At 46.9% G+C, this 57671-nt stretch carries 57 protein-coding genes (2 of these 57 only partly in view); 1 reads left to right on the forward strand and 56 read right to left on the reverse strand.

Annotated elements, in window-relative coordinates; translation table 11 throughout:
- The 4 genes from ACY2IG_RS10645 to ACY2IG_RS10660 all read right to left on the reverse strand — a co-directional run.
- Positions 1 to 121, reverse strand: partial view of a MerR family transcriptional regulator gene (locus tag ACY2IG_RS10645; RefSeq protein WP_035407123.1) — the beginning only. Its footprint begins 764 nt before the window's first position; only the first 121 of its 885 coding nucleotides appear in the window; its start codon is at positions 119 to 121; its stop codon lies beyond the left edge, outside the window.
- A 71-nt stretch (positions 122 to 192) separates the two neighbouring features.
- On the reverse strand, positions 193 to 387 hold the full coding sequence (locus ACY2IG_RS10650) for a hypothetical protein (protein WP_035407120.1): 195 nt from the start codon (positions 385 to 387) through the stop codon (positions 193 to 195).
- 43 nt (positions 388 to 430) lie between these two features.
- Complete coding sequence (locus ACY2IG_RS10655; protein ID WP_375091885.1) at positions 431 to 1861, reverse strand: RecQ family ATP-dependent DNA helicase; 1431 nt, start codon at positions 1859 to 1861, stop codon at positions 431 to 433.
- Positions 1861 to 2883: a YpbB family protein gene (locus ACY2IG_RS10660; RefSeq protein ID WP_462617913.1), complete on the reverse strand. Its 1023-nt coding sequence runs from the start codon at positions 2881 to 2883 to the stop codon at positions 1861 to 1863. The genes ACY2IG_RS10655 and ACY2IG_RS10660 overlap by 1 nt, the downstream gene beginning before the upstream one ends.
- Positions 2884 to 3113: 230 nt before the next feature.
- Between ACY2IG_RS10660 and ACY2IG_RS10665 the strand changes: the two genes are divergently transcribed.
- Positions 3114 to 3362: a ferredoxin gene (locus ACY2IG_RS10665; RefSeq protein ID WP_029342027.1), complete on the forward strand. Its 249-nt coding sequence runs from the start codon at positions 3114 to 3116 to the stop codon at positions 3360 to 3362.
- Positions 3363 to 3495: 133 nt separating this feature from the next.
- Here ACY2IG_RS10665 and ACY2IG_RS10670 read toward each other — a convergent pair whose 3' ends face one another.
- From ACY2IG_RS10670 to flgG, 52 genes are all read right to left on the reverse strand, one after another.
- Positions 3496 to 4455, reverse strand: coding sequence for an ABC transporter permease (locus ACY2IG_RS10670; RefSeq protein WP_329468764.1), 960 nt, complete (start codon positions 4453 to 4455; stop codon positions 3496 to 3498).
- Positions 4455 to 5525: an ABC transporter permease gene (locus ACY2IG_RS10675; RefSeq protein ID WP_462617914.1), complete on the reverse strand. Its 1071-nt coding sequence runs from the start codon at positions 5523 to 5525 to the stop codon at positions 4455 to 4457. The genes ACY2IG_RS10670 and ACY2IG_RS10675 overlap by 1 nt, the downstream gene beginning before the upstream one ends.
- Positions 5522 to 7051, reverse strand: a complete 1530-nt coding sequence (locus ACY2IG_RS10680) for an ABC transporter ATP-binding protein (protein ID WP_035407107.1) — start codon at positions 7049 to 7051, stop codon at positions 5522 to 5524. The genes ACY2IG_RS10675 and ACY2IG_RS10680 overlap by 4 nt, the downstream gene beginning before the upstream one ends.
- A 65-nt stretch (positions 7052 to 7116) precedes the next feature.
- Positions 7117 to 8190 (reverse strand): BMP family lipoprotein, encoded by a 1074-nt coding sequence (locus ACY2IG_RS10685; protein WP_035407104.1) that lies wholly within the window; start codon positions 8188 to 8190, stop codon positions 7117 to 7119.
- 130 nt (positions 8191 to 8320) lie between these two features.
- Positions 8321 to 9040 carry a GntR family transcriptional regulator gene (locus ACY2IG_RS10690; protein ID WP_035407101.1) on the reverse strand — a complete coding sequence of 240 codons (720 nt, stop codon included), beginning with the start codon at positions 9038 to 9040 and terminating at the stop codon, positions 8321 to 8323.
- Between the two features lie 222 nt (positions 9041 to 9262).
- On the reverse strand, positions 9263 to 10276 hold the full coding sequence (locus tag ACY2IG_RS10695) for a BMP family lipoprotein (protein WP_290751301.1): 1014 nt from the start codon (positions 10274 to 10276) through the stop codon (positions 9263 to 9265).
- 317 nt (positions 10277 to 10593) lie between these two features.
- Positions 10594 to 12741 carry a DNA translocase FtsK gene (locus ACY2IG_RS10700; protein WP_035407095.1) on the reverse strand — a complete coding sequence of 716 codons (2148 nt, stop codon included), beginning with the start codon at positions 12739 to 12741 and terminating at the stop codon, positions 10594 to 10596.
- Positions 12742 to 12809: 68 nt separating this feature from the next.
- Positions 12810 to 14474, reverse strand: a complete 1665-nt coding sequence (locus tag ACY2IG_RS10705; RefSeq protein ID WP_023468670.1) for a ribonuclease J — start codon at positions 14472 to 14474, stop codon at positions 12810 to 12812.
- Between the two features lie 153 nt (positions 14475 to 14627).
- Complete coding sequence (locus ACY2IG_RS10710; protein ID WP_368915524.1) at positions 14628 to 15290, reverse strand: M15 family metallopeptidase; 663 nt, start codon at positions 15288 to 15290, stop codon at positions 14628 to 14630.
- Complete coding sequence (locus ACY2IG_RS10715; protein WP_462617915.1) at positions 15290 to 16549, reverse strand: lipid II:glycine glycyltransferase FemX; 1260 nt, start codon at positions 16547 to 16549, stop codon at positions 15290 to 15292. Before ACY2IG_RS10715 ends, ACY2IG_RS10710 begins: the two co-directional genes overlap by 1 nt.
- Positions 16546 to 18009 (reverse strand): UDP-N-acetylmuramoyl-L-alanyl-D-glutamate--2,6-diaminopimelate ligase, encoded by a 1464-nt coding sequence (locus ACY2IG_RS10720; protein WP_035407085.1) that lies wholly within the window; start codon positions 18007 to 18009, stop codon positions 16546 to 16548. Before ACY2IG_RS10720 ends, ACY2IG_RS10715 begins: the two co-directional genes overlap by 4 nt.
- Positions 18010 to 18068: 59 nt before the next feature.
- Positions 18069 to 19301, reverse strand: a complete 1233-nt coding sequence (locus ACY2IG_RS10725; RefSeq protein WP_035407082.1) for a M16 family metallopeptidase — start codon at positions 19299 to 19301, stop codon at positions 18069 to 18071.
- A 74-nt stretch (positions 19302 to 19375) separates the two neighbouring features.
- Positions 19376 to 21595: a polyribonucleotide nucleotidyltransferase gene (pnp, locus tag ACY2IG_RS10730; RefSeq protein WP_290751315.1), complete on the reverse strand. Its 2220-nt coding sequence runs from the start codon at positions 21593 to 21595 to the stop codon at positions 19376 to 19378.
- 138 nt (positions 21596 to 21733) lie between these two features.
- The gene (gene rpsO, locus ACY2IG_RS10735) at positions 21734 to 22003 is read right to left on the reverse strand and encodes a 30S ribosomal protein S15 (protein WP_023468676.1); all 270 of its coding nucleotides are present in this window, start codon (positions 22001 to 22003) and stop codon (positions 21734 to 21736) included.
- A gap of 123 nt (positions 22004 to 22126) precedes the next feature.
- Entirely contained in the window at positions 22127 to 23056 is a 930-nt protein-coding gene (locus tag ACY2IG_RS10740; RefSeq protein ID WP_035407075.1) for a bifunctional riboflavin kinase/FAD synthetase, read from the reverse strand.
- 16 nt (positions 23057 to 23072) lie between these two features.
- Positions 23073 to 23981 (reverse strand): tRNA pseudouridine(55) synthase TruB, encoded by a 909-nt coding sequence (truB, locus tag ACY2IG_RS10745; protein ID WP_035407072.1) that lies wholly within the window; start codon positions 23979 to 23981, stop codon positions 23073 to 23075.
- A gap of 50 nt (positions 23982 to 24031) precedes the next feature.
- The gene (gene rbfA / locus ACY2IG_RS10750) at positions 24032 to 24373 is read right to left on the reverse strand and encodes a 30S ribosome-binding factor RbfA (RefSeq protein WP_035407069.1); all 342 of its coding nucleotides are present in this window, start codon (positions 24371 to 24373) and stop codon (positions 24032 to 24034) included.
- A 39-nt stretch (positions 24374 to 24412) separates the two neighbouring features.
- Entirely contained in the window at positions 24413 to 26584 is a 2172-nt protein-coding gene (gene infB, locus ACY2IG_RS10755; protein ID WP_035407064.1) for a translation initiation factor IF-2, read from the reverse strand.
- A gap of 15 nt (positions 26585 to 26599) precedes the next feature.
- Positions 26600 to 26902: a YlxQ family RNA-binding protein gene (locus ACY2IG_RS10760; RefSeq protein ID WP_023468681.1), complete on the reverse strand. Its 303-nt coding sequence runs from the start codon at positions 26900 to 26902 to the stop codon at positions 26600 to 26602.
- Positions 26895 to 27119, reverse strand: coding sequence for an RNase P modulator RnpM (gene rnpM / locus ACY2IG_RS10765; protein ID WP_050677664.1), 225 nt, complete (start codon positions 27117 to 27119; stop codon positions 26895 to 26897). Before rnpM ends, ACY2IG_RS10760 begins: the two co-directional genes overlap by 8 nt.
- A gap of 48 nt (positions 27120 to 27167) precedes the next feature.
- Positions 27168 to 28277, reverse strand: coding sequence for a transcription termination factor NusA (gene nusA, locus ACY2IG_RS10770; RefSeq protein WP_023468683.1), 1110 nt, complete (start codon positions 28275 to 28277; stop codon positions 27168 to 27170).
- A gap of 17 nt (positions 28278 to 28294) precedes the next feature.
- On the reverse strand, positions 28295 to 28762 hold the full coding sequence (rimP, locus tag ACY2IG_RS10775; RefSeq protein ID WP_023468684.1) for a ribosome maturation factor RimP: 468 nt from the start codon (positions 28760 to 28762) through the stop codon (positions 28295 to 28297).
- A 129-nt stretch (positions 28763 to 28891) separates the two neighbouring features.
- Positions 28892 to 33163 carry a PolC-type DNA polymerase III gene (locus tag ACY2IG_RS10780; RefSeq protein ID WP_197026226.1) on the reverse strand — a complete coding sequence of 1424 codons (4272 nt, stop codon included), beginning with the start codon at positions 33161 to 33163 and terminating at the stop codon, positions 28892 to 28894.
- A gap of 147 nt (positions 33164 to 33310) precedes the next feature.
- Complete coding sequence (locus ACY2IG_RS10785) at positions 33311 to 35011, reverse strand: proline--tRNA ligase (protein WP_035407061.1); 1701 nt, start codon at positions 35009 to 35011, stop codon at positions 33311 to 33313.
- A gap of 34 nt (positions 35012 to 35045) precedes the next feature.
- On the reverse strand, positions 35046 to 36287 hold the full coding sequence (gene rseP / locus ACY2IG_RS10790) for an RIP metalloprotease RseP (RefSeq protein ID WP_462617916.1): 1242 nt from the start codon (positions 36285 to 36287) through the stop codon (positions 35046 to 35048).
- 14 nt (positions 36288 to 36301) lie between these two features.
- A complete protein-coding gene (locus tag ACY2IG_RS10795) occupies positions 36302 to 37456 on the reverse strand; it encodes a 1-deoxy-D-xylulose-5-phosphate reductoisomerase (protein ID WP_035407056.1) in 1155 nt (384 codons plus the stop codon).
- A 14-nt stretch (positions 37457 to 37470) separates the two neighbouring features.
- Positions 37471 to 38271 (reverse strand): phosphatidate cytidylyltransferase, encoded by an 801-nt coding sequence (locus ACY2IG_RS10800; protein WP_462617917.1) that lies wholly within the window; start codon positions 38269 to 38271, stop codon positions 37471 to 37473.
- 19 nt (positions 38272 to 38290) lie between these two features.
- Positions 38291 to 39031, reverse strand: coding sequence for an isoprenyl transferase (locus ACY2IG_RS10805; RefSeq protein ID WP_035407050.1), 741 nt, complete (start codon positions 39029 to 39031; stop codon positions 38291 to 38293).
- Positions 39032 to 39110: 79 nt separating this feature from the next.
- Positions 39111 to 39668: a ribosome recycling factor gene (gene frr / locus ACY2IG_RS10810; RefSeq protein ID WP_023468691.1), complete on the reverse strand. Its 558-nt coding sequence runs from the start codon at positions 39666 to 39668 to the stop codon at positions 39111 to 39113.
- Position 39669: 1 nt separating this feature from the next.
- Positions 39670 to 40389 (reverse strand): UMP kinase, encoded by a 720-nt coding sequence (gene pyrH / locus ACY2IG_RS10815; protein WP_029342047.1) that lies wholly within the window; start codon positions 40387 to 40389, stop codon positions 39670 to 39672.
- Between the two features lie 111 nt (positions 40390 to 40500).
- Positions 40501 to 41382: a translation elongation factor Ts gene (gene tsf / locus ACY2IG_RS10820; protein ID WP_023468693.1), complete on the reverse strand. Its 882-nt coding sequence runs from the start codon at positions 41380 to 41382 to the stop codon at positions 40501 to 40503.
- An 82-nt stretch (positions 41383 to 41464) separates the two neighbouring features.
- Positions 41465 to 42199 carry a 30S ribosomal protein S2 gene (gene rpsB, locus ACY2IG_RS10825; RefSeq protein WP_012370721.1) on the reverse strand — a complete coding sequence of 245 codons (735 nt, stop codon included), beginning with the start codon at positions 42197 to 42199 and terminating at the stop codon, positions 41465 to 41467.
- 129 nt (positions 42200 to 42328) lie between these two features.
- Positions 42329 to 42757, reverse strand: a complete 429-nt coding sequence (locus tag ACY2IG_RS10830; RefSeq protein ID WP_035407047.1) for a hypothetical protein — start codon at positions 42755 to 42757, stop codon at positions 42329 to 42331.
- Positions 42758 to 42768: 11 nt separating this feature from the next.
- Positions 42769 to 43542: a FliA/WhiG family RNA polymerase sigma factor gene (locus tag ACY2IG_RS10835; protein ID WP_462617918.1), complete on the reverse strand. Its 774-nt coding sequence runs from the start codon at positions 43540 to 43542 to the stop codon at positions 42769 to 42771.
- Positions 43543 to 43555: 13 nt separating this feature from the next.
- Entirely contained in the window at positions 43556 to 44038 is a 483-nt protein-coding gene (locus tag ACY2IG_RS10840) for a chemotaxis protein CheD (RefSeq protein ID WP_035407042.1), read from the reverse strand.
- The gene (locus tag ACY2IG_RS10845; protein ID WP_035407039.1) at positions 44031 to 44639 is read right to left on the reverse strand and encodes a chemotaxis protein CheC; all 609 of its coding nucleotides are present in this window, start codon (positions 44637 to 44639) and stop codon (positions 44031 to 44033) included. Before ACY2IG_RS10845 ends, ACY2IG_RS10840 begins: the two co-directional genes overlap by 8 nt.
- A complete protein-coding gene (locus ACY2IG_RS10850; protein WP_035407036.1) occupies positions 44632 to 45060 on the reverse strand; it encodes a chemotaxis protein CheW in 429 nt (142 codons plus the stop codon). The genes ACY2IG_RS10845 and ACY2IG_RS10850 overlap by 8 nt, the downstream gene beginning before the upstream one ends.
- A gap of 11 nt (positions 45061 to 45071) precedes the next feature.
- Positions 45072 to 47075, reverse strand: coding sequence for a chemotaxis protein CheW (locus ACY2IG_RS10855; protein WP_426272141.1), 2004 nt, complete (start codon positions 47073 to 47075; stop codon positions 45072 to 45074).
- 21 nt (positions 47076 to 47096) lie between these two features.
- Positions 47097 to 47951: a MinD/ParA family protein gene (locus ACY2IG_RS10860; protein ID WP_052018993.1), complete on the reverse strand. Its 855-nt coding sequence runs from the start codon at positions 47949 to 47951 to the stop codon at positions 47097 to 47099.
- Positions 47948 to 48991 carry a GTP-binding protein gene (locus ACY2IG_RS10865; RefSeq protein ID WP_368915531.1) on the reverse strand — a complete coding sequence of 348 codons (1044 nt, stop codon included), beginning with the start codon at positions 48989 to 48991 and terminating at the stop codon, positions 47948 to 47950. The genes ACY2IG_RS10860 and ACY2IG_RS10865 overlap by 4 nt, the downstream gene beginning before the upstream one ends.
- A 3-nt stretch (positions 48992 to 48994) precedes the next feature.
- On the reverse strand, positions 48995 to 51019 hold the full coding sequence (flhA, locus tag ACY2IG_RS10870; protein WP_462617919.1) for a flagellar biosynthesis protein FlhA: 2025 nt from the start codon (positions 51017 to 51019) through the stop codon (positions 48995 to 48997).
- A 14-nt stretch (positions 51020 to 51033) separates the two neighbouring features.
- The gene (flhB, locus tag ACY2IG_RS10875) at positions 51034 to 52125 is read right to left on the reverse strand and encodes a flagellar biosynthesis protein FlhB (RefSeq protein ID WP_462617920.1); all 1092 of its coding nucleotides are present in this window, start codon (positions 52123 to 52125) and stop codon (positions 51034 to 51036) included.
- A gap of 4 nt (positions 52126 to 52129) precedes the next feature.
- On the reverse strand, positions 52130 to 52897 hold the full coding sequence (gene fliR / locus ACY2IG_RS10880; RefSeq protein ID WP_035407018.1) for a flagellar biosynthetic protein FliR: 768 nt from the start codon (positions 52895 to 52897) through the stop codon (positions 52130 to 52132).
- Positions 52894 to 53166, reverse strand: coding sequence for a flagellar biosynthesis protein FliQ (gene fliQ, locus ACY2IG_RS10885; protein WP_023468705.1), 273 nt, complete (start codon positions 53164 to 53166; stop codon positions 52894 to 52896). Before fliQ ends, fliR begins: the two co-directional genes overlap by 4 nt.
- Before the next feature lie 11 nt (positions 53167 to 53177).
- A complete protein-coding gene (gene fliP / locus ACY2IG_RS10890; protein ID WP_035407016.1) occupies positions 53178 to 53846 on the reverse strand; it encodes a flagellar type III secretion system pore protein FliP in 669 nt (222 codons plus the stop codon).
- Positions 53843 to 54334: a flagellar biosynthetic protein FliO gene (locus tag ACY2IG_RS10895; RefSeq protein WP_035407011.1), complete on the reverse strand. Its 492-nt coding sequence runs from the start codon at positions 54332 to 54334 to the stop codon at positions 53843 to 53845. Before ACY2IG_RS10895 ends, fliP begins: the two co-directional genes overlap by 4 nt.
- Positions 54331 to 54696, reverse strand: coding sequence for a response regulator (locus ACY2IG_RS10900; RefSeq protein ID WP_035407009.1), 366 nt, complete (start codon positions 54694 to 54696; stop codon positions 54331 to 54333). The genes ACY2IG_RS10895 and ACY2IG_RS10900 overlap by 4 nt, the downstream gene beginning before the upstream one ends.
- A gap of 12 nt (positions 54697 to 54708) precedes the next feature.
- A complete protein-coding gene (gene fliY / locus ACY2IG_RS10905; protein ID WP_035407007.1) occupies positions 54709 to 55827 on the reverse strand; it encodes a flagellar motor switch phosphatase FliY in 1119 nt (372 codons plus the stop codon).
- A 1-nt stretch (position 55828) separates the two neighbouring features.
- Positions 55829 to 56812 (reverse strand): flagellar motor switch protein FliM, encoded by a 984-nt coding sequence (fliM, locus tag ACY2IG_RS10910; protein WP_462617921.1) that lies wholly within the window; start codon positions 56810 to 56812, stop codon positions 55829 to 55831.
- Between the two features lie 9 nt (positions 56813 to 56821).
- The gene (locus ACY2IG_RS10915) at positions 56822 to 57271 is read right to left on the reverse strand and encodes a flagellar basal body-associated FliL family protein (RefSeq protein ID WP_035407004.1); all 450 of its coding nucleotides are present in this window, start codon (positions 57269 to 57271) and stop codon (positions 56822 to 56824) included.
- Positions 57246 to 57482, reverse strand: coding sequence for a flagellar FlbD family protein (locus ACY2IG_RS10920; RefSeq protein ID WP_035407001.1), 237 nt, complete (start codon positions 57480 to 57482; stop codon positions 57246 to 57248). The genes ACY2IG_RS10915 and ACY2IG_RS10920 overlap by 26 nt, the downstream gene beginning before the upstream one ends.
- On the reverse strand, positions 57479 to 57671 hold the 3' end of the coding sequence (gene flgG, locus ACY2IG_RS10925) for a flagellar basal body rod protein FlgG (RefSeq protein WP_035406998.1). 659 nt of this gene lie beyond the right edge of the window; only the last 193 of its 852 coding nucleotides appear in the window; the start codon falls outside the window, past its right edge; it ends in the stop codon at positions 57479 to 57481. Before flgG ends, ACY2IG_RS10920 begins: the two co-directional genes overlap by 4 nt.

Genomic DNA, 57671 nt, shown 5'->3' on the forward strand with positions numbered 1-57671 from the left:
GCCCGGATTCACTTCGATCCGGATCAAGCACTTGATATCTCCGCTCCCAAGCACGAATGGTCGTCGGGTTGAGTCCCACCAACGCAGCGACTGCTTTGATATTGTATTTCCCACGATCCATGCATCGTGCCTCCTTCCCCTTCCTTTCTAGTATACGCTGAAAGGAAAAAAATCTCCGTTCACAATGTGCCTTTACATCATGAAACCGATGGAGACGAAGGCGATGATGATCGTGATCATGAGTACCGTTAGCGTGATTGCTAGCGGATTTTTTCGAAATGGTTGCTTCAGTCGTTCATTTCGAACGTGTTCGATTCGCGAGGAACGTGGTGGTAAGAGTTGCTCCTCTTCGTTCTGATGTAACCGCCGTTGATCTTGTTTACTCAATGTTCATCACCTTTTCTTGAAAAAAATAAGGATATTTTCTAGTTTACACCGAATCTAGTGACGAAAAAAAGACTTGTTCTAAACGCTTTTTCCAATTTACCGTTTGAAGCACCTTACTCTTCACGGGATCCTGCCATTCGATCGTACCGCATATATCACAACAACGTGGCTGAACGATTGCCGGTTCATCAAAATGATGCAATAACATCTTACGGCGACATTCATTCCGGTGAATATAGTCCATCATCTGGCTGACTTCTCGTCCTTTGAGCTGTTTTCGTTCCACCTGCCATTGCATGATACGTTCCTTCGACCAGCCATTCTCAAGTTGCGATTTCAGTAACCGATATGCTGGATCTTCCGGATTGAGGTGTAGACGAGTCTCGATTTTCGCGTAGGACTCACCTCTTCTCACCCCTTGTTGTAACTGATCAATCCAAAGGACAGGCGCATATTGTGTCTCAATCAGAAAGGTTTGTAATTGTTCATCCTGAGGAGCATAAAGCAAGATCGCCGTCGCCTCTTTTCCGTCCCGACCGGCACGTCCGATTTCCTGCATATAAGCTTCAAGCGTCGCCGGCATCGTATGATGGATAACTGTACGAACGTTTCCTTTATCAACACCCATTCCAAATGCGCTCGTACAAACGAGACAGTCCATTTCATCATGAAGAAACTGTTGTTGAACAAGCTGACGGTCTTCCATCGTTAATCCGGCATGATAGTAGGTTGCCCCTTCAATGATTCCTGCAATCCGTTCCGCTTCTTTACGCGTTGTCGTATAGATGACACATGGACGAACGATACGTGTCATCCAACGGTCGAGTGCTGCGTCTTTTTCTTCTCGATCGACGCGATCCACGATGTATTGGATTTCCGGTCGATTGACGGAACGACGGATGACATGCGGTTCTCGCATCTGCAATTGTATTCGGATATCTCGTTCGACAGCTTGAGTCGCTGTTGCGGTTAAGGCGAGGCACTGCGGAAAACCTAGTTCCCGGCGAATTTGCCCAAGTCTTGCATACTCAGGTCGAAACTCGTGTCCCCATTGCGAGATACAGTGGGCTTCATCGACGACGAATAGCGCGATGTCGACCTGTTTCAGACGAGCCCGTATTTGTGGTAACGCGAGTTGTTCCGGTGATAAGTAGAGATACCGTAGATGTTCGAGTACGGATAAGATTTGCTCTTTTTCTTCTCGCGTCTCAACAGATGTTAATTTTGCTACAGAACGTTCTCCCCGACGTTTAATTTGCATGACTTGATCCTCAATCAAAGAGAGCAGCGGAGACAAAATCAATGTCAGTCCCTCTCCTTTTACATACGAAGGAAACTGATAACAAACAGACTTTCCTCCACCTGTCGGTAAAATTGCTAACGTATCTGTTCCATTCAGGATGGATTCGATGATTTGGCGTTGTCCAGGTCGAAACGCTTCATAACCGAAATGTCGATGCAATAACGCTTCCATTAACTTCCCTCCCATTTACTACGAGCTAAGACCAATCGAATTTGAAAATAGGATACGTCTGATTGCATCGCGCTTTTGATTCGCTTGAGCGCATAAGTTTTGAGTTGTTGTGCGATATGTCGAATTTCTTCTTGTTGAGTCGTATCAACGAAATGATCTAACGGAAAAGTGGGTGCATACATTGCAATTTCAACAAGATGATCTTCCATCGTGCTATTTTTTAGACGTCTTCTGACCGCAACATCTTCAACAGTGAGTCCTTGTTGCAATAATTCCCAAGTCGTTTGAGCAGACTGCGTCATCTTCGGAGTGTGGAGACTGGCTCCGATTTGTTGAATAAGCGGTGTACTTTTTAAGTCATTGATGCATCTTCGCCAAGCTATGATAAATTCGAACTGGACCGTCTCGACATCTACCTTCATCATTCGTGCCAATTGAGGATATGACCATCCCGTTTGCACACCTGATAATCGATGACTGATCAATGTCGCATCTCGTTCCGGTAAGCGCTCAAGGAGGAGCGTCAATTCTTGATACATCTGCGCTAACCAATCTGCTCGATTCGAGATGGTCGGAAGAACACTCTTGACCCACTCCCGAACGATCGTCTCTTGTTGCACGGGAATGAATGGTTGTTGCGCTTCTAGACAAATTACCGTTTGAACGAGAAGACTGAGCCGTTTCCACATCATTTCAGCATATCCCCGAAGTTCACCACCAAGTTGATCAATGATTACTCCATCCGTTTGTCCTACTAGTCGAGCGCCTTCGCTCGTCAGTCGAAGTGTCTCTTGCCGTTCGATCCACTTTTTCTGAGCGAGTTCCGTTAAAACCGACTCGAATCGCTGTTTACTGACTAATACGGTACCGAACGTCGACTCTAAATCATAAAAATGAGCATCTTGAAGAGAAGTTGCTGACTTCTTCCCTTGAAAAACATGATAAAGACTCCGGTCCGAACGTTCGTCTCGAAGACGCTGAATCGATTCTAGAAAAATGCGCTCTAGTAATGAAATTTCCATCTGCCACGCTCCTTTCTGATATATAGTGTTTATCGATTTGAAGATGATACCTCATCCATTTTCTTTTCGTTACGTTTTAGACATACTGTTTGCGGGCATGTGATGATATATACATTTTCTGTTATCACTTACGCTTCGTCATTGAAATGCAACGATGAGTCCGATACAATGACATATAGATGAGAACAGCGTGTTTCAATAATGTTTTCGTATAGAGAGGAGACCGTTCAATGGCTAAATTTACGATTGTCGACAAAGATACTTGCATCGCTTGTGGTGCTTGTGGAGCAGCGGCACCAGATATCTATGATTATGATGATGAGGGTTTGGCATATGTCATTCTTGATGATAACAATGGTACTGCCGAAATTCCAGAAGCATTATTCGACGATATGATTGATGCATTTGAAGGATGCCCGACGGATTCAATCAAAGTAGCAGATGAATCGTTCGAAGGCGATGCGTTAAAATTCGAATAAGTGAATAAAAAAAGATGTTTCCTTGCGAAACATCTTTTTTTGTTGGTCTTTTATTCACGCGATATATCTATCAATCATTAAAAAAACCGGGTGTCGCCATTTGGCAACATCCGGTTTCTAAGTGGTAAAAAATTTAGCGTTTTCCTTTGATATATGGTACACCAACAGCTTTTGGTGCATCCGCCCGACCAACGACACCAGCGAGTGCTAGGATCGTCAAGAGATACGGTGCAATCAATAGATACACTTGCGGAATTTGATCGAGTAACGGCAATTGCTGACCGATGATTGAAATCGCTTGAGCGAATCCGAAGAATAGTGCAGCACCCATAGCCCCGAGTGGATTCCATTTTCCGAAGATCATCGCCGCAATCGCGAGGAACCCTTGACCGAGGATCGTCGTGACACTGAAGTTCAGTGAGATCGATGTCGCATAAACAGCACCAGCAAGACCACCGAAACCACCAGAGATCATGACACCGATGAAACGCATCTTCGTGACGTTGATTCCCATTGTATCTGCCGCCATCGGATGTTCCCCGACAGAACGTAAACGAAGACCAAATGGCGTCTTGAAAATGATGTACCACGCGACGAAGGCAAGGATGATCGCGATATACGATGTGTAGTAGACGTTCGCGAAGAACATCTTCAGCACAGGAATATCAGACAAGAATGGCACGTTCTCTTTTGAGATTCGGTTTGGAATCGAATCCGTTTGTCCTTTTTTGTAAAGCGCCCGGACGAGGAAGATGGCAAGACCGACTGCAAGCAAGTTGATCGCAACTCCAAGAACCGTTTGATCAGCCCGGAAAAGGATTGCCGGAATCGCAAGGAAGAGCGAGAAAACTGCTCCGACGACAATCGCAATGAGCATCGCAAGCCAAGGACTCGCAGCACCCAAGCCCATTTTTGATAGCGTCAATGCCGTGACGACACCCGTGAAGGCACCCATGACCATTAAACCTTCTAGAGCGATGTTAACGACGCCAGAACGCTCACTGAAAATGCCGCCAAGTGCTGCAATGATCAACGGAGCCGAATAGGCAAGTGCGATTGGCACGATGATATAAAGTACTTCAAGAAAGCCCATTACTGACCGGCTCCTTTCGCTTTTTTAGATTCTTTCTTAACTGCGAACTTCTCGATGACGAGACGAATCGCGTATCCAGAAGCCACGAAGATGATGATGAACGCAATGATAATTTTGATCAGTTCCGGTGGAATACCAATCTGTTGCATCGACAGACCACCGATATTGAGTCCTGCAAATAGCAATGCAGCGAGCACGACGCCGATCGGATTATTCGCACCTAACAAGGCAACCGCGATCCCGTCGAATCCAACACCAGTGAAGGACGCATTCAACGTCATGTTTTGGAACGTCCCAAGACCTTCCATCGCCCCAGCAAGACCAGCGAACACACCTGAGATGACGAACGATAAGATGATATTGCGGTTAACGCCCATCCCTGCATATTCAGCAGCATTCTTATTGAATCCAACAGCTCGAAGTTCATAACCGAGTGTTGTTTTCCAAAGAATAAACCAGAAGACGAGTGCAGCGATGATTGCGATGAAAATTCCGTTATGAAGACGTGAGAAATCCGTGATTTCTTGTAAAAACGGTGACGCAAGTGATGCTGATTCCTTGATTGTCTCCGTCCGCTCATTCGTAATGCCGATGACGTGACGTAAAATATCGTTCGTGACGTATAACGCGATATAGTTCATCATGATCGACGTGATGACTTCATGTACGTGGAATTTCGCTTTTAAGATACCAGGAATCGATGCCCAAAGCGCACCTGCTAAACCTGCTCCAATCAAAGCGAATGGTAAATGAACAACTGTCGGCAAATCAAACTTGATTCCAATCCAGACTGCAACCATCCAGCCGACGAGCACTTGACCTTCGACACCGATGTTAAAAAGTCCTGTCCGAAAAGCAAACGCGACAGCAAGACCCGCGAAGATCAATGGAGCCGCCGCACGCAATGTTTCACCGATGCTGTACGGTTCGCCAAAAATACCATAGAATAATTGATCAAACCCAGCAATCGGATCATACCCACCAATGAGCATGACGATTGCCCCGACGACCATTCCAAGCACGATGGAAAGAATCGGAATGAGGATGCCGTAAAAACGCTCTAACTTCATGAATGACCTACCTCCTCTTTCTTGCCGCCGGCCATCAGGAAGCCAAGCTCAATTTCGTTCGTTTCTTTCGGATCCAAGAAGGCCACTGTTTTTCCTTCATATAACACGGCAATCCGGTCAGAGACTTGCAGAATTTCTTCGAGTTCGAATGAAATCAACAAGACAGCACGACCTTTTTCGCGCTCAAGAACCAATTGTTCATGAATGAACTCGATTGCCCCAACATCCAGACCACGAGTCGGCTGAGCCGCAATCAGCAAATCTGGTGAACGATCGACTTCACGCGCGATGATCGCCTTCTGTTGGTTACCACCAGACAAGGCACGAGCGAACGTCTCTGGACTTGGAGTTCGGACGTCGAACTTCTCGATGAGCGTTTTGGCTTTTTCCATGACTTGTTTATAGTTCATGATGCCTGCTTTTGAGTACGGTTGTTTGTAGTACGTTTGTAAGACCATGTTATGTCCAATCGAATAATCAAGGACAAGTCCATGTTTATGTCGGTCTTGCGGGATATGACCGACACCTGATTCCGTTACTTTCCGTGGCTTCAGGTTTTTAATCGATTTGTTGTTGAGGAAGATTTCGCCACTGTCTGCTTTACGAAGACCTGTAATGGCTTCAATCAATTCCGTTTGTCCGTTTCCGTCGATTCCTGCAATTCCAACGATTTCTCCGGCACGAATGTCGAGATTCAATCCATCGACTGCTTTGATGCCACGACCGTCCTTGACGACTAGATTCTTGATATCGAGAACGAGTTCTTGTGGAGTTGCCTTGGAATACTCCGCATTAAAGTTGACTTCACGACCTACCATCATTTCAGCAAGACGCGACTGTGTCATCGTCTCATCAATATCGACCGTGCCGATATATTTACCACGGCGAATCGTCGTACAGCGATCAGCTACTTCCATGATTTCTTTCAGTTTATGCGTAATGAGGATAATCGACTTTCCTTCCGCAATCAAGCGATTCATGATTTGAATCAATTCTTTGATCTCTTGCGGTGTCAAAACAGCAGATGGTTCATCAAAGATCAAGATGTCTGCCCCACGGTACAACGTCTTCAAAATTTCAACACGTTGTTGCATTCCGACTGAAATATCCTCGATTTTTGCATCAGGATCAACAGCAAGACCATACTGTTCAGAAATCTGGCGTACCTTTTCACGCGCCGATGCACGATCAATCTTAATCCCTGTACGTGGCTCTGCACCTAAAATGATGTTTTCAGTAACAGTGAAATTTTGAACGAGCATGAAGTGTTGGTGCACCATGCCGATTCCAAGATCATTCGCGACGTTCGGACTCGTAATATTGACTTTTTCACCACGTACACGAATTTCTCCAGCCTCAGGCTGATACAAACCAAATAAGACGTTCATCAGCGTCGATTTTCCGGCACCGTTTTCACCAAGTAAAGCGTGAATCTCACCTTTCCGAAGCTGGAGCGTGATATTATCATTTGCGACGAAATTGCCAAACTCTTTTCTGATGTTCAGCATCTCAATGACGTATTCCAAGAAAATCCACTCCCATGTTTAGTTTAAAAGGGGAGTCGCAATGCTAGCGACCCCCGCTTTCATTATTATTTAAGTGACGCTTCGTACTCTTTATACTCGTCGTCAGTCGATGGAACTTTAATGTCACCATCGATGATTTGTTTTTTGTACTCTTCGACTTTGTCGAGTGCTTCTTTTGAGACGTTGTCTTTTGAAGGAGCGATATCGACACCGCCGTCTTTTAGACCGAACTCAACGACTTTACCTGCTGGGAAGTTGCCGTCCTTCGTGTCTTTCGCGACTTGCTCTACTGCTGTATCCACACGTTTGACCATTGATGTCAATGTGACGTTCTCTGGCATACCTTCTTCGACTTGGTCACGGTCTACACCGATAACCCAAACATCTTCACCGTTCTTTTTACGGTTTTTCGCTTCTGTGAATACCCCTTGTCCAGTACCACCAGCTGCGTGATAGATGACGTCGACTTTTTTACCGTACATACCTGAAGCGATTGCTTGTCCTTTTTCTGCAGCGTTGAAATCTTCTGCGTATTGAATTTCGATTTCCGCTTTCGGGTTAGCCGCTTTAACACCTGCTTTAAATCCGCTTTCGAACTTTTTGATCAAGTCCGAGTTGACACCACCGACAAATCCAACTTTATCCGTTTTCGTCGTTAGACCTGCAACGACACCAACGAGGAACGAACCTTCGTTTTCTTTGAAGACGATTGAAGCGACGTTTGGTTTATCGACGACTTGGTCAACGAGTGCGAAGTTGTTCTTTTTGAACTGATCCGCTACTTTACCGATATCTTCAGCCATCAAGAAACCAATCCCGAGAATTAAGTCGTATTTTGCACGTGCTAATTGCTGAAGGTTCGGTTGATAGTCTGATTGTTTTGCAGATTGGAGATATTTATAGCCAGTACCTTCTTTTAAGTCATTGTCTTTCCCGAACTTTTGGATACCTTCCCAAGCAGATTGGTTGAATGATTTATCATCCACGCCGCCTGTATCTGTAACCATACCTACTTTAAAGCCTTCTGATTTGCTGCCGCTACCTGAATCTTTCGAATCGTCGTTGCCACCACATGCTGCAAGGACGGAACTCATTGCTAAACCTGTTGCTGCTAATGCGAGAAGTGACTTCTTTTTCATCTGGAAAAATCCCCTTTCGAATATGGTCATACAAAGTTCAAGACTACGTCTAGCACCTGAGGCTGGCGATGAGGAGCGTTACGTAGGTTTTGACGGGAAGCGCTTTCAGTATTCATCCTAAAACAATGGCTCACACACGTTTACGGATGACGTGGAAATCGAACTTATCTGCTCGGAAATAGTTCGCTGAAAAAAGAACGGAACGGTCGAGCTCATCATAATGCGTCTGACGCAAAGCGAGCAGAGGTTGGTCCGTATGTAATTGTTCAGCGATTTTCGGATCAATACGCGGCTCGATATGCGTCACAGCATGTGTGACACGTCGTCCGAGTTCTTTTTCTAAAGCATCAAACAATGATGTCGAAGAGGTGAACTGCTCTTCATTTTTAATATAATGGCTTGGAATCTTATCGATACAATAGACGACAGGAACATCTCCTGCGAGTCGGATTCGTTCGATTCGATATACCAATTCATCCGGACCAAGTTGAAAGCGTTCTCGGTCGCGCTCAGTCGGTTGGACCATCTCGGATGATAGCACTTCTGAGGTCGGAATCATGCCTGCGCGCGCGATCATCTCTGTCACGCTGTATAACTCCTCGATACCAGAAGTAAACGGTGGTCTTGCATTGATAAACGTACCGACACCGTGTTTACGGATGACAATGTTCTCATCTTCAAGAATTCGTAATGCCTCTCGAAGAGTAGCTCGACTGACGCCAAGTTGCTTTGAAAGTTCAAACTCTGAAGGGAGCTTCTCGCCTTCCTTGTAAACGCCGTCATCGATGTCTGACTTGATTTTTTCAATCACACGTAAATAAAGCAAACGATGATCTAGTTTAATCGACATGACGCATCTCCATCCTCTATCTAGTTGTAACCAGTGCTCAGACTTCTGACGTATGAGAACTCCAGCCAAGATAAGTATATGACGCTTAACACAATCCTGCAATCATTTTGTAACAGGTTAGAAGTCTGACTTCTGGCGCTTTTGTAACCCTTTTCATAACGTAATCAATAATGGAAGAAAATAGGGCATTCTACCTAAGAATGCCCTTTATCTTTTCAACGCTTATTGCTCAGGTACTTCGATTTTCCCTGAAACGACAGCCGCTTTTGCTTTCTCAAGCGCAGTCATCGTCTTCTTCGAGATTTTTTCAGATGGGACGATATCAACGCCGTCTTCCTTCAGACCATAACGAACCGTTTTACCACCTTCGAGTTTTCCATCTTTCGCTGCGTTAGCTGTATCTTCAACTGCGCGGTCGACACGTTTGATGACCGATGTTAACGTCACGTCTTCCGGCATACCTTCTTCTTTTTGATCACGGTCGACACCGATGACCGATACATCTTCTCCATTTTTCTTACGGTTCTTCGCTTCTGTGAAGACACCATTTCCTGTACCGCCTGCTGCTGGGAAGATGATATCCGCTCCTTTACCGTACATGCCGGCTGCGATGGCTTGACCTTTTTCAGGTGCTGCGAAGTCCTCTGCGTACTGAACATCGATTTTGATTTTTGGATTGACGGATTTCGCTCCAGCTTCGAAACCAGCTCGGAACCGTTCGATGACGTCCATTTTCATGCCACCGACGAAACCGATGTGATCTTTTTTCGTCTCCATAGCAGCAACGATCCCTGCAAGATACGCCCCTTCATTTTCCTTAAATGTGATCGATGTGACGTTTTTCCCTTCAACGACATTATCAACGATTGCAAATTGTGTATCCTTGAATTGATCTGCTACGGTTTTAACATCTTCATTGAATGTATTCCCGATACCGAAAACGAGATCTTCTCCACCACGTGCAAGACGTGACAAGTTCGGTTGATAATCTTGTTGTGATTTAGACTGTAAATAAGAGAACCCTTCATTTTGCTTGAGTTTGTTATCTTTACCGTACGCTTGCAGACCTTCCCAAGCTGATTGGTTGAACGATTTATCATCGATTCCACCTTTATCCGCTACCATAGCGACAGAGAACTGATCTTTTTGGTCAGCTTTCTCACCTGAACCGCCGCAGGCTGCAAGTCCAACTGTTGCTACTGACATCATCGATACGATTACCTGTTTTTTCTTCATATCATCCATCTCCTCTGCATTTATGAGAGCGCTTTCATTATCTATTTGTGAAAAAGTCGCTCCCAGCCCTCATGTTGAAGGTCGGTCACTCATATGTCTGAGTATGCCAAAAAAAATATTGAAAATCAACAGACGTCTGACAACTATTTTCATGAAAGCGATTTTATTTTATTTTTGTCTTTTTTCCTTCCTTTCATTTCTAATTTTCTCATCTCATATACGACTCCTGTATCATATTTTTGAGCACATTATACGCTCATCCATATATATCCATTATTTTAATAAAAAAGAATCACGGTGGATACCGTGATTCTTGATTAACGTCCCATGACGCGGCGTGGTTTTGATCCTTCAGAAGGACCAATCAGACCATTTTCTTCTAGAGCATCAATCAACCGGGCAGCTCGGTTGTAGCCGATACGATACTTTCGTTGAATCATCGACGTCGATGCCGTCTCTTGGGTCAGAATGAACTGGACGACCTCATCATAGAGTGAGTCATCGACCTCTGTTTCACCTTCAGGTACATCTTTTGGAATCATCGCTTCAACATACTGCGCTTTTTGTTGACTGATGACATGATTGACAACCTTCTCGACTTCTTCGTCTGATAAGAACGCACCTTGTACACGGACGGGTTTGTTCATGCCGTTACCGAGCAACAACATATCCCCTCGTCCAAGCAATTTATCAGCGCCTCCCGTATCAAGGATCGTCCGTGAATCCGTCGCACTCGACACACTGAAGGCGATACGTGACGGAATATTCGCTTTGATGACACCAGTGATGATATCAACACTTGGTCGCTGGGTCGCGATAACCATGTGAATCCCAGCTGCTCGCGCCATTTGTGCAAGTCGCATGATTGCATCTTCAACTTCGTTTGACGCGACCATCATCAAGTCGGCTAACTCATCAACGATGACAACAATATACGGTAATCGTTGATGCACTTTTTCCTCTGCGTTCATCTTATCGATTAGTGCATTGTAGCCTTCGATGTTGCGCGCTCCGTTTTGACTGAAAATCTCATAACGACGTTCCATTTCCGAGACGACCTGTTTTAACGCCTGCGCCGCCTTTTTCGGATCGGTGACGACCGGTGCCAAAAGATGAGGAATACCGTTGTAGACGTTTAATTCGACCATTTTCGGGTCAATCATCATCAGGCGGACTTCATCCGGTCGAGCTCGCATCAAAATTGAGACGATCATCCCGTTAATGCAGACCGATTTACCGGAACCGGTCGAACCGGCAACTAAGACGTGTGGCATCTTATTCAGCTTTGCTGTCACCGTCTCACCAGAAATGCTTCGTCCGAGTGCGACGAGCAAACGATCATTGTCGGATTGAACGCTCTCCGCTCCTAACACTTCTCGAAGTGATACCATGGCGACTTCACGGTTTGGCACCTCGATTCCGACAGCCGCTTTACCAGGAATCGGTGCTTCGATTCGAATATCTTTCGCCGCTAACGCAAGCGCTAAATCATCGGCGAGTCCTGTGATCCGACTAAGCTTGATACCTTGTTTTGGTTCAATCTCATACTTCGTGACACTTGGTCCGAGATGAATCTTCAACACTTTCGCTCCGATCCCGAACGATTTTAAGGTCGCAATCAATTTCGTCGCATTATCCTTTAGTCGCTTATTCTCACCCGATAAGTCTTTGGACGTCGGCTCTGCTAATAAATCAAGCGACGGCAATTGATATCCGTCCGGTGTCTCCGTCATCGTCAGTGGTCCTTGTGTCTCCGCTGCTTGCGGTTCAACGTGATCCGTAAAGCCGATAATTGGAACGTCTTGAATGTTGACCGAAGGATCCTCTGCTTCTTGCTCTGTTTCGATTGGTTCCTCAACAGTTGCTGGTCGCAACGTCTTTGCTTTTTTCTCGCGGACCGGTTTCGGTGTCAGGTCTTTTTCGATCCGAGGACGAGGTGTCCGTTCACGATTACGAAATTCTTCTGCGCGTTCCCGCAGTCCAAGCCATAGCTCTCCATAAAATGAAGGGTGTAGTAGATGAACAGCTGCGCCGATGAAGAACAGACCAATCAAGAAGGCACCGCTACTTGAAATGTAATATGCTGCGTTTTGATAGAGCCATCCATTGAGAATACCACGCGGTGCTCCGAGCATTAGATCAATCCAGACGACTGAACCCATTAGTAGCATCGACCATGCCCATTTCTGAGCCCGTGACGCGTTCGATAGTAGCAAGAGTAGCACGGCACCTATCCCGCCGTATAATAAGGAACCGAACTGACCGATTAATCGTTCTCCTCCATCAGCTAGCGTCAGTCCGACTTTCCCGAATTCCCCAAATGCGAGAACGAAGGCAAGTAGTGAAACGATTGCGATGATGGTCGCATATGTACGATACGCAATCGGCTGACGTTGTTTCTTCGCTGCCGGTCGTTTCCGTGGCGGCGTTTTTTTTCGTACGGTTTTTCGTTTCGTCGTCGCCATACGTCATCCCTCCTGATAAAAAAACGGCTCAGTGGACCAGGTATTGGTCAATCTGAGCCGCTCGTTTGTTAAATCTCCATGATGATTGGAAGAATCATCGGGCGGCGTTTCGTCTGTTCATAGAGATAAGCACTGAGTTTATCTCGAATCAACGACTTCATCTCCGTCCAATCCAATTCTCCGTTTAATTTACCTTGTAGTTGTTTCGCGACGATTCGGTTCGCTTCATTGATCATATCTTCTGATTCACGCATATAGACGAATCCGCGAGAAATGATTTCGGGTCCCGAGACGATCGTTTTGTTTTTTCGGCTAATCGTAATGACACAGAGGACGACACCATCTTGTGACAACAAGCGACGATCACGAAGGACGATGTTTCCGACATCACCAACACCGATTCCGTCGATCAAGACGTTTCCGGCGTTCACTTTGCGTGACATCCGTGCTTTACGCTTCTCAAACTCAACGACATCCCCATTCTCGATGATGAAGATATTGTTCGCATTGACGCCAACCGTCTGTGCGAGACGACTGTGTGCCTTTTGCATCCGGAATTCTCCGTGAATCGGTAGGAAGAATTTCGGTTTGATCAAGTTGAGCATCAGCTTCAGATCTTCCGCATGACCGTGACCGGAAACGTGTACTTTCCGTTGGTTGTAGATAACATTCGCACCCGCACGGAATAAGAGATCGATCGTTTTCGAAACCGACTTCTCGTTACCTGGAATTGGGGAAGCCGCGACGACAACCGTATCATTCAAGCGAATATTGACTTGCTTGTGTGCGTTACGTGCCATTCGTGTCAAGGCTGCCATTGGCTCACCTTGAGATCCTGTCGTCAAGATGACGACTTGGTTATCATCGAGGCGATTGATGTCAGATAGATCAATCAATGTTTTCTGCTTGAAGCGTAAGTAATTCAAACGCTGTGCCACTTCAACGTTGTTGACCATGCTACGACCGACGACCGCTACTTTTCGATTATTCGCTTCTGCTGCTGCAAACACTTGTTGTAGACGATGAATGTTCGAAGCGAATGAAGCTACAATCACACGACCCGGTGCTTCATAAATGACGTCGTTCAATTCAGAACCGACAATCGATTCTGACCCAGACATCCCTGGTCGCTCTGCATTCGTCGAGTCAGACAGCAAGCACAGTACGCCCCGTTGACCAATCGCTGCAATTTTCCCGAAGTCTGCTTGTTTTCCATCGACTGGTGTGTAATCGAACTTGAAATCCCCCGTATGAACGATGGCACCTTGAGACGTTTGAATACAAACCCCAACTGCATCCGGAATCGAGTGGTTGACCCGGAAGAACGTAATAAAATGACCTGCAACGGTTAATTTCGTCTTGGCATCAATTGGACGAAGATCTGCCTTTTTCAATAAACCGGCTTCTTTTAATTTGTGTTCAATCAAACCGAGCGTCAAACGTGTTCCGTAAACAGGTACCTTCAAGTCACGCAAGACGTAACTGAGTGCCCCGATATGATCCTCGTGACCATGGGTAATGAAAATCCCTTGAATCCGCTCTTTGTTTTCTTTTAAATAACTGATGTCTGGAATGACTTTATCGATTCCAAGCATCTCATCTCCTGGGAACATTAACCCGGCATCGATGACGAAGATGTCCTCGTCGAGTTCGACGACGTACATGTTCTTACCGATCTCACCGGCGCCACCAAGAGCAAAGACGCTTACTTTTTCCGTCTTCTTCTTTGACACGATATGACCTCCTATAATTCATATTCACTTTTCGTGAGCCGTCCACTTATCACTATCACTATTCTAGCCGAATTTTCACAATCTGCCAACAATCGGACTAGGAAATCTAAAAAAAACGTCATTCCTGCCACATTACTCCAGGAATGACGTTAATCATGTATTCAACAAATCTTCGACTTCTTCTGTTCGTTTCGCTTTTTCCGAACGGCTTGGACGTTCACCAGCCTTCAGTTCGTCGAGCGAATACCCGAACGTCATCTCAAAATGAGGGTAATCGACGAATCGCTTCCAATCGCCTCCCCATTCAAAACCGAGTGCTTTCCCGATATCAGCGACTTCACGCCAATCACTTTTCCCTGACCGATTCCCATCATACTCAAGATCATACGAAATCTGTCCATTTACGAGTTGCACGAAATCAATTGCAAGTCCGTAGTTATGCATCGATTCACCGCCTCGTGCATTCGTGACGACTTCACCTGCCTCAGAACGCCCTTGTTCAAAAAGTGCGTTCTGTTGCTGGATCGAGCGGTACCCTTGCGTGATCTTGATATCGATATTGTAGCAAGAATGTGCAACACGGATCAGATCCTTTGCCCCTGCCTCGACAGCTGGATGGAGACGCTTCAGGTTCGCCTCGCTTGCATTGATCAAACGGTTTTCCCCTGCTACGTCTCGTGGGCAACTATCAATCCCGAGTTCCGGTTGGTCCATCAAAATCGTCGGCATCCGGTTCATGGATGCCGCAAGAAACAATCCAATCGCAAACATCGTCAATAAAAATACGATCCAACCGAAGATTGTTCCCCGTTTCATCAGCGGCGAAGCTTCTTCCGAAGTTTTTGTAGAATCGGTAACCCCGTCTCAAGCAACAGATAGAGCGGACGATTGAGTACATAATCAAACTCACCGATTTTTTCAATCATTCGGCTGCCCCACCCAGATTTAAAGGCATAGAGTCCCGCGTAATGATCATCCGGGTCGGTCGAACCACTGACTCCACCGAAGTCATAGGAGAGCGCACCATGTTCTTTCGCATATTGCATCATCGTCCATTGCATCAAATGGTTCGGCATGAATTCCCGGTACTCGTTCGATGAGGCTCCATATAAGTAATAGGAACGACGACCAGCAAGCGTCAAAAGACCACCAGACAGGATGACACCGTTTGGATGTTTGGCAGCAATCGTCATCAGTTCCGTTTTCGACTTTTCTGCTTTTTCGATTTGTGCTGTCGTCTGCTCCAAGCGATTGTTTAAGCTTTTTAGCTTCTTCTCGGCCGTCTCTTTCTCAAGCTGACGGTGAATCTTCGAGAGTTCCTTATCGGCTTGAAGTAATAAGGCTTCCGTATTCTCGAGAGCACGTACGACATCAAGTTTCGTCAAAAACAAGACCGCATCACCCTTTGGATGGAGATGATCATACAGATTCTCGAAATAATCCAGACCGCGGATCGAGAACCCATCCCGTTCGCCCGTCTCGACCATCAGCTTCGCGAATGTCTTGAGTCCTTCACGATCCGCTTGTTCGCATACGATCCCTTTGCGTTCAGCAAGACGGACGTTGTAGCGGAACTTCGAATGGAAACCGTCGAAGATCTCTTTTTCTGTTCCTTCAAGATTCGTCTCCATCGTAAAGCGTGGTTGCGCGTAGTCAAAACCGCCGCCAAAACCGTTATGTTTGAAGCCAAGTCCTTGCATCTCCTGTAACAGACCTGGATATTCTTCCCGCTCGACGTTCGGATCGAATTTAATCGCAATCGCCTTCTGTTGTTTTGCGACACGTATCGCTTCATCACGAAGAGCACGAAGTGCGTCCGTATCCGTATAATCGACGACGAAACCGCGCGGTGCATAACAAAGCGTGAACGGTAGCTTCGGTACTTTCTTAAACAAGAGCAGACCAACTCCGGCAATCTCACCAGAAGTTGTTCCGACCGCGATCCGTTCATGTGTCCATCCTGTCGCGCTTTTGACTTCTCCCCATGCTGGAAGCTGAAGTAAGTCGCCTTTTGGATGTGTTTTTACGAATGTTTCAAATTGATCTATGGTTACATCGATTGGTTGATAAGTCACTTCTGTTCCTCCATTTGCCGTATCATCTCTTTGACGATGACTTCCTCATCGAGAGGGATTTTCTCATCCCCAATGATTTGATATTTTTCATGACCTTTACCGGCTAAGATGACGATATTATCTGGTCGTGCGAGTCGTGCTGCATAACGCACGGCCTCTTCCCGATCACCGATTTCAACGAACTGATCGTGGGTCATCCCTTTGGCGATGCCGGATGTAATTGACTCATATGCTTCATATCGTGGATCATCCGTCGTGATGACGACGGTTCCTGCGTAGGTCGAAGCCAGTTCGCCCATCTTCGGTCGTTTCGTCACGTCGCGGTTTCCACCTGTCCCGATCAGGAAGACGATCTTTTCCTTCGGTACGTCAACGAGTGCTTTCAGACACTGTTCAATGCCGTCAGGAGTATGCGCGTAGTCGACATACACGTTATATCCTTCGATTGGTAAGCGTTGCATCCGACCTTTTGCCGGACGGATTGCTGAAATCGCTCCTGCAATCGTCGTTAGGTCGTATCCGCAAGACAAGAGGATCCCTGTCGCAAGCAACAGATTGTAGACGTTAAAGCGACCGATGAAATTCGCCGTGACGTCGACTTGTTCTTCTTTGTACATCATCGTGAACGTCGTTTGTTGAAGTGACTGTTCAATCGCCGTTGCTCGGAGGTCAGCTGCGTTGTCGATACCGTACGTCATGACACGAGCACCTGTCATCATTTCGTACAGTTCGCTCGTCGGATCATCGGCATTCAAGACCGCGACTTTCTCTGTCGACAGCCGTTGTCCGAGCTGTGCGAATAACAATCCTTTGGCACGCGCATAGTTCTCAAACGTTTTGTGAAAATCGAGGTGATCATGCGTCAGATTCGTGAATCCCGCAATGTCGTAATCGACACCCGTTACTCGACCAAGCTCTAGTCCATGCGAAGAGACTTCCATGATGACGTCTTGGACATCTTCTTTATGCATTTGATGCAAAAATGCTTGTAATTCGGAGCTTTGTGGTGTCGTATTGCGACTTGGTACGACGCGGTCACCAATCTTGACTTCGACCGTTCCGATGATACCCGTTTTCCGACCAAGGTGCGCTAATATATCACGGACAATCGTCGTCGTCGTCGTTTTCCCGTTCGTTCCTGTAATACCAATCATCCGCATCTTTTCAGAAGGATAATCATAGAATTTGCCAGCCAATTCGGCAATGGCACGTGATGTACTACGAACGAGAATGACAGGAATCGACACATTGACCGGTTGTTCCGCAACGATTGCGACCGCTCCTTGTGCTTCTGCCTGTTTGGCATAGTCGTGTCCATCAACAGTATACCCTTTGATGGCGACGAACAATGTTCCCGGTTTAACATCCCGTGAATCGGTCGTGATGGACGTGACGTCCACTTCTACCATTCGTTCGATTTTTTGCGTCTGTATGACTTGAATCAGTTCAGCTAAATTCAACGGTATTCCTTCTTTCTCGACATCGTCATTTCATATGTTTCATCTATTCCGTTCTGCTGTCATGCTTCCTCTTCTTGGTCTGCCGGAAGAATATAGGCCTTTGCCGGTTCCTCCGAAAAGATGTGCTCAATCAGCCCTTCGATGTCCGATGGACGAATTCGTTCTACATCCGCTAGTACTTCTTCGAGTGACGGGTGACGATGCAGATGCAACTCATTTCGGGCATTTCGGTTCATATGGCTCGATGTGCCTTCGTTTCCTAAAATCAGAGAACCTTTTAGCTGTTCAATGCCATCTTCGAGTTCCTTAGCGGATAGTCCGTCTCGCTTCAAGCGATCAATCTCAGCAGCGAGAACCTGTTCGACCTCTTCGACTGATTCCGGAGACGTACCGACATAGATCGTGAACGTGCCATGATCGTCAAACGTCGTGTAATAGGAAAAGACTGAATAAGCAAGACCGCGTTCCTCTCGGATTGATTGGAACAAGCGACTCGACATCGTCGCACCGAATGCATTGTTGAGTAAGGCGAGGGCAGGCAATCGTGGATCAGCAGAAGGAATCGCACGGAAATTATAACAAATATGTGCCTGTTCCGTATCCTTTTCCTTACGAATCACACCATTTTGTAACCTTGGTGACGCTGTCTCACGGGTCTTCGATCGTGATATGAGGATCGACATCCGCTCTTGAATCTGCGTAATCAACTCGTCTGAGACGTTTCCGGCAACGGAAATGACGATTTGATCCGGAGCATATGCTTCTTCGAGATACTGTTCAATCATTGTACGATCAATCCGAAGCACACTCTCTTCCGTTCCAAGAATCGGACGAGCCATGACATCCTCTCCGTAAGCCGCAACAGCTAATAACTCATGGACGAGATCATCTGGTGTGTCATCGTACATTTTAATCTCTTCAATGACGACCTTTTTCTCTTTTTCTAGTTCCTCCGCATCGAACGTCGATTCGAGGAACATGTCCGCCAACACTTGAAAGGCTTCACCTGCATGTTCATCTAATGTCTTGACGTAATAACACGTTTGATCCTTACTCGTGAACGCATTAATATTTCCACCAAGTCGGTCAAAATAAACCGCAATCTCTTTTGCCGTATGGCGTTTTGTTCCTTTGAACATCATATGCTCGATGAGATGACTGATACCATGCTCCTCGATCTGTTCCGTCCGACTTCCTGCTTGAATGAAGATTCCGGTCGCGACGCTGCGTGCTTCTGGCATCCGTTCAACGATTAGTCGAACCCCGTTTTCTAGTTGTATCCGTTCGATCATAGTAATTCCTCCAAATATAGGAAACAAGGTGGCTCTCGTTGCATTCTCTGCACCGTCGAGCCACCTTGGATTCATTAGTTACGACGTGGTGGACGTTGTCCGTCACGTGGTGGGCGTGAACCCTGATCCCGGCGTGGCGGGCGGTTCTCACGCTCTGTCTTTTTCTTTTCTTCGTATGCGGCACGGTCTTCTTCGCTTAATCCTTCGACGAGCAGGACTTTGTGCGACGCGTTAACGCGTCCTTTGTCATCGATTTCTGTGACACGGACTTTTAGCTTATCTCCAAGTTTAACGACATCTTCCGTTTGACCAACACGGTCAAGTGCGAGTTCCGAGATGTGGACGAGTGCGTCTTTTCCTTTGAACAATTCGACGAATGCACCGAATTTCTCAACGCGACGGACCGTTCCATCGAATTCTTCACCGACGACGACTTCACGGACGATATCTTCGATCAATTGACGGGCACGATCGATGCCAGCTTGATCCGTCGAAGCGATAAAGACTGTTCCGTCTTGATCGATGTCGATCTTAACGCCTGTCTCATCGATGATACCGTTGATGACTTTACCACCAGGTCCGATGACATCACGGATTTTATCTGGATTGATTTTAAGTGTGACGATTTTCGGCGCGTATTGCGACAATTCGACACGCGGTTCAGCAATGACAGATTGCATATGCTCAAGAATATGCAGACGACCAAGACGTGCTTGTTCAAGTGCTTCTTCAAGAATTTGACGCGTGATTCCGCCAATTTTCATATCCATTTGGAGAGCTGTGACACCTTCGTGAGTCCCAGCGACTTTAAAGTCCATATCTCCGAGATGATCTTCCATCCCTTGGATATCTGTCAAGATCGAGTAATTTTCGCCTTCCATGATCAACCCCATCGCGATACCAGCGACAGGTGCTTTTAATGGAACACCCGCATCCATCATGGCAAGGATCGAACCACAGATGGAAGCCTGTGATGAAGAACCGTTCGACTCAAGCACTTCTGACACGAGACGAATCGTGTACGGGAAATCAACTTCATTCGGAAGAACTGGTAAAAGTGCGCGTTCTCCGAGTGCCCCGTGACCAATTTCACGACGACCTGGTGCACGCATCGGACGTGCTTCCCCAACTGAGAATGGTGGGAAGTTATAATGGTGCATGAAACGTTTCTCTTCCTTCAGACCAAGTCCATCAATGATTTGAGCGTCACCCGCAACACCAAGTGTCGCTACAGACAAGACTTGTGTCTGACCGCGTGTGAACAGACCTGAACCGTGTGCACGTGGCAAGAGACCGACTTCTGAATCAAGCGGACGGATCTCAGCAAGACCACGACCATCTGGACGAACTTTGTCTTCCGTGATGAGACGACGGACTTCGTCTTTGACGAACTTGTTGAGCACGCCTGATACTTCTGCCAGTTGCTCTGCTGTGACAGACTCGTCAGCTGCATATAACTCGATGTATTTTGCGATGACTTCGTTGATAGCAATGTCACGCGCTTGTTTTTCTTCAACTTGAACCGCTTGTGTGACTTCTGCTAATGCTTCTGCTTTCAGGCGATTGACGATTGTCTCATCGAAGCTTGATACCGTATATTCGAACTTCTCTTTACCGACTTGTGCGACGATTTCTTCTTGGAACGCGATCATTTCCTTGATGACATCGTGTCCAAGTAAAATCGCTTCAAGCATTGCTTGTTCCGATACTTCCTTCGCACCTGCTTCAACCATGTTGACGGCATGTTTTGTTCCAGCAACTTGAAGGTCGATGTCGCTGACTTCCATTTGCGCTGAAGTCGGGTTCACGACGAATTCTCCGTCGACGCGACCGATCGTCACGCCTGCGATTGGACCGTCGAATGGAATATCCGAGATCGAAAGCGCAATCGAAGCCCCGATCATCGCAGCGACTTCTGGTGAATTGTCAGCATCTGACGAAAGAACCGTCGTCGCCACTTGTACGTCGTGACGGAAACCATCCGGGAATAATGGACGGATTGGACGGTCAATCAGACGCGAAGTCAAGATCGCGCTCTCTCCAGGACGTCCTTCACGTTTAAGGAATCCACCTGGGATTTTCCCTGCCGCATATAATTTTTCTTCATAGTTCACTGTTAATGGGAAGAAATCTAAGTCCTTTGGTTGTTTTGATGCAACGACCGTAGCAAGAACGGCTGTATCACCGTAGCGAATCAATGCTGCTCCGTTCGCTTGTTTTGCTAATTGACCGATTTCAATCGTTAATGGACGTCCACCGAGTTCGGTCGAAAACGTCTGTTTTGTTTGTGACATGCACAAATCTCCTCTCACTGCTATCCGTTTTTTCATTCAAATCTAATTATGTAGGTTCTTGCGCAAAAAGTCCATGAATCGGCAAAAAAAAGAAACAGGAGACGATGCTCCTGCTTCCCTACCTCGTTCTCGTCGAAATTAGCGACGGAGACCAAGACGCTCGATCAACGAACGGTAACGTGCAACATCCTTGTTACGAAGGTATGTGAGCAAGTTACGGCGACGACCGACCATTTTCAAGAGACCACGACGTGAGTGGTGATCCTTTTTGTGTGTACGTAAGTGATCGTTCAAAGTTGTGATCTGTTCAGTTAAAACAGCAACTTGTACTTCCGGCGAACCAGTATCGCCTTGTTTCGTAGCATATGCTTCGATGATTTCGTTTTTACGTTCTTTTGTGAGTGCCATTGTCACTCCACCTCCATCTTATGAATGACCGTATTCCCGAGCATCGGATGGTGAGACCAGATGCCAAGTGAATCGGCTGTACGTGATCGTACTGACCTATCATAACGAACCCTGTCCGTACTGTCAAACGCTTAATTGTACATTTGCTTCTTCGCGGTCCCGTGCCAATTGTTCTTTCAATTGATCGATACCGTTGAAGGCTTTTTCATCGCGTAAGTAAGCGATCCATTCAAGCGTCAATTCTTGACCATAAAGATCTTCATCAAAGTCAAGAAGATGCGTCTCGATACTGACGTCTCCCGTCTCATAGAACGTTGGGCGTCTCCCGACATTCGTCATCGCCTTGAACCGGCGACCGTCTGCTAAGCGAACGAATGTCGCATACACACCAAGTTTCGGAATGACGTAGGCGAATTCCGGTCGCATGTTGGCTGTCGGGAAACCGATTTGCCGTCCGCGTGCGTCACCGTGAATGATCGTGCCTTTGATTTGGTAGGGTTCTCCAAGCAAACGTGCAGCCGGTTCGACTTCTCCTGCAGCAAGTAAACGACGAATCCGGGTTGAGCTGATCTTTTCAGCTTCTTCTTGGAATTCTGCTACAACGGTATGCGTAAATGTGCCACGACTATGAAAATCAAGCGTCGCCATTTTGCCGGCTCCGAAGCGACCGTAGGAATAATCGAATCCAGCAACGACGTGTTCTGCTCCAGACGCAATCAGATATTCGTCGACGAAAGCTTGCGGTGATAATTCCGAGAAAGGAATCGTAAACTCAATCACATAAACACGATCGACACCAAGCTGCTCGAGTTTCTCTAATTTGCGTTCAAGCGGCGTGATGTAGTGGACTGGTTCATCCCCTTTACCAAGCACTTGTTTCGGATGGGGATCAAAGGTCATGACAGCCAAAGGCAGGCGACGAGCCTCCGCTTCTTTTAGTGCTGCTGCGATGACTTGCTGATGTCCGAGATGTACACCGTCAAAAAAGCCGAGTGCGATGACAGCAGGGTCTTTTTGAGGTTGTTCCGGATATGTTAAATGTATGATGTCCATGATGCTCTCTCCGATCTTAATCGATTTGTAGCATGACCTCAACGCGTGCTACCTGTTCTTCTGGAAGACGTCGATATAGCGCTAAAGGTACGTCTTCTTCATTATAGACAGTAAACAGCTCGAATTCGACTGGAATGCTTGTCAGCTTTGCTCCGTTCAATACACGCTGTGCAGTCGACGCATCGACCGTCAAGCGCGGCCATTTTTGGATGACGTGTTCAATCGGTAGAACGTGTTGCATCCGTTCTTCGACCGTCTCATACGATTCGAGTGTCTCAAGAGTCACTGTATCCGTCTCAGCAATCGCACCAGAGCCTGTCCGGCGTAGTTCACTCATGTGTGCCGCGTAACCAAGTCGTTCTCCGATTTCTACTGCTAATGTCCGAATATACGTTCCTTTTCCACAAGCGATATCAAGACGGAAACGACAAAGACCACCTTCGAACACAAGGTCCGATGTCCGTTCTAATCGATCGATGCGGACGATTCGTGTCGGTCGTTCGACTTCAATGCCTTTTCGTGCATATTCATATAATTTTTTCCCATTCACTTTAACAGCTGAATAATACGGTGGCGTCTGCTCGATCTCTCCTGTCAATTGAGTCAAGATGTCCTCAATTGCTTCCTCGGTAATAGTTCCCGGTTCAACCGCTGTTTCGCGAACTGTTTCCCCGTGCGCATCTTCCGTTGTCGTTGCAAAGCCAATCGTCACTTCCGCCGCGTAGCGCTTTCCTTCATCCGTGATGAAGCGGGCAAGCTTCGTCGCTCGACCGAGACAAATCGGTAAGACACCCGTTACTTCCGGATCAAGCGTACCTGTATGTCCGACTTTTTTCGTTTGAAACAAGCGACGTAGACGAAAGACGCAATCATGACTCGTCATACCCGCTGGTTTATCTAACGGTAATACTCCGATGGGTTCCACGTTATTTCCTCCTTGAAAAAAGGCAACCACACACGTGGTTGCCTTAGATGTTAATCTTTGTTCAAATTCCGAAGCAACTCATCAATGCGTGATCCGTATTCGACAGAAGAATCGACCTCGAACAATAGTTCAGGTGTTTTCCGTAGACGAATCCGCGATCCGATTTCCTTGCGCATGAAGCCTTTTGATCTTTCGAGACCGATGCGCGCATCCTCACGTGCTTTTTCGTCACCGAGGACCGAGTAGAAGATCGTCGCTTGTTGTAAGTCTCCTGTCACTTCGACACCTGTGACGGTAATCGTCTTGACGCGAGGATCCTTGACATCTTTGATGAGCAATTGCGTAATTTCCTTACGCATCTGTTCGGCGACACGATTCGAGCGTAAACTCATAGTTATTCCCTCCAGTTCGGAAGAATGGATTCCGTTCTGTTACTTCCGTTTGACTTCTTCCATGATGAACGCTTCGATGACATCATCGACTTTGATATCATCATATTTTTCAATCTTAATTCCACACTCATAGCCAGTAGCGACTTCTTTGACATCATCTTTGAAACGACGAAGTGTATCGAGTTTTCCTTCGTAGATGACGATACTGTCACGAACGACACGGACGCCTGCATCACGCGTCAACTTACCTTCTGTGACATATCCACCTGCGATCGTACCGACTTTCGATACTTTGATGACATCGCGGACTTCAGCTTGACCGATGATTTTTTCAACGAATTCAGGATCAAGAAGACCTTTCATCGCTTGCTCGATTTCTTCGATTGCGTTATAGATGATCCGGTGAAGACGAATTTCGACTTTCTCCTGATCCGCCATTGATTTCGCGTTACCATCCGGACGAACGTTGAATCCGATGATGATCGCATTCGCTGCCGAAGCAAGGATGACGTCACCTTCCGTGATGGCACCGACACCTGAGTGTACGATGTTAATTTTAACACCTTCGACATCAATTTTCTTCAATGAACCGGCTAAGGCTTCAACTGAACCTTGTACGTCACCTTTGATGATGATGTTGAGGTCCTTGACTTCGCCTTCTTTAATACGATCGAAGAGATCTTCTAAGCTGACTTTCGCCGAATCACGACGTTGTGCTTCGATTTCACGCTGGTAACGCGCTTCACCGATTTGGCGGGCTTTTTTCTCATCTTCGAATGCGAAGAATTGATCGCCTGCTTTCGGTACGTCGTTCAAACCTGTGATTTCGATTGGCGTCGATGGTCCAACTTCTTTAACACGACGACCGATATCGTTGACCATTGCCCGGATACGACCGAACGTGTGACCGACAACGATTGGATCCCCAACACGAAGTGTCCCGTGTTGTACGAGAAGCGTCGCGACTGGACCGCGTCCTTTATCGAGTTTCGCCTCGATGACTGTTCCGCGACCGTTCATTTCTGGTGTTGATTTGTATTCTTGTACTTCTGAAACGAGAAGAATCATTTCGAGCAATTCATCAATGCCGTCACCTTTAAGTGCTGAAACGGGTACGAAGATCGTATCGCCACCCCAGTCCTCTGCAACGAGTTCGAACTCTGTCAATTCTTGTTTGACACGGTCTGGGTTTGCGCCTTCTTTATCCATCTTGTTGACAGCAACGATGATTGGAACGCCAGCTGCTTTCGCGTGACTGATCGCTTCTTCCGTCTGTGGCATGACACCGTCATCCGCTGCAACGACGATGATCGCGATATCCGTGACATCTGCTCCACGTGCACGCATTGTCGTGAACGCCGCGTGACCTGGTGTATCAAGGAACGTAATTTTCTTGCCGTCGATCTCAACTTGGTAAGCACCGATGTGCTGTGTGATCCCGCCAGCTTCGCCTGCAGTGACCTTCGTGTTACGAATCGAATCAAGTAATGTCGTTTTACCGTGGTCAACGTGTCCCATGATCGTAACGACCGGTGGACGCTCAGACAATTCGTACTGGTCGAGATTCAATTCGTACTGATCAAAGTCCGTCTCATCGACTTGGACTGTCTTCTCGACTTCAAAGCCGAACTCTGTCGCGAGAAGTTCCACTGTCTCGTCATCAAGATCTTGGTTGATGTTCGCCATGACACCGAGACCCATCAATTTCATGATCAGTTCATTCGGTTTTTTCGCCATTTTTTCAGCGAGTTCACCGACTGTCAAGTTGTCAGAGTATTGAACGACGTTTGCCATCGCCTCTTCTTGTGCACGGCGAGCAGCTTTACGTTGACTCGACTTCGAGTTCGGATCCGCTACTTCAAGTTTACGCGGTTCTGCTTTCTTTTGGTTCGGACGACGTTTGCCGCCACGGTTGTTACGGTTGCCGAATTCTGGGCGTCCGCCTTTGCTGTTACGTGATTGGTTACCTGCTGGTTTGTTTGTACTTCCTGGTCGGTTCGGTTTATTATCTGATTTCACTTGTTTTGGAGCCTCCGTCTTTTGAGCCCGATATTTCTCGGGATTAAATACTTGATCGAGTTGCTGTACTGTCTGTTCATCTAATACTGCCATATGATTCTTGACTGGTTTCTCCAGCTTTTCAAGCTGGGTGATGACCTGCTTACTTGTTACATTTTGTTCCTTGGCGAATTCGTATACACGTTTACCCAAAGGATCCACCTCCAATTAGTCGTTCGAGAGGAGTTCAGTTAGCTTTTTCGCAAATCCGGCTTCATTGACTGACACGACAACACGCGCATCCTTTCCTAATGCTTGACCGAGAATCGTACGGTCGGCGACTTCTAGGTAAGGAACCTGATAACTCGTACATTTATCTGTGACTTTCTTACGCGTGGCAGCCCCCGCATCTGCTGCTAAAAGAACAAGCTTCGCTTGCCCTCCTCGTACTTCTTTCAGTACGAGTTCTTCTCCCGTCGTCACTTTTCTAGCTCGATTCGCGAGACCGAGAAGGGATTCCCATTTACTCATTTGTACCTCCCGCGATTTCAAGCAATTCATCGTATAAGGCATCTGTCGTCTTGACCTTTAAATGATGATCAAGCGTCCGTTTTTTCTTCGCCGTCGCAATGACTGCCGCATCTTTCGATAAATAGGCACCCCGCCCATTCATCTTACCATTTAAATCGATGACGACTTCTTGTTCAGGTGTTCGGACGACACGAATCAACTCTTTTTTTGGTTTCATTTCTTGTGTGATGACACACTTTCGTAATGGTACCTTTTTTTGCACGAATTATTCCTCGCCTTCAACTTGGACCGCTTCTACTGCCGGCTCTTCCGTCGCGAAGACATCTTCGAGATCCATCGCTTCCGCTTCAGACTCGCTCTTGATATCGATTTTCCAACCAGTCAATTTTGCTGCGAGACGTGCGTTTTGACCACGTTTCCCGATTGCAAGTGACAGCTGGAAATCCGGAACGACGACGATCGTCGCTTTCGCTGGTTCGTTGACATAGACTGCAACGACTTGAGCTGGGCTGAGTGCGTTCGCAACATATTCTTTTGGATCATCCGAGTAACGAACGATATCGATTTTTTCCCCGTTCAAATCATTGACGATGCGTTGTACACGTGCCCCTTTTTGTCCGACACATGCGCCAACTGGATCGATGTCGTCCGCTGCGACTGCGATTTTCGAACGATCGCCCGCTTCACGCGCAACAGACTTGACTTCGACTTCGCCACTTGAAATCTCTGGTACTTCGATTTCGAAGAGACGTTTTAAGAGACCTGGATGTGTCCGTGATACGAGAATTGATGCTCCTGATCCTTTGACCATCGGATCAACTTTCGTGACGTACACCTTAATGCGATCACGAATCCCGAAACGCTCATTCGGCATTTGCTCGTGTGTCGTCAATACAGCTTCGATTCCTTCTAGATTGACGTATAGGTTCCGCGCATCTTGACGCTCGACGATACCCGTCATGATCTCATCTTCACGATCCGCGAAGTGATTGTAAATGCGTTCGCGTTCTGCTTCACGCATTTTTTGTGTGACGATTTGTTTTGCTGTTTGTGCCGCAACGCGACCAAAATCGCCTGGCGTCACTTCGACTTTATGGAAATCGCCGAGTTCATATGTCGGATCGATTTCGTGCGCCTCTTCAAGCGAGAGTTGTTCCTCTGGTTGCGTCAATCGTTCGACGACTTCCTTGAGCGCGAAGACACGAATGTCTCCTGTCTGCTGGTCGAATTCGACCTTTACAGCCTCCGACTCTTTTCCGAAGTTGCGTCGGTACGCTGAAATCAATGCCTGTTCGAGCGCATCGATGATGATGTTCTTGTCAATTTCCTTCTCTTTCGCGATTTGATTGATCGCCTCGAGTAACTGTGGTCCCATCGTTCTCTTCCTTTCCGTCAGAACATTACCGCAAGTCGCGCAAGTGAAATCTTGTCGACCGGTATCTCAATTTTCAATTTTCTTGTTTTGACACGCACTTCGATTTCAAGCATCTCAGGTGTGTACGCGAGCAACGTTCCTTCGAATTCAACCGCATTCTTTACTGGATCGTGCGTTTTGATGTACACATGTTTCCCAATCGCCTTTTCGAAGTCCTCGTCTTTCTTCAGTGGACGTTCCGCTCCTGGACTAGCGACGTCGAGGTAATACGGCTCGTCGATCGGATCATTGTCATTCAATGCTTCCGATAACTGTTCATTGATTTTGACGCAGTCTTCAAGATCTACGCCACCCTCTTTGTCGATGGAGACACGTAGGAACCAATCCGCCCCTTCTTTGACGAATTCAACGTCGACTAGCTCCATCCCCTCTCGTTCGACGATTGGTTTTGCGAGCGCTTCGACCTTTTCCGTTACGTTCGTCATCTTCATCCTCCTTCAAAAAACAAACAAGAAAGGAGCAGGTCCCCCTACTCCTTCCAAGTCGTAGTATAAAAAACATTTCCTCACTCAATATAGCATAGGAAAGCGCTCAAAGCAAGTGTTCCTAAGGGCTTACAAGTCGAACAAGGAGAGCTGATTCTCGTCTGGTAACCCTTCGAGACAGCCTAGGTTATCGAGCGTCTCGATGATGGATTTCGATAACTTGGCGCGTTTTTGGAGATCTTCCTTTGAGAGGAATTCGCCGCCTTTACGTGCTTCGACGATTTGCTTCGCAGCATTCGTCCCTAGACCTGTCACGGCGTTAAAAGGTGGTAACAACGTATCCCCGTCAATGAGGAATTCCGTTGCACTTGAGCGATAGAGATCGACCTTTTGGAACGTAAAGCCGCGTTCAATCATCTCGAGCGCGATTTCAAGAACCGTGTACAACCCTTTGTCCTTCGCCGTTGCCTCGAATCCTTTATCCTTGATGTCTTGCAAAACTTTCCGAACAGCAGCAGAGCCCTTATTCATCGCACCGATGTCAAAGTCACCCGCACGTACCGTAAAGTACGAAGCATAGTAATACATCGGATGATGGACTTTATAATAAGCAATCCGGACAGCCATCAAGACGTAAGCGGCAGCATGGGCTTTCGGGAACATGTACTTGATTTTCTTGCAGGAATCGATATACCAGAGCGGCACATCGTTCTCGATCATCGCCTCTTCCATGTCAATCGAGAGTCCTTTTCCTTTACGGACCGACTCCATGATTTTAAAGGCAAGTGAAGGTTCAAGACCGGCATAAATCAAGTAGACCATGATGTCATCTCGACAACCAATGACATCTTTTAGTTCACACGTTCCGTTGTAAATTAATTCGCTGGCATTTCCGAGCCAGACATCCGTTCCGTGTGAGAGTCCCGAAATCTGGACAAGTTCCGAGAACGTCGTCGGTTTCGTCTCTTCTAACATTTGGCGGACGAACTTCGTCCCGAACTCCGGAATACCGAGCGTTCCCGTTTTTGAATCAATCTGTTCCGGCGTCACACCGATCGATTCCGTCGAACTGAAGATTTTCATGACTTCTGGATCATCGACGGGAATCGTCTTCGGATCACGTCCCGATAAATCCTGTAGCATCCGGATCATCGTCGGATCATCGTGACCGAGGATATCGAGTTTGAGTAAGTTATCGTGAATCGAATGGAAGTCGAAGTGTGTCGTCTTCCATTCAGAACCCATATCGTCCGCCGGATACTGAATCGGACTGATATCATAGATATCCATGTAGTCCGGTACGACGATGATCCCTCCCGGGTGTTGACCAGTCGTCCGTTTGACGCCAGTGACACCACTGACAAGACGATCGACTTCCGCATTCCGATATGTCAGCTCATTTTCTGACTGATACCCTTTGACATAGCCATACGCCGTCTTCTCAGCGATCGTACCGATCGTTCCGGCACGGTAGACGTAATCGTCACCGAACAAGACTTTCGTATAGGCGTGTGCTTGCGGCTGGTATTCTCCACTGAAGTTCAAATCGATATCCGGTACCTTATCCCCTTTAAATCCAAGGAACGTTTCAAACGGAATATCATGACCATCCTTGAACAATGGGATATCACATTTCGAACAGGACTTATCCGGCAAATCGAATCCAGAACCAACGGAACCGTCATCAAAGAACTCCGATTCCTTACAATTCGGACAGACATAGTGTGGCGGCAATGGATTGACTTCCGTGATCTCCGTCATCGTCGCAACGAGACTTGATCCGACCGATCCCCGTGAACCGACCAAATAGCCGTCGTCGAGTGATTTTTTTACGAGTTTATGGGAAATCAAATAGATGACAGCGAATCCGTGACCGATAATCGACTTCAACTCTTTTTCGAGTCGGGCTTCGACGATCTCCGGTAACGTCTCGCCGTAAATCCGGTGCGCCATATCGTACGACAGATTCCGAACTTCTTCGTCTGCCCCTTCGATCTTCGGTGTATAAAGATCTTTTGGAATGATATCAATGTTCTCGAACTGTTCCGCGACGGCTTGACTGTTCGTGATGACGAGACGTTCCGACACATCTGGTCCGAGGAACTTAAAGTCGTCCATCATTTCCTTCGTCGTCCGGAAATGCGCCGGTGGCAATTGTTTTCGCATGTTCAGCATGTTTGCTCCACCTTGCGTCCGGATCAAAATTTCTCGATACGTGGCGTCATGTTGATCGAGATAATGTACGTTACCAGTCGCGACTGGTAAGATGTCATGTTCTTCCGCGACACGGATGATCTTTTTGATCAGTTCGCGCAGTTCAAGTTCATTCTGAACGATTTCCCGTTCGATCAAATGACCATACATCGCTGGTGGTTGAATCTCGATGAAATCATAGAACTGCATCACTTTTGCTAAATCTTCGTCCGACTTATTCAAGGCGGCATCAAATACCTCGCCGTTATCACAAGCTGACCCGATGATCAATCCATCCCGATGTGCGATGAGTTGCGAGCGTGGTGTCCGCACGACACGGTGCACGTGTTTTGTGTGAGCAATCGAAATCAATTGGTACAGATTCTTCAAGCCCGTCCGGTTCTTCGCATAGACCGTCGCGTGGTATGGTCGTGCCCGCGAGATATCTTTTCCCATCTCTCGGTTGAGTGAGGCATGTGTCTTCATGTTGAACATCTCATCTGCCATTTGAAGCAACTTGACCATCAAATATCCTGTCGCTTCCGCATCATAAATGGCGCGGTGATGCTGCGTCAATTCGATGTCAAATCGTTTCGCGAGTGTGTTCAACCGGTGGTTTTTAAGTGTCGGCATCAGGACACGGGCTAACTCAAGCGTATCAATGACCGGTAAGACTGATTCATCGTGACCACCAGACCGGAGTGTCGCATTCAAGAATCCAATATCAAACGAGGCATTGTGGGCAACGAGAATCGAGTCGCCGACCCAGTCCATGAATTCCTTGACGACTTGTTCCGGGTCTGGTTTTCCCCGGACCATATCATCGGTAATCCCTGTCAAGTCAATCGTCGTCGCCGACAATAGATGCTTCGGATCCGCGAATGCTTCGAATTTATCGATGATATCACCATCGTGGATTTTAACAGCTGCAAGTTCGATGATCTTGTTGTACATCGCCGATAAACCAGTTGTCTCGACGTCAAAGACGACGAATGTCGCGTCATCCAAATTGCGCTCCACCGGATGGTAGGCGACTTGCACCCCGTCATTGACGACGTTTGCTTCAATTCCGTACAGTACCTTGATATCGTTTTTCTTTCCGGCATAGTAGGCATCCGGAAAACTTTGTGCACCGGCGTGATCCGTGATCGCGACAGCAGGGTGACCCCATTTTGCGGCACGCTCGACGTATTTTGTCACGTTCATGACGGCGTCCATCTGGCTCATTTGCGAATGCGCATGTAACTCGACACGTTTCTCGCCTGCCCAAGGGTCAGCAGGGGCTTCCATCTTCACTTCTGACAGTTGGGCAATCATCATACAGAGATCGCGCAGGAACGTATCGAACTCGACACGACCTGCTGCTTGAATCCACATGCCTTTTTTGATGGCTGAGAGGATTTTGACGTCTGTTTCGTCACGCGCAAACATTTTGACGACGAGCGAGTCCGTATAATCTGTCATCTTGAACGTAAAAATTGTCTTCCCACTTCGTAGTTCACGACTCTCAGCTGAGAAAACAAGACCACGGATCGCAATCCGTCGTTCCTCATCTTGAATCGTCTTGATCGGAACGATCTCATCTTGAATTGGTTTCCCGATCCGGATTTCGACAGGGCCATCATCGTCATCTCGCGATTGTTCCCGTTTGAATTGCAACTCGAGCATCCGTTTTGCTTCTTCCATGTCTTCCTGTTTCACCTGATTTCGCAACGCTTCTTGTTTCGATTCGTTGATCTGAACAATCGGTTCACAGTTGAATTTTGGGAATCCGTAAGCACTATAGAGTAATTGTAATTCCCCACATAAGCTACTCTTTAAGAAACCTGCTTCCGGTTCACTTCGGACCGGAATGAATAGTTTCTGTTCTTTAAACTCCGGTAAGACACGCCCGAGTTGTGTCCGCATTGCCGATGAGACATCTGCGAGATCCTGCACGACATATGGCCAGTAATCATGATACATCCGTTCATCTGGACGGCTATCTGCGTGTAATATGATTTTGACTTCGGCAAATTGCTGATACCGACTTGTCAAACGACTCGTAAAGAGTTGATAGACGTTTTGGGGTAAAACATGTGGCAAGCGAATTTCAAATGTCCAGGTTGCCTTTGCTTTATTGACGCGAAGCTTCTCGAGAACTGCTTCGTGAAAGTATTCTTCAATGATACCGTTCGGTAATTCCAAGTCACTGAGCAACAGTGACATGCGTTGTTGTGTATCCACTCGCAATTGTGCTGTCTGATCGCTTCACACCGTGACAGCAACTCCTCCTCCTCTTGCGGATTGCCCAAGGGGCGAATGGGTGTGAGACAAGAAAACAGTCACTTTATGAAAAGTGACCGTCTCCATTCTTTATTCTAAACCTTCATAGAGTGAACGAACAGCCTCAACGACTTGTTCCTGTCCAACTTCTTCTGCATCGCCACCACGACGGGCTTTTAATTCGACGATTCCTTCTGTCGCTTTTTTCCCGACGTTCAAGCGAACCGGTAGACCGATCAAATCAGCATCAGCGAACTTGACACCTGCTCGTTCTTTCCGGTCGTCAAGCAAGACGCTGAATCCTGCAGCCGTCAACTCACGGTATAGTGTCTCTCCGAGTTCGAGTTGTTCTGCATTTTTACCGTTGACGACGATTAAATGAACATCGTATGGCGCGATTGCTTTTGGCCAAATGATTCCACGCTCATCATAATGTTGTTCAACGACTGCCGACAATGTCCGCGAGACACCAATGCCGTAACAACCCATGATGAGAGGTTGTGCTTTACCGCCCTCGTCGAGGAACGTCGCTCCCATTCCTTCTGAGTAACGTGTTCCGAGTTTGAAGACTTGACCGACTTCAATCCCGCGAGCGAACTTGACTTGACCGTTACCGTCTGGTGACGCGTCACCTTCTTCTGCGAAGCGCAAGTCTGTATATTCTGCTTCGAAATCACGGCTTGGGTCGACATGGATATAATGCGTTTCCGCTTTATTTGCACCACAGACAGCGTTCGTCAAGGCACGAATCGCGTAGTCCGCGACGACCTTCATATCTGCCCCGATTGGTCCAAGTGTTCCAGGCGTTGAGTGAAGCGCTGCTTCAATCTCTTCGTCGCTCGCCATCGTGATGTCGAGTGCACCGAGATAGTTTTTCAACTTGATATCGTTGACTTCGTGATCGCCCCGGACGAGTGCCATGACAAGCCCTTGCTCCGTCTTGAAGATGACGGTCTTGATTGATTCGTTTGCTGGTAAATTCAAATGTGCGCTGACCGCTTCGATCGTCTTCGCATCTGCCGTATGCACTTCTTCAAGTGCTTCTGGTGCTTTGTCTTGCTTCGGATAGGCATCGATCGACTCTGCCATCTCTAAGTTTGCCGCATAGTCCGACTGATCCGAATAGACGATCGTATCTTCACCGATTGCTGCTAACGCATGGAACTCATGTGTTCCACTACCACCTATCGCACCTGAGTCAGCGACGACTGGACGGAACTCAAGACCGACACGTGTGAAAATCCGCGAATACGTATCAAACATGTTTTGATACTCTTCGTCTAAGCTCTCTTGTGAAGAATGGAACGAATAAGCGTCCTTCATGATGAACTCACGACCACGTAATAAACCGAAACGTGGACGACGTTCGTCACGGTACTTCATTTGAATCTGGAAGAGATTGACCGGTAACTTTTTGTACGAGTTCAATTCATCACGAACGATCGAAGTGATCAGTTCCTCGTGTGTCGCTCCGAGCGCGAACCGGCGATCATGACGATCCGTCAAGCGCATTAATTCAGGTCCATAGATATCCCAGCGTCCTGTTTCTTCCCATAGTTCAGCTGGTTGAATCGCTGGCATCAGTAATTCTTGCGCACCCGCCGCTTCTAATTCCTCGCGGATGATCGTCTCGATGTTTGCGAGTACTCGTTTTGCGAGTGGTAGATACGAATAGATCCCAGCGGCATTTTGACGCATGAATCCTGCACGAAGCAAGAGTTGGTGACTGATGGCTTCTGCATCAGATGGTACTTCACGCAACGTTGGCATGAATAGTTTTGATTGTTTCATAATGAGTCACGAACTCCTTTGACTGAGTGATTAATTAAAAGAATTTTTGAATGTCGTTCCAAGTGACGACGAGCATGAGTAGCATCAAAAGCGCAAAACCGACGAAGTGAACCAATCCTTCTTTTTGAGGATCAACTGGTTTACCGCGTAAGGCTTCAAGGAAGAGGAACAACAATCGTCCTCCGTCAAGTGCTGGAAGTGGCAATAAGTTGAAGACTGCTAAGTTGACGGACAACAATGCTGTCCATGTCAATAGCATCGAGAACCCACTATCTGCGACCTGATCGGTCATTTTGACGATCCCGACTGGTCCTGATAATTGATCGACGCCGACGACACCCGTCACGAGATCTCCAACAGCTCCGACAATGAGCGTCGACATCCGCCATGTTTCTGAAACTCCGGTTTGGAGTGCTGTCCCGAATGATTTTTCTGTCTCATTCGTGACGCCGATGATGCCGACCTTCTGTTCTCCTTGCTGTTGTACTTTTGGCGTGATTTGTGTTGTCGTTTCTTTCCCATCACGTTCGTATTTCACTTCTGTCGCTTTACCGGCACGATCTTGGAATCCAGCACGTAAATCAGTCCATTTGGCTGTATCCTGACCGTTGACTGAGACAATCCGGTCACCTTCAACAAGTCCAGCTTGATCGGCCGGAGAACCCTTTTGAACTGTTCCGATGACGCTGTCCCCCGTTGGAGAGCCATTATATAAGGCAAGACCGAACAGGATAACGAACGCGAGGACAAAGTTCATGAACGGTCCTGCAGCGATCGCAAGGACGCGCTTCCATACGGATTTCGAACCGAATGTACGATCGTAAGGTGCAATTTGTGTCCGTGTCTGACCTTCAACGAGAAATGCTGTCGGTGAAACGGGGTAGCGAACCAATGTCTCGTCTTGTAATCCAACGAGTTCGAGTTGACGCAATAAGTCAATCCGTTCGACAGTAACGACTTGGTCGACTTGTGGCTGATCCGCATCGAAATAAATCGTCTCGATGACGCCGTCCTTTAACTGTAATCCGACGGTTTGACCTGATTTGATCTCAACGAGTTCCGGTTCTTCACCCGCCATCTTGACGTAACCGCCGATTGGCAACAGACGTACCGTATACAACGTCTCATTCTTAAACACTGAAAAGATCTTCGGTCCAAATCCAATCGCGAATTCCCGACAGAGAATACCTGCCCGTTTCGCCATCACGAGATGACCCCATTCATGGACGGCGACGAGTACACCGAACATCAGCACGATTGAAATAAAGGTCGTCATTACTTATCCCATCCTTAGTTAGCGAATGTAAGAGACGATACGAACTCACGCGCCCATCGATCAGCCTCAAGGATTTGATCCAAGGAAGGCTCCTCGATAAGTTCATGAGCTTGAAGCGCCGCCTCAACGCTCGCTTCGATTTCTAAAAAGCGAATGTCTCCTTTTAAGAAGCGATCCACCGCTTGTTCGTTCGCAGCATTGAGTACTGATGGCATCGATCCGCCGGCTTGACCTGCTTCAAAAGCAAGTCGCAACAACGGATAACGCTCAAATGAAGCATCAGCAAAGTGTAGGCGTCCGATTTCCTTTAAGTTTAACCGTTCTCCCCCTTGAATTTCAAGGCGGGACGGATATGTAAGAGCGTACTGAATCGGTTCTCGCATGTCAGGCATACCAAGTTGTGCCATGACCGCACCATCGTTGAATTCGACCATCGAGTGGATGATGGATTCACGGTGAATGACGACATCGATATCTGCATAATCGACATCAAATAACCAATGTGCTTCAATGACTTCGAACCCTTTGTTCATCATTGTCGCAGAATCAATCGTGATTTTTGCTCCCATCGACCAGTTTGGATGCGCTAGTGCTTGTTCGACCGTAACATTCGCTAACTCATCCCGCGTTTGGTCGCGGAAGCTACCACCTGAAGCCGTCAAGATGATTTGACGCACATCTTCACGACGTTCCCCGTTTAAGCATTGGAAAATCGCCGCATGTTCACTGTCAACTGGTAAGATCGTCACGTTTTTCTCACGTGCCAACTTCATGACAAGATGACCTGCCGTGACGAGTGTCTCCTTATTCGCAAGACCAATCGTCTTACCCGCCTCGATTGCAGCAAGCGTTGGACGTAAGCCAACAGCTCCTACGACCGCTGTAATGACCGTATCGACTTCGGGATGCGTCACGACATCAAGCAATTTTTCTTCACCGACAACGATCGTTGGCTGATAAGTCAAGTGTTGCTCGAGTTCTTGACGTGTCGTCTCATCTTGGACGCCGACAAGCATCGGTTGCAGACGGTTCAACCACGGTATGGCGACCGTCGTGTTTCGACCAAATGCAAAACTCGTCAATTCAAAAAGGTCTGGATTAGCCGCAATGACATCGAGCGTCTGCGTACCAATCGATCCTGTACCACCGATGATACTGATTTTCTTCATAATGAAGTGCCTCCTCAAGCAAAGATATCAAGTACGACGAGGACCGTAAAGACGATCATCATGCTGTCGAACCGATCTAGAATACCACCATGACCCGGTAGTAACGTTCCAGAATCTTTCACACCATAATGGCGTTTGTAAGCAGACTGGACCAAGTCACCAAGTTGCCCAACGATGGCAACGATGATGGCAAGGACAATGACTTTCCCAAAACCGACTGTCGGTTCGATACCTTCAAATACGACACCGAGTAAGATGGCAAGCAGTACGCCACCGACTGCCCCTTCGATCGTTTTGTTGGGACTGATCGACGGCCACAGTTTATTCTTACCGAATCGTTTCCCGACGAAGTAAGCGCCTGAATCCGTGAACCAGATCAAGAGGATAATCAACAGTGACCACGTTAATCCGTGTTCGAGTAAGCGGATATAGGCGAATGATGCAAAACCGACACCGACATACACGGCCGTCAGCAGTAAAAACGCAACATCATCGAACGTAAAGACATTTTTTGAGAATACGTTCCAGAAGAGACCGATCAATAAAATGATCATTGCCCAAGCGATTGGCGAAAGTCCGATCGGAAGCGTCTGATCGACTGCTTCTTCATAAATACCAACGAAAGGCAATAACGTCCCAATACCAAACAGAATCCGAGGAACGCGTGAGCCGCTCCATTGTCGCATCCGAACGAGCTCGGTATATCCGAGAAGCGTTAAGATTGCCATAAATGCTAAAAAGGGAAGTCCGCCGAGATACAGAAGTGCCAAAAAGATAGCACCAGCCCATATCCCTGTGATGATTCGAGTTTTCATAAGCTAGTTCCTCATTTAATCAGACGCCACCGAATCGGCGTGTCCGTTGATTGTAATCTTCAATTGCTGCTAAGAAAGCATTTCGGCGAAATTCTGGCCACAAGACGTCTGTGAAATAAAACTCCGCATATGCCGCTTGCCAAAGTAAAAAGTTTGATAACCGTTGTTCCCCACTCGTTCGAATGACGAAATCGACGTCGGTTACGGATCCTGTCATCAACTCGCGTTCAATCGTCTCCGTTGTAATCGCATCCGGTGACAGTGTTCCTGCCTGAACCTGTTCGCCCAGTTTTTGCATGACTTGAACGAGTTCATCGCGTCCTCCATAATTCAGAGCGAAAATCAGACGAAGTCCTGTATTATGTTGCGTATCCAGTTTCGCTTGTTCCACTGCCTCACGTGTGAAATGAGGGAGGCGTGATACTTCTCCTGCTACCTCGACTTTAACATTTTGCGCGTCTAACTCTTTTAAATCCGACTCTAAGAATTGCGCCGGCAGCTTCATGAGAAAACTCACTTCTTCTTCCGGACGCGTCCAATTCTCCGTCGAGAAAGCATATAATGTCAGACTCTTAATGCCGAGTTCATTTGCAACCCGAACGACTTCACGAATCGATTTCATACCTTCGCGATGTCCCATGATACGCGGAAGTCCGCGTTTTTGTGCCCATCTACCGTTTCCGTCCATGATGATAGCGACATGCTCTGGTACCCGATCATAGGTTTCGGTTTCTTTCGTCTGATTCAACCATTGAAACATCCGCACTTCCTCCTCTCTCAATTATGAAGAAAGGGACTCTTCGTGTGACAAAGAGTCCCCCCCATGACGATCCGTCGCGTCATACTTCCATGATTTCTTGTTCTTTTTCCGTTGCCGTCTGATCAAGTTGTTTAACGAACTTGTCTGTCAACGTCTGAACATCTTCTGTGTATCCACGCAGATCATCTTCTGTCAATGCACCATCTTTTTCTTGTTTCTTTAACTGCTCGTTCGTATCACGACGAATATTACGGAGGGCAACTTTACCTTCTTCCGTATACTTCTTGACGAGTTTGACGAGTTCCTTCCGACGCTCTTCCGTTAATGGTGGAATCGCAAGACGGATGACCGTACCATCAGACGACGGCGCAAGACCAAGATCAGCACGTTGAATCGCTTTTTCGATTTCGCTGACCATTGATTTATCCCAAGGAGTGATCAAGATCAGACGTGCTTCTGGTGTGTTGACGTTCGCTACTTGATTAAGCGGTGTCGGTGAACCGTAGTATTCGACTTGAACGGGATCCAAAATCGCAACGTTTGCACGACCTGCGCGGAGCGTCGCAAGTTCTTTCTTAAGTGAAAGATGTGCTTTCTCCATCCGTTCTTCGGCTTGTTTTAAGATTTCTTTTGACATATTATTTCCCCCTTACGATTGTCCCGATTTCGTCACCGATGACGACACGTTTGATGTTACCTTCTTCCATCAACGAGAAGACGATGAGCGGGATGTCATTGTCCATACAAAGTGAAGTTGCTGTAGAATCCATAACTTGAAGTCCATCTTTTAAGACGTCCAAGTAAGAGAGCGTCTCGAATTTCTTCGCTTCTGGATCAACATTCGGGTCAGCTGAGTACACACCATCGACGTTGTTTTTCGCCATTAAGATGACCTCTGCTTCGATTTCAGCTGCACGAAGAGCAGCTGTCGTATCTGTCGAGAAGTACGGGTTCCCTGTACCTGCTGCAAAGATGACGACGCGTCCTTTTTCAAGGTGACGCATCGCACGGCGGCGGATGTACGGTTCTGCTACTTGGCGCATCTCGATAGATGTTTGGACGCGTGTCTCGACACCTACATCTTCCAAGCTGTCTTGAAGCGCAAGCGAGTTCATGACTGTCGCTAACATCCCCATATAATCGGCGTTGGCCCGGTCCATCCCAAGTTCTGCACCTGTTTTGCCACGCCAAATGTTTCCAGCTCCGACGACGACCGCTACTTCAACGTTCAGTTCAACTAATTCGCGAATCTGTTCCGAGATAGATTTGACGATGACAGGATTGATTCCAAACCCTTGATCTCCTGCGAGCGCTTCTCCGCTCAATTTTAACACAATCCGGTTATATTTCGGTTGCATGACTATGTCCCCCTTGCTAAATTCCGTAAAAAAGGAACACGAACCACTTCCACACGAAAGTGGATTGAAGCATACGTGTTCCTTCTCTTGTCATCAGGATGATCCCGATTCTTATTTTTTAAGTTGGTTCATAACTTCTTCAGCGAAGTTCTCTTCGCGTTTTTCCATACCTTCTCCAACTTCGAAGCGTACGAATGACACGACTTTACCGCCTTTAGACTCTACATATTTACCAACTTTGAAGTCTGGATCTTTGACGAACGTTTGATCGACAAGGCAGATTTCCTCGAAGAACTTGTTCATACGACCAACGATCATTTTTTCAACGATGTTAGCTGGTTTTCCTTCGTTCAATGCTTGCTCAGTGAGGACTTTTTCTTCACGTGCTTTTTCTTCTTCTGTGACAGAAGTACGGTCAACGTAAAGTGGACGTGCTGCTGCGATGTGCATTGCAACGTCTTTTGCAACTGTTTCGTCTGTCGTACCTTCGATGACGACAACTGAACCGATGCGTCCACCCATGTGGAGGTAAGAACCGAAGACTGCATCATCTGCTTTTGTGAAGAGCGCTACACGACGGAGTGAGATTTTCTCTCCGATTGTTGAAGCTTCTTCTGAGATGTATGTGTCGATTGTTTTACCTGCTTCATATTCAGAAGCAAGAGCCGCTTCAGCTGTTTCTGAACCGTTACGGAGAACAGCGTCTGCGATGTTTTGAACGAGCGTTTGGAAACGTTCGTTTTTTGCAACGAAGTCTGTTTCTGAGTTGATTTCGACGAGTGCCGCTTTGTTGCCATCAACTGCAACTGCAGTCAATCCTTCAGCTGCGATACGATCGCCTTTTGCTGCTGCTTTAGCGATTCCTTTTTCACGCAAGAAATCTACTGCTGCATTCATATCACCGTCAGTTTCAACGAGTGCTTTTTTGCAGTCGAGCATACCTGCACCTGTTTTTTCACGAAGTTCTTTAACCATTGCTGCTGTAATAGCCATTCGATATTCCTCCTTATAACATCCTTATTTTCAAAAAAAAGGTGATAAAAGGTCGATTCCCTTTATCACCTGGCATCACGAATTACTCAGCGTCTGCTACTACTTCTTCAGTAGTTTCAGGTGCTACGTTATCTTCGCCTTGTTTAACTTCGAGGATTGCGTCAGCCATTTTACCAGTGAGCAATTTGACTGCACGGATCGCATCGTCGTTCGCTGGGATGACGTAGTCGATTTCGTCTGGATCACAGTTAGTATCAACAATCGCAACGATTGGGATGTTGAGTTTGTGTGCTTCTGCAATCGCGATACGCTCTTTGCGTGGGTCAACGATGAAGAGTGCATCCGGAACGCCTGGCATATCTTTGATACCGCCGAGGAATTTCTCAAGACGAGTCATTTCTTTTTTAAGAATGATGACTTCTTTTTTAGGAAGAACTTCGAATGTACCGTTCTCTTCCATTTTTTCGAGTTGTTTCAAACGGTTGATACGTTTTTTGATTGTAGAGAAGTTCGTGAGAGTTCCACCTAACCAACGTTCGTTGATGAAGTATTGACCTGCACGGATCGCTTCTTCTTTCACAGTGTCTTGAGCTTGTTTTTTCGTACCAACGAAAAGAACGTTTCCGCCTTCAGACGCTACTTCACGGATGAAGTTATATGCTTCGTCTACTTTTTTGACCGTTTTTTGAAGGTCGATGATGTAGATTCCGTTCCGTTCTGTGAAGATGTATTTTGCCATTTTTGGGTTCCAACGGCGTGTTTGGTGACCGAAGTGTACACCAGCTTCTAACAATTGTTTCATCGAGATTACTGCCATGATGAATTCCTCCTTTTGGGTTTTGGATGTCCTCCGCGATGATCGTCTGTCCAGCTAACCTATTAAAGGCACCGCAGCTGGCGATACATGCGTGCGTAATTAACACCGTAGACTAATATAGCATAAAGATTACCGAGGGGCAACCTTCGTTTGATGAGAAAGTTTAGCAATCAAAGCCACCTCGCCGGTCCCCCGATTCAAAGATCGTGCAAGCGTCTCAAGATCTGCTCCTTCTCGTAGCGCCTGCTTGATATCCGTTAACGATGGTTCCTTTGAAACGGACCGTTCGACTTCGACGGTTTCTGGCTTCTCATTTGTAGCAACCTGCACTATTTGTAAAGACGCATCCGGTACTTGATCAACGGGTTCGGTTGTCTCATATATAGATGTATCCGTCATGGCGTTGACGTGCTCCATGAAATGTAATAACACTTGTTCCGTCTCGTTTTTTTCGCGTTCTAAATGTGTGATCCGGTCTTTGAGCGCCGCCTGCTGACGAAATAAAACTAGCAGGGCATAACAGACGAGTGCAGCTAATAAGATATAAACGACAGTCATAATTCTCCCTTTCACATGGCGACACGATCTGCTAAATAGGCACTTCCGAGCGCATTTTTCAACTTACGAAGCGCTTTGGAATGGATTTGCGAAATACGGGAAGTCGAGAGTCCGAGAACTTCACCAATTTCAGTAAGCGTCAATTCCTCATAGTAGAACAAAGAAACGACAAGTTGTTCTTTTTCTGATAACCCTTCGACTTCCTCTGCCAGTTTAGCAATCAACTCACGCATTAACAACATATCTTCTGGTGTAGCGGTATCCGGATCAAGATAGGAGACGGTCATCGCTTTTCCCTCATCTTGTGACGTGACTGCTTCATCGATCGATAATACATTCGCGAAATAACTTTCTGCTAACGCACCCTTGACCTCGTCTGGTGTCATATTGACGATAGAAGAGACTTCTTCTATCGTCGGCGTCCGTTGCAAGGATTGTTCTAGGATCTCGACAGCTGCCTCGACCCGCTTTGCTTTTTCGCGTAAGGAACGTGGTAACCAATCGATTTTACGAAGCCCATCTAAAATAGCTCCTCGAATCCGAAAGGCGGCATACGTGTCGAATTTATTATTATGATTTTGATCGAATTTTTGAAGCGCATCGTACAATCCCATCATCCCTAAACTTTTCAACTCGTCTCGATCGACACTTTTAGGCAATGTCGCACTTAAACGCTGAACGTGGTATTGAACAAGTGGTTCATAATTGTGAAGTAACAGGTCTGCCACCGCAATATCGCGTGTGGTCAGCCATCGATCCCAAAGTTGTTGTAATTCCTCACGCATGACCATTCCTCCTCTAGATTTCCAGCGTCCCGACATTCACCGTCCGGATGACGAGACGCCCTGATTGTGAGTGGAACTCGATCGTTCGTCCATTCGTGCCGCCAACATCTTCAGCAACGAGTGGAATTTTGACTTGTTGAAGCATTGCTTTGACCGCAGCGATGTTTCGCTCACCGATCCGCATTGATTCATGTTCATATTTAAATTGAAACATCTGAGCCCCACCAGCAATCTTCGCACGTAATCGGATGGCACCACTTGCTCGAAGTTGGCGGGCTACTTCTAGAATTGCCGTATCGGCAAACTTCCCGACTTCAAGCTCCCGATTCCGACTGATAGCTGAATCAGGTAACATGACATGCGCCATACTCGATAACCCTTGTTCCAGGTCGTAGATGACAACGCCTACACACGATCCAAGACCTGCCGTTCGTAAAATGACGGGGTGCTTACTGATGGCGTACTCCGCAATGCCAATCCGTACGATTTCATCCATTCATGTCCACACCCAATCGTTCAAAGACCGTCTGAAAGGCGTTAGCTTCAGGCAACAAAAGTAAATGTCCGGTCAAATCGTTTCCTGCACTAGACAAGTGCGTGTCAATATAGACAGCCATATTTCCAGGAGTCGTTGATTCAAGTAAGGCTACTTCAAGTAACGCACCTACCATATCAAACGCCGATGCAGGAACACTGACATGTAACGATAAGTTAAGCCAATCGGAGATAGCCCGAGCATACGCTCCTATTAAAATATTCCCAATTTCTTCCCATGCGGAAACCCCCATTTCGTGGGACTCGGAAAAAAAGTGGAATTCCGTCTGCATCAATTGACTCACAAGTTTTTCTGCATCGCGTAGTGGCATCAAAAAGAGTAACGTGGCTTGAATGTCTCCAGAAAAACGTAATAATGCACCAGCAGTATACGTCTCAGCTCCTCCACTTCGCTCGACGATCGTCGTGAAATCCTCCAGCTCAGCGGAAGGGACTTCGATCTCAATCGGCTGTCCGAGTAAAGTAGAAAGTGCCGTTGCCGCGTGACCGGCTCCAATGTTGCCGACTTCTCTTAAGATGTCACGTTCGTTTGGGTTAAGCATGAACGATGTCCTCAAATAAGCGATTCGGTTCAATCAACGAGAACAATTGCTGATCGCCTTTGGCGACTGCAGTCAAATATGAGGCATCCTCCTGCTTTTGTTCACTGAGCGGTTCAATGCGAACATCCGTTGATTCGACGACTTCGTTTGCCCGGTCGACGATGAATCCAGCATCTCCATGCTCTAAAGTGGCGATGATGATGCGTGTCTCTTCTGTCTCTTTCGCTAACTCGAATCCAAGACGAGCACGCAAATCAATCACGGGCGTAACGACACCGCGTAAATTGATGACTCCTTTGACATAAGATGCAGCGTTCGGAATCCGCGTGATCGGGATGAGCCGTTCGATTGAACGAACAGACTGTACATCAATACCGTATGCATTATCTTCTAATTGAAAAACAACCCATTTTTGTTCCATCTTCGTTCCCCTCACTTCCGTAATAGTGCATTGCTGTCAATGATCAACGCGACTTGCCCGTCTCCAAGAATCGTCGCACCAGAAATGGCACGGATTCCTTCAAGATAACTGCCAAGTGGTTTCATGACGATCTCTTGTTGACCAATCAATTCAGATACAATCAAACCAGCTAATTTTTCACCACTCCGGACGACGACGACCGAATAGGCTTCTGCCTCATGTTGCGGCAACCCATAAACCTCATTTAACGAAATAAGCGGAACCAACTGCCCACGGAAATCAAATACTTTTTCCCGGTGTGCTTGTAGAATGGCTGATTTACGTAAAGAGGTTGTTTCGATGATGGCAGTCAATGGAATCGCATACGTCTCTTGTCCGAGTTCTACGAGCATGGCTGAGATGATCGATAGCGTCAGTGGTAAACTGATTCGGAAAATCGTTCCTTCTCCTCGACGTGTCTCGACGAACACTTCTCCGCCCAGTGACTCGATCTTCGATTTGACGACATCGAGACCAACACCACGACCAGACAAGTCGGTGACTTCTTCTGCCGTTGAGAAACCAGGTGCAAATAACAGCATCGAAGCCTCTTCCATCGTTAATTGCATTGCTTCTTCTTCCGTGATCAATCCTTTTTCAATCGCGATCCGTGTGACACGTTCGTGATTGATACCGGCTCCATCATCTTCAATCTCGATGAAGACCCGGTTTCCTGAGTGATAAGCACGTAGCGAAAGATTTCCTTCGACCGGCTTATTTGCTAAAATACGTTCTGCCTTGTTCTCAATCCCATGATCAATGGCATTTCGGATCAAGTGGACGAGTGGATCACCGATCTCATCGATAACTGTACGGTCAAGTTCCGTCTCGGCACCCGTAATGTGTAATTTGATATGTTTTCCGACATCTTTCGAAACGGAACGCACCATTCGTGGGAATCGGTTGAACACTTGTTCGATCGGCATCATCCGTAACGTTAGGACGAGCGATTGCAATTCATTCGTACCTCGTTTGATCCGTTCGACCGTATCTGTCAATTCAGGTGAGCTGACTTCTGCTGCAATACGCTCCAAACGTCCGCGATCGATGATGAACTCTTCGAACAGGTTCATCAAACGATCGATTCGCTCGAGGTTAACACGAATCGTTTTCGAAGCGACAGGCGCAGATATGTCTGTTTGGTCGGATGATTCCGGTGAAGCTACTGATGCAGAGACAGATGTCGGCACAGGAACTTCCTGCGGCAGTGTGGACGTCGCCACCTCCGCTTCAGGTGTTGTCTCGAATGTGTCGATCGTTACTGTCGCAACTTCGGATACAGAAGCAATCGCTTCTTGAATCGTCACCTGATCTTGTTGCGTCACGAACAATACTGAGAACGTCGTCTCAAAATGCTCCTGCTCCAGTTCATCAGATGTCGGGTTCGATAAGATGACATCTCCGAGTTGTTGTAAACGATCAAACACCATATAAACGCGTGCCGCTTTTAAGATGACGTCCGCCGAGAGTTCGACGTGGACGATATACGCTTGATAACCGGATGCAATCGATTGTTTGACGACTGCCTCCGAGTAAACGTCGCACTCAAAGGTTTGTGAAGCAACTATAGGTGTAACTGGAACGATTTCTTCTTGCTCGGGACGAATGAACTGCTGTAAACGTCTCACTGTTTCAGTGACGTCAAGCTTTCCTTTCCCACCTCGACTGATGTCTTCTACCATCGTCTCTAGTTGCTCGGCGGCTACGAAGAGAACATCGATCAGTTCAGCAGTAGCAGGTTGTTTTTTCGATCTGACTAAATCAAGGGCACTCTCCATCTCGTGCGTTAAATCAGCGATTGCGTCGTATCCCATCGTTCCTGCCATTCCTTTTAACGTATGGGCAGAACGGAAAATTTGATCGATGACCGCCTCGTCGTCTCGCCGCTCCTCAAAAACTAATAAGCTTGTATTGATTGCTTGTAAATGCTCCATCGACTCATCGAGGAACAACCCTACATATTCATTTAAGTCCATGACTGATACCCTCCTTTAATCTTAACGGACATGATCTTTTCTTTTTTTCAGACGATGTAACAATCGATCTAAAAACTTCCGTTCCTTGACTTGTACACCTGTTAACGATGTCGTGATGTGATCGAGCCGCCAACTGACGTCGCTCGTTCGATCCATTAAATAAAATGGCATCTGTGCCTTGACTGCTTTAACGACTGTCGGATCTTCTGGTAAAAAACCGGTAAAGCGAAGAGGTTTTTGCAAGAACTGTTGGCTGACAAGTGCTAAACGATCAAACGTTTCAAGCGCTTCCCCACCATTCGTCGCCCGATTGACAACGACGGAAATCGGAAGATCCGTCGCATGATGGTGTGCCAGTTTGACAAACGCATATCCGTCCATGATCGAAGTCGGCTCTGGCGTGACAATCAACCATGCTTCGTCTGCACTACTGATGAAATCAAATGTCTGATGATTCGCACCGGCTCCTAAATCGAGTAACACATAGTCATATTCATAGAAAAATTGGAACTCCCGTAGAAGGAACATCACGTCTTCCTTCGTCAGATTCGTCAATTCTGCAAAACCACTTCCGCCATGAATGAAATGAAGAGACGGAGACTGTTCCACGATTGCGTGCTGGAGTGATTCTCGTCGTTTGACGCATTCCATTAAAGATGACTTCGACGATTTACCGAATAGAATCCCGATGTTCGCCATTCCAATATCAAGATCAATCAAAAGCACTCGTTTTTCTTGCAACGATAATGCCACGCCAAGATTCACCGCGACATTCGTTTTTCCGACGCCACCTTTTCCACTCACGATGGCAATCGTCTTCGTTTCCTTGACGGTCACTTTAGATCGTAAGACACGTGCTTGATCTTCTCGCATCATCTCATCCCTCTCTCGACAATCATTCGGGATAACTCATCCGCCGTAGCGAACGTGATGTCTTCCGGCACTTCTTGCCCCGTCGTCACACAATAGATCGGCAACTTCGTCTCGGTCGCGAGTCCGAATATCGACCAGAGTTCACTTGTTTCATCTGCTTTCGAAAAGACGATTCCGGATAAAGGAATCTTGCCGAAACGGTCGTGGATTTGTAATAAATCTCGGTATTTCGAGGTCAAACTAAGAACCAAAAATACATCCGTATCCGCAAAATCATGCCGACTTCGTAACTGCTCCACATACGCTTCGTCTAAGAAATTTCGCCCCGCTGTATCGACAAGTACGATGTCACACGATGCTAACGCCTGCTTGGCTCGTTCGAAATCATCCAAGTCATATGCGACATGAATCGGAATGCCTAATATGTCTGCATATGTTTTTAATTGTTCAATCGCTGAGATCCGGTATGTATCGGTCGTGATGAGTCCAACTCGTTGATTTTTAATGAGAGCATGGTGAGCAGCAAGCTTAGCGATGGTCGTTGTCTTTCCGACACCAGTCGGTCCTGTCAACATGACATACCGTGCAGTCGACGGTGTCACGCGTAATGACGCTTTCACTTCTTCCGTCAAGAGATCCGTTAACTCCGTTTGTTGTGTTTGATAATACGCAGTCAATAACCGTTCGTGTAATCGTTCAGATACCTGCTGTAACGCTGGTTCAGCCAGTAACGGCGCATAATGTCGCAATTCTTTTGGCAATGGTCGCTCGCCGACCGTAACAATCGTCGGACGCACTGGTACTGGTTGGATGGTTTCCACAACGTCCTGTCGACTCGTTGCTTGCTTCGAGACGACAGGTTCGCTTGAGACATGTTCATCCACCGATGCAACCAATTCCACTTTTTTCTTCGCAAATAAACCAAAGAATCCGCCCACTTTGATGTGGCGAGTATTTAATATAATGGCATCGTTCCCGAGTTCGCGTTTAATCCGTTCCATGGCTTCGCTAACAGAATCCGCCGTGACTTTTTTGACTATCATCTCTTAAATCACCCCAATACTCTTGACTTCGATCGTCGGCATTAATTCGTTATAGGACAAAATCGGAATATCTGGAAAATAGCGTTCTGTCAATTGACGAACGAACATCCGGATACTTGGAGAAGTCAGGATGATCGGATGCGCCCCGTATCGTTCGAATTCCATTGCTCGCTCTTGCAACGTCTCGATGAAACGTGTCGCCTTTTCGGGATCAAGCGCTAAATAATTACCGAACTCAGTCTTTTGGATGGCCGACTGGATATCCAGTTCCATCTCACTTGAGATCGTCACGACGTGCAAGACATCTCCTTGCATGATCTGTTCCGTAATTTGACGCGATAAGGATTGACGAACATATTCCGCGAGCAATTCGCTGTCTTTCGTCACAGCTGCATAATCTGCGAGCGTTTCGAAAATCAATGGTAGATTTCGAATCGAGACTTTTTCTTTTAGTAATTGAACGAATACTTTTTGAAGTTCACCGATCGATAACAGCTGTGGTGTGACTTCTTCGACTAGAATCGGATGCGATTCCTTCAAATGGTCGACTAATTGTTTCGTCTCTTCTCGTCCGAGTAATTCAGCGGCATGTTTCTTCAAGAGCTCCGTCAAATGTGTCGCGACGACAGATGGTGGATCAACGACCGTATACCCTGACATCTCTGCTCGACTACGTGTCTGTTCATCAATCCAGAGTGCTGGCATACCAAAGGCTGGTTCGACCGTTTCGATACCTCGAATTTCTGGATCATCGACACCTGGGCTCATCGCTAAGTAATGATCCAGTAAAAGCTCACCACTTGCCATCTCACTTCCGCGAATCTTGATTCGATACTGGTTCGGGGATAACTGCAGATGATCGCGAATCCGAACGGTCGGTAGAACGAATCCAAGTTCAAGCGCTAGCTGCCGACGAATCATGACGACACGATCGAGTAAATCGCCGCCTTGGGCTTCATCAGCGAGTGGAATCAATCCGTAACCGAATTCGAATTCAATCGTATCGACATTGAGTAAGGAAATGACTGATTCGCTTGATCGTAAGTTTTCACTCGGTGCTTCTTCGACCGCAACTTCTTCTTGCATCGTCTTCGTCGTCTGCTTCATCCGCCAAGCGAAGAAGCCGAACAGGGCTGCAATCGGCATCGTGACGTAGTCGGGAATCGCCGTGAACAATCCGAGAAAGAAGATTGCCCCAGCTGCGATTCCGACAAGTAAAGGTGTCCGTGCCAATTGACCGATGACATCCTCACCGAGGTTTCCGTCTGAAGTCGAGCGCGTGACGATGATCCCGGTCGCCACCGAAATTAAAAGGGCTGGGATTTGACTGACAAGACCGTCTCCGACCGTCAGTAACGTGTACAGTTCGACTGAATCTGCCATCGGTAAACCTTGCTGAACGACACCGATGATCATTCCGAAGATTAAATTGATGATGACGATGATGATCCCGGCGATCGCATCTCCTTTAACGAACTTCGAGGCACCATCCATCGCACCGTAAAAGTCTGCTTCAGACTGGATTTTTTGGCGGCGGGTCCGAGCTTGTAATTCATCGATCATACCGGAATTCAAGTCAGCATCGATTGCCATCTGTTTCCCTGGCATCGCATCAAGCGTAAAACGTGCCGACACTTCCGAGACCCGTTCCGAACCCTTCGTGATGACGAGGAACTGGATTAAGACGAGAATCAAGAAGACGACGAAGCCGACGAGCGGCTTACCGCCGACCACAAAGTTACCGAAAGCCTCGATGACTTCGCCACCGTTTCCGTTTGACAGGATTGCCCGTGTCGTCGAGACGTTAAGCGCAAGACGAAACAAGGTAACGATCAATAACAATGTTGGAAAGACAGAAAACTCTAGTGCCTCTTTGGCATTCATCGCAACGAGCAATACCATCAAGGCAATGAGAATATTGATGATGATTAAAAAATCGAGCATGATAGCGGGCAGTGGAATGACGAGCATGAAGACGATCATGATGACGCCTAGCAGGACCGTTAAATCTCTTGTTGATATACTCATGATGCTTCATCCTTTCATTTTGCTTGTTTCAGTTGATAGACAAAGGCGAGTGTTTCAGCGAGCGCCTGATAGAACGTTTCATCCACTGCCATACCAATTTCTGATTGAGCGAACAACGCCCGCGCGAGCGGACGGTTTTCAACAATCGGGACCTCAGCTGCTGTCGCCTTCTCCCGAATCCGGAACGCGACAGCATCTACGCCTTTCGCAACGACGATCGGTGCCATATGTTTACCGTCATCGTATTGGATCGCTACCGCATAATGGGTCGGGTTCGTGATAACGACGTCGGCATTTGGTATTTCTTGCATCATCCGCCGCATCGCCATCTCCCGTTGTTGTTGTTTAATCTTTCCTTTGATTTGAGGGTCACCCTCTGTGTTTTTATGCTCATCCTTTAAATCCTGCTTACTCATTCGGATCGACTTCTCGAAATCAAATTTCTGATAGGCAAAATCAAGAATGGCTAATGCAATCAAGGCGATACTGACCGATAAACCGAGTAAAAATGTTAAATGACCAATGATAGCTAACGCATCGCCAATCGGTTCCGAGGTCAATCTCGAGATCTCGACCTTGTTGTTCCATAAGACTGTTCCACTTGTTACACCGATCACCAGCAATTTAAAGACCGATTTCAAAAACTCGACAAGTGCTTTGACGCTCACGATCCGTTTGACGCCTTGAAGCGGATTGATCCGGTCCAGTTTCGGCTGAATCGCCTCACCGCTTAAGAGCACACCGATTTGGACGAAGTTTCCGAGAATAGCAATCACGACCGCTGTTAAAAAGAAAGGTGCGACTAAAATCCCCATTTGCATCAGCATCTCGATGAGAATCTGTTCAACTCGTCCTTCTTCAACCGCTTGCAGGACTTGACTAGCACTAAGACCATCTTGCAGGACGAGAACGAAATGCCGTCCTAGAAACGGACCAAAAAAATAGAGGACGAGAAACATGGCGAACAACATGAAACTGCTTGTTAAATCTGCTGATTTTGCGACTTGTCCCTTCTTACGGGAGTCATCCCGCTTTCGAGGTGTCGCCTTTTCCGTCTTTTCACCAGCGAAATACTGAAGATCAAGGCGTAATCGATATGAATGCATGTCCTCAACCTCCTAGTAATCGAATGGCATCTGCAAGTACATCCTGCAACAACGGAACGAATCGACCGATTCCTGTGATCGTTGCACCTGCTAATAAAAATAGAATCACATATCCCATCAGCAGTTTGACGGAAAAACCAATCGCGAAAATGTTGAACTGAGGTGCCGTCTTCGCGAGGAATCCGAGTGCGAGATCCACTAAAAATAGGGAAACGACAAGTGGCATCGCCATTTGTAACGCAGTTAACATGGCAAGCCCAACGACCCGAATGACAAGACTCATCCCAGCGTCGCCCGATACCGCAAGCAGACTGCCCGGCGGAAAGATTTGAAAACTCGTGTAGATTCCGTCAAGCAGGATTAAATGCATATCAGAAGCGAGTAGAACAAGTAACGTCAACATGTAATAAAATCTTCCGACGATCGGTGACTGTCCACCAAACATCGGGTCATAAGCGGAAGCCATCGCGAGACCCATCTGCAAATCGATGATCGAACCGGCAATTTGTGGCGCATACAATAAAAAACTAGCAAGTAAGCCAAGCGCTAGACCCACTAAAACTTCCGTTCCCATCCGAAAGAAAAAATCGAAGTCTTCTACTCGAACGTCTGTCTTTACAGCGTAACTCGCAAAGTAAGCAAGACCGGCCGCAAGCGCTAATTTATGTTGCGCTGGTAATTGCTTTGAGGAAAACAATGGAGCCGCGACAAGAAAACCGACGATTCGTCCAAAGACGAGCAAAAAAACACTCAGGAAAGATAGTAACGTCATTTGCGGGAAACCTCAGCGATTTGCTTAAATAAGTCAATCGTAAAGGTCTGTAATTCCTGCATGATCCATGGTCCGAAAAAAACGAGTGCTAAAAATACGGCAACGATCTTTGGAACGAACGATAGCGTCTGTTCCTGAATCTGTGTCGTCGCCTGCAAAATACTGACGAGCAGACCGACGACGAGCGAGACCAGTAATAAGGGAGCTGATACTTTTAGTAATGTCCAGACAGCAGAGCTTGCCAACTGAATAATCATTTCTTGAGTCATCTTCTCTCCCCCTAACGCATACTGACGAGCAGTGATTCAACGATCAGGTGCCAGCCATCGACTAAAATAAATAACAAAAGTTTAAACGGTAAGGCAATCATGACCGGCGGTAACATCATCATCCCCATCGACATCAAGACACTCGAGACGACCATATCAATGACAAGGAATGGAATGAAGATCATGAATCCGATTTGAAAAGCCGTCTTTAATTCACTAATCGCATATGCTGGAACGAGTGCGACGAGTGGGATATCTTCAATCTTTTTCGGTTTTTCATAATTGCCGTATTTTAAGAACAACTCTAAATCATTCGTTCGCGTGTGTTTCGACATGAATCGCTTCATCGTATCCCCAGCTTTATCAAATGCCTCATCTTGACTGATTTTATCTGCCATATACGGTTTCAAGGCTGTCGTGTTCAATTCTGATAAAACGGGTGACATGACGAACAGCGTGATGAACAGTGCCAGTCCAACGAGTAGCTGGTTCGGCGGCGTTTGTTGTGTTCCAAGGGCAGAACGGACAAAAGACAACACGACGACGACACGCGTAAAACAAGTCATCAAGATCAGTAATGAAGGGGCTAACGACAATAATGTCAGCAATACGAGTAGTTTGATCGATGTCGCCGTTCCTGAAGGAGTATCAAGTGAGATTAGATTTTCAATCGTGTTCATGAGCGTCCTCGATTCTTTTGCAATTGTTCGAGTTGTTGTTTGAATGTCTCAAGAAACGGTGAAGATCCCGTTTTAGATGAAGACTCTTCAAGATCCATCGGCTCATATCCCTCTAAATCATCAAGTGTATCTAACAACTGTACGTTCTCTCCAACACCTACGACATAAATCCTGTCCTGCACCTTCACTAACTGGACGGATCGATCCTTTCCTAGTGGTACACCACCTAGGTGAGTCAATCGACCAGAATGTCTCACACCTCGTGTCCGTTCATGAATGAATCGTGTCACAAGGATGAATCCGCCGATCAAAACGACGAGAACGACGACTCCTTTGAAGATAGTCAACGCCATGGAAGGACTCTCATCGACTTGCTGAGTCGTTGGTGTATCGCTCTGAGTTGGATTCAATTTTTCTTCGACTGTTTCCGCTTGCACAGGAAGCGCAAGCAGAAACAGGAGACAAATCAGCAAAGTCACTTTTTTCATGACGAGACAGTTTTCGAGACCGCTTCAAGCACACGATCCGCTTGGAACGGTTTAACGATGAAATCTTTTGCACCTGCTTGAATCGCATCGATGACCATCGACTGTTGCCCCATCGCTGAACACATGATGACTTTAGCGGCAGGGTTAAATGCTTTGATTTCTTTAAGCGCAGAGATTCCGTCCATTTCAGGCATCGTAATGTCTAGCGTGACGAGGTCCGGTGTCAATTCCTTGTACTTAGAGACCGCTTCGCGTCCGTTTTCTGCTTCACCGACGACATCATAGCCGTTCTTCGATAAGATTTCCTTGATCATCATCCGCATGAAAGCGGCGTCGTCTACGATTAATACTTTTGCACTCATATTAGTTCCTCCTTAGAACATCCGAAGACGTTCTTTTGTATTTACGATTTCTGTAATGCGTACACCGAAGTTTTCTTCGATGACGACCACTTCACCTGTTGCGATCAATGTATTGTTGACGAGAACGTCAACCGGTTCTCCTGCCAGTTTATCCAGCTCAATCACGGAACCTTGTGTCAATTCCAATATGTCACGAACGGAGCGACGTGTCCGTCCTAACTCAACCGTGACGTTCAACGGAACATCATATAACATCCCAATATTTCCTGGCGTACCCTCTACTTCCATCTCACCTAATTGGCTGAATTGAACCGGACTGACACCGACTGGCGTTGCTTTCGGTTCAGGTGATGCAACTGTAGTTTGTTGTGCCATTGCTGGCGCCGATGGTGGTGATGGTGATGGTTGTGCTTGCTCCGTTACTTGTGGTGCAGGCTCTGCTTGTTGAGTCGTACTCGCGCTAAAGAGTTTTTGAATCAATTGTTTCGAGAAGTCCAGTGGTGCTAATTGAACGATTTTTGAATCGATCATCGTGCCAATCTTAAGATCAAACTCGATGATGACCATGTTCTCCCAAAGAGAAAAGCTATCGACGATACTCTTATCTTGAGAAAAGTCGAAGATTTCAACTGCTGGCGGCGAAATATCGATTCGCATCGAGAATACAGTCGACATCGAGGTAGCAGCTGCTCCCATCATCTGGTTCATCGCTTCCTGTACGGCAGATAGAGCAATCGGGTCCATCTCCAGTGACTCGTCGATGACGCCATCGCCTCCCATCATCAGGTTCGCGATGACGGAAGCATCTCGCTGTGTCAGGATCAGGACGTTTTCTCCTTTGAACCCTTCCGTATAACCGACACGTAGCGCGACGTGCGGAATCGGATAACGACTGCGTAATTCTTCCATGGAGATCATTCGGACGTGCGGTGTCGTAATCTCTACTTTTTGATTCAACAATGCCGATAAGGCCGTTGCCGAATTACCAAGTGAGATATTTCCGACCTCCCCTAATGCATCAATCTCCATGTCATCTAGTATTTCCTTTACGTCTGGCTCTTGCGGTTCATCGGTGGATGGCGTTCCGCGTAATAACGCATCGATTTCATCTTGCGAAAGCATATCGCTCATGTTATTCCTCCTCAATTCGTTGTAAGACTTGCAAAGCGAGGTGTTTCCCGTTTAATCCCGGTCGCGCCTTGAACATCTTCCGGTCGTCGACGAATACATCGACGGTATCCGAGGCTCGTGTCTTCAGGGATAAACAATCGCCTACTTCGAGGTGTAACAATTCACCAAACGAAAGCTCTGTTTGGCCGAGCACTGCTTTTAAATCGACGACGGAACTCATCAACTGCGTTTGCATGTGTTCAGACTCTTGATTATCTGCTGTCGTTCGCTTTTCTTGTTGCATCCAATAATGACTTGATAATTTCGGAAGAACGGATTCAAGGGTCACGAACGGCAAGCAGACATTCAACGTACCGCTCACTTCTCCGACCGTTACGTAAATCGAGACGAGAATGACTGTCTCATTTGGAGAGACCAGTTGCAGAAACTGCGGATTGATTTCCAAATCATCGTATTCCGCTTCGACTTCTGTTACCGACTCCCAAGCTGCCCCGTATTGAACGAAGGCACGCTTGAACAGTTGTGTTAGTATACGTGTCTCGATTTCCGTCAAATTCTCGATCTTGTTCATTCCTTCACCTGGTCCCCCAAGTAAACGATCGAGCATCGCATAGGCGATGTTCGGATTGACTTCAAATAAGACTTTTCCATCGAGCGGATGAAGATTGACTAGATTGATCAACGTCATGTTCGGAATGGAATGAATGAATTCATCATACGGAAGTTGTTCGACCGTATTAACCGTGAACTGAACATATGTCCGAAGTTGTGCAGAAAAATGTGTCGTCAAGACTCGGGCGAACTGTTCATGAATACGCGTCAAATTCCGTAATTGATCTTTTGAGAAACGGAGTGCTCGTTTAAAGTCATAGACCTTGACTCGACGCTGCTCCTCTTGACTTCGGATTTCCTCGACTTCCATATCTCCGCTTGAAATGGCTGATAGCAAGGCATCGATTTCATGTTGGGATAATACTTCGCTCATGCTGCCACCTCACTGGATGATTTTTTTCGTCGTGTAGACACGCTGGACATCGCCTTCTTGGATGAGCTTTTTGAATTGCATCCGTAACCGCTCTTCAAGCTTCTCCATATCCGCTTTTGAGTCTAAGTCCGACTTTTTCATAGCCGAAAGGTCACCCAAGATGATGTTATTGATTTGAAACTTTCGTAATTCTAAATCGTCACGCGTTGCTTGATCATCGGTGACGATCGTGAACTGGACATTTAAGAAACGTTCGTCAGCGATGTTCGTTGTCAAGTCGTCCGTTTGCAGACTTCGTGCATCAAGTTCTTCACCTGTCGGTTGTTCAACTTTTGCTTCCGTCGTGTCATTTGCTAAAAAATAATTCATGATCATGTATCCTGCCCCGATCATCAATGCTGCAACAATGATCATGATCAAGGGGATTTTCAGTTTACTCTTCTTCTTTTCCTCGGCCATCTTCGAGCCTCCTTACACTGTTCAAGCCCGCTAATCCGATTTGTTGATAAAAAGCGATTGCGATTGCTTTGACCTCTTCCATTGATTCCTTCACGACATAAATCTGTCCTCCGATGAGTTGAATCGTCGTATCCGGTGTAGAACGGACGGATTCGATCAACACGGCGTTCAGTACGAGTGGTGCGTTACGTAACGTCGTTAACGTGATCATCGTTTCAAATTGACCAGTTCCTCAAGAACCTGGTCCGATGTCGTGATGATTCGTGTATTCGCCTGGAAACCACGTTGAGCAATGATCATCTCCGTGAATTCTTCTGATAAGTCGACGTTCGACATCTCAAGCGTTCCCGACGTCAACTGTCCCATTCCGTTCAAGCTCGGTGTTCCGAGTACCGGTGGA

The sequence above is a fragment of the Exiguobacterium sp. EF_C8 genome, from assembly GCF_054956715.1.

Bases quoted from the DNA above. Each gene is read 5' to 3' on its own strand.
- ACY2IG_RS10655 (WP_375091885.1), bottom strand. From the start codon at position 1,861: ATGGAAGCGTTATTGCATCGACATTTCGGTTATGAAGCGTTTCGACCT.
- ACY2IG_RS10660 (WP_462617913.1), bottom strand. From the start codon at position 2,883: ATGGAAATTTCATTACTAGAGCGCATTTTTCTAGAATCGATTCAGCGT.
- ACY2IG_RS10665 (WP_029342027.1), top strand. From the start codon at position 3,114: ATGGCTAAATTTACGATTGTCGACAAAGATACTTGCATCGCTTGTGGT.
- ACY2IG_RS10670 (WP_329468764.1), bottom strand. From the start codon at position 4,455: ATGGGCTTTCTTGAAGTACTTTATATCATCGTGCCAATCGCACTTGCC.
- ACY2IG_RS10675 (WP_462617914.1), bottom strand. From the start codon at position 5,525: ATGAAGTTAGAGCGTTTTTACGGCATCCTCATTCCGATTCTTTCCATC.
- ACY2IG_RS10685 (WP_035407104.1), bottom strand. From the start codon at position 8,190: ATGAAAAAGAAGTCACTTCTCGCATTAGCAGCAACAGGTTTAGCAATG.
- ACY2IG_RS10690 (WP_035407101.1), bottom strand. From the start codon at position 9,040: ATGTCGATTAAACTAGATCATCGTTTGCTTTATTTACGTGTGATTGAA.
- ACY2IG_RS10695 (WP_290751301.1), bottom strand. From the start codon at position 10,276: ATGAAGAAAAAACAGGTAATCGTATCGATGATGTCAGTAGCAACAGTT.
- ACY2IG_RS10700 (WP_035407095.1), bottom strand. From the start codon at position 12,741: ATGGCGACGACGAAACGAAAAACCGTACGAAAAAAAACGCCGCCACGG.
- ACY2IG_RS10710 (WP_368915524.1), bottom strand. From the start codon at position 15,290: ATGAAACGGGGAACAATCTTCGGTTGGATCGTATTTTTATTGACGATG.
- ACY2IG_RS10725 (WP_035407082.1), bottom strand. From the start codon at position 19,301: ATGATCGAACGGATACAACTAGAAAACGGGGTTCGACTAATCGTTGAA.
- pnp (WP_290751315.1), bottom strand. From the start codon at position 21,595: ATGTCACAAACAAAACAGACGTTTTCGACCGAACTCGGTGGACGTCCA.
- rpsO (WP_023468676.1), bottom strand. From the start codon at position 22,003: ATGGCACTCACAAAAGAACGTAAAAACGAAATCATCGAAGCATATGCT.
- ACY2IG_RS10740 (WP_035407075.1), bottom strand. From the start codon at position 23,056: ATGGACATCATACATTTAACATATCCGGAACAACCTCAAAAAGACCCT.
- rbfA (WP_035407069.1), bottom strand. From the start codon at position 24,373: ATGAGTTTACGCTCGAATCGTGTCGCCGAACAGATGCGTAAGGAAATT.
- ACY2IG_RS10760 (WP_023468681.1), bottom strand. From the start codon at position 26,902: ATGAGTAAATGGGAATCCCTTCTCGGTCTCGCGAATCGAGCTAGAAAA.
- rnpM (WP_050677664.1), bottom strand. From the start codon at position 27,119: ATGAAACCAAAAAAAGAGTTGATTCGTGTCGTCCGAACACCTGAACAA.
- nusA (WP_023468683.1), bottom strand. From the start codon at position 28,277: ATGGGACCACAGTTACTCGAGGCGATCAATCAAATCGCGAAAGAGAAG.
- rimP (WP_023468684.1), bottom strand. From the start codon at position 28,762: ATGACGAACGTAACGGAAAAGGTCGAAGCGCTCGCAAAACCAATCGTC.
- ACY2IG_RS10780 (WP_197026226.1), bottom strand. From the start codon at position 33,163: ATGTCACTGTTGCTCAGTGACTTGGAATTACCGAACGGTATCATTGAA.
- ACY2IG_RS10785 (WP_035407061.1), bottom strand. From the start codon at position 35,011: ATGAAACAATCAAAACTATTCATGCCAACGTTGCGTGAAGTACCATCT.
- rseP (WP_462617916.1), bottom strand. From the start codon at position 36,287: ATGACGACCTTTATTTCAATCGTGCTGATGTTCGGTGTACTCGTCGCC.
- ACY2IG_RS10795 (WP_035407056.1), bottom strand. From the start codon at position 37,456: ATGAAGAAAATCAGTATCATCGGTGGTACAGGATCGATTGGTACGCAG.
- ACY2IG_RS10800 (WP_462617917.1), bottom strand. From the start codon at position 38,271: ATGAAAACTCGAATCATCACAGGGATATGGGCTGGTGCTATCTTTTTG.
- ACY2IG_RS10805 (WP_035407050.1), bottom strand. From the start codon at position 39,031: ATGTTTCAATGGTTGAATCAGACGAAAGAAACCGAAACCTATGATCGG.
- frr (WP_023468691.1), bottom strand. From the start codon at position 39,668: ATGTCAAAAGAAATCTTAAAACAAGCCGAAGAACGGATGGAGAAAGCA.
- pyrH (WP_029342047.1), bottom strand. From the start codon at position 40,389: ATGCAACCGAAATATAACCGGATTGTGTTAAAATTGAGCGGAGAAGCG.
- tsf (WP_023468693.1), bottom strand. From the start codon at position 41,382: ATGGCTATTACAGCAGCAATGGTTAAAGAACTTCGTGAAAAAACAGGT.
- rpsB (WP_012370721.1), bottom strand. From the start codon at position 42,199: ATGGCAGTAATCTCGATGAAACAATTGTTAGAAGCTGGTGTACACTTC.
- ACY2IG_RS10830 (WP_035407047.1), bottom strand. From the start codon at position 42,757: ATGACTGTCGTTTATATCTTATTAGCTGCACTCGTCTGTTATGCCCTG.
- ACY2IG_RS10835 (WP_462617918.1), bottom strand. From the start codon at position 43,542: ATGCGTGAGGAATTACAACAACTTTGGGATCGATGGCTGACCACACGC.
- ACY2IG_RS10840 (WP_035407042.1), bottom strand. From the start codon at position 44,038: ATGGATGAAATCGTACGGATTGGCATTGCGGAGTACGCCATCAGTAAG.
- ACY2IG_RS10845 (WP_035407039.1), bottom strand. From the start codon at position 44,639: ATGCTTAACCCAAACGAACGTGACATCTTAAGAGAAGTCGGCAACATT.
- ACY2IG_RS10850 (WP_035407036.1), bottom strand. From the start codon at position 45,060: ATGGAACAAAAATGGGTTGTTTTTCAATTAGAAGATAATGCATACGGT.
- ACY2IG_RS10855 (WP_426272141.1), bottom strand. From the start codon at position 47,075: ATGGACTTAAATGAATATGTAGGGTTGTTCCTCGATGAGTCGATGGAG.
- ACY2IG_RS10860 (WP_052018993.1), bottom strand. From the start codon at position 47,951: ATGATGCGAGAAGATCAAGCACGTGTCTTACGATCTAAAGTGACCGTC.
- ACY2IG_RS10865 (WP_368915531.1), bottom strand. From the start codon at position 48,991: ATGATAGTCAAAAAAGTCACGGCGGATTCTGTTAGCGAAGCCATGGAA.
- flhA (WP_462617919.1), bottom strand. From the start codon at position 51,019: ATGAGTATATCAACAAGAGATTTAACGGTCCTGCTAGGCGTCATCATG.
- flhB (WP_462617920.1), bottom strand. From the start codon at position 52,125: ATGCATTCATATCGATTACGCCTTGATCTTCAGTATTTCGCTGGTGAA.
- fliR (WP_035407018.1), bottom strand. From the start codon at position 52,897: ATGACGTTACTATCTTTCCTGAGTGTTTTTTTGCTCGTCTTTGGACGA.
- fliQ (WP_023468705.1), bottom strand. From the start codon at position 53,166: ATGACTCAAGAAATGATTATTCAGTTGGCAAGCTCTGCTGTCTGGACA.
- fliP (WP_035407016.1), bottom strand. From the start codon at position 53,846: ATGAACACGATTGAAAATCTAATCTCACTTGATACTCCTTCAGGAACG.
- ACY2IG_RS10895 (WP_035407011.1), bottom strand. From the start codon at position 54,334: ATGAAAAAAGTGACTTTGCTGATTTGTCTCCTGTTTCTGCTTGCGCTT.
- ACY2IG_RS10900 (WP_035407009.1), bottom strand. From the start codon at position 54,696: ATGAGTGCAAAAGTATTAATCGTAGACGACGCCGCTTTCATGCGGATG.
- fliY (WP_035407007.1), bottom strand. From the start codon at position 55,827: ATGAGCGATATGCTTTCGCAAGATGAAATCGATGCGTTATTACGCGGA.
- fliM (WP_462617921.1), bottom strand. From the start codon at position 56,812: ATGAGCGAAGTATTATCCCAACATGAAATCGATGCCTTGCTATCAGCC.
- ACY2IG_RS10915 (WP_035407004.1), bottom strand. From the start codon at position 57,271: ATGGCCGAGGAAAAGAAGAAGAGTAAACTGAAAATCCCCTTGATCATG.
- ACY2IG_RS10920 (WP_035407001.1), bottom strand. From the start codon at position 57,482: ATGATCACGTTAACGACGTTACGTAACGCACCACTCGTACTGAACGCC.